Here is a 57,671-nt window from a genome sequence, read left to right as displayed (position 1 = left end):
TAACCCTAAAATAATAAGTAATACAGAGCAGGGTTTACTTATTTCTTGGCATAGTGATGGAAATAGTTTCCCTGCCAATACAAATACAGCTGGTCTTGTTAATCGTGAGGAAGAAATCTTTATACAAATGTATGGTAGTGCTGCAACTTGGGCTGGTACAACCAATACAAATTGGAATACTACTACAAATTGGAAACCAAATTTTGTTCCTACATCAACCACTAGTTTGCTAATACCTAATGTAGTAAATCAACCTATTATATCTACAAATACTGTTGTTGTTGCCAATGATATTAATCTAGAAGCATCTTCATCATTAACCATTGATGCAGGAGGAGCTTTAACTGTAAATAATAATTTAATCCAAAATGGAACATTAACTGTGAATTCTGATGCTACAAAAAGTGGGTCTTTAGTCGTAAAAGGAACAGCTAATGGAAATATTACCTATAATAGATATGTTACAGATGATTGGCACACTGTTGGGGCTCCAGTAATTGGGCAAAATATAAATGAATTTGCTGTTACAAATATAGCATTAAATCAAATTATACAAAATGGAGATAATACCAAATACGCAGTAGCTCCTTATAACAATAATGTAGCAACTGACAATTGGGAATACATATTGGTAGCTGACATTGCATCTGCTGGAAATTTAGAAAACGGAAAGGGTTATTCCATGAAACGTTCAGCAGCAGGAACCTATACTTTTACAGGAACAATTGAAAATGAAAGCAAGACTGTAACTTTAACAGAAGGTTCTAAAAATAGTTGGAATTTAATTGCAAATCCATATCCTAACTTTTTAAAATTTAATAATCTGTCTGATGTAGGTAGTAATTTGTTACTACAAAATGCATCAAAATTGCATACTAATAATTTGGCAGTTTACATTTGGGATAAAGCTACTACAGGCTATAAACCCTATAATCATGCAAGTTCTACGTTACCTTTTTTAGCACCTGGACAAGCTTTTTTTGTTAGAGCTAAAGAAGGTGGTAGCACATTTACATTTGATAAAAGTATGCAGTCTCATCATCAACAAAGGGTGTTTGCAAAAGTGCAAAATTCAAATTTTGAAATTTCCTTACAAATTTCTGATGGAAAACAAACTAAAGCTACAGAAATTAAATATTTAGAAAACACCACTAAAGGATTTGACGCTGGTTATGATGCTGAACAATTTACAGCACAAGACAATAGTTTTAACGTGTATACTAATTTGGTGGACAACAATAATAATGGAGCTTTTGCATTGCAATGTTTACCACCAGCAAATTTTGATGAATTGATAATTCCTATAGGATTAACTATTGATGCAAATGTAAATGTTACAATTTCAGCAGAAATGTTAAACCTTCCAACAACTTTAAAAGTATATTTAGAAGATAAAGAGAATAATACTTTTATTGAGTTAACTAATAGTGATTATAGTTTTACAACAAGCTCAAAATTAGAAGATATAGGTCGTTTTTATTTGCATACAAGTGCTACAGTTTTATCTACTGATGATGAGTTTAATTCAAATAACATAAGTATTTACCAAACTTCAAAAGAAAATTTACGAATAGTAGGCATACAAAATGGAGCTACAAAAATCAGTTTATCAGATGTGTTAGGAAAGCAAATTTTAGCGACAAGTTTTAAAGCAAATGGTTTGAATGATATTTTATTACCAAATTTAAAAACAGGTGTTTATTTGGTTCGTTTAAAAACGAAAAATTCAAAATTTGTTAAAAAAATAATTATAGAATAATGCTGAAAAATTTAACACTTAAATTATGAAAAGTAAAAAAACTAATTCGCAAGAAATTTCTCGAAAAGATGCTCTTAAAAAAATTAGAAATTATGGTAAATATGCAGCACTAACAGCATTAGGAACTTATCTTATTTTAAATCCACAGAAATCACAAGCTCAAAGTCCAGAAGATCCTGGAAGTGGATTTTAGTAAAAAACGAAGAGCTTTTATTCTTCGTTTTTCTTTTTAGGCTCACGTTTAGCATTTTTTAAAGCTTGCATTAACATCCATTCTATTTGTCCATTTGTAGAGCGAAATTCATCTGCAGCCCATTTTTCAATAGCTTTTATCATGTCTTCATTAACTCGCAAAGCGAAAGCTTTTTTCTTCGCCATAAATAGTAGTTTATAGTCTTTATTTTTTAGATGTTAGCACAAAATTACTAATAACTGTTATCAATTCTTTAGAAATAGGATAGTCTGGAGACATATAAGATTTCATATTGTCTTCATCTTTTTGAATATCCTTTAAAAGATGATTCATATTCTTAATGATTACTAATTTTGCATCGGGTTTCGCTTCTTTTAAATTTTCTGCATCAGTAACTTGAACTTGTAAATCTTTATCACCATTAATAATTAATGTTGGTATTTTTACCTTTTTTATTTCTTCTGTTGGGTTTAGATTTACCCAAGATGCTAAAAAAGGCTGATTTGGTTTTGCAAAAAGTGACATTAAGTTTGGATTCACCTCTTTGATTTCTCCTGTTTCTTTAAGTTCTTTTAAATAGTTTTCTGTTAGTTTACCAAATTCAGCACTTTGTTTGGTTACTTGTCTTATTAAAGTTTTGTCAATGGTTTCTCCTGCACCAGCAATAGAGATATATTTATCTACATTTTCTAAAGCTAGCATAGCAATTAAAGAACCTTGGCTATGACCTGCTAAAATGATTTTAGAGAAGCGTTTATCATCTTTAAAATGATTTACAACTTCTTTTACATCATTTATAAAATCTCGAATTAGAATACCATCTTGTTTTATAAAAGTTATATTTTTAGGATTTGCAGTTCGTTTATCATAACTAAAAAAAGCAATATCTTTTTTATTTACTGCATCTCTAAATTGTTTGATATATTGAGGTGTATTACCATTTCTATCAACTCCACCTGAACCATGAACCCAAATAATTAAAGGCGATTTTTCTTTTGTGAAAGTTAACGTTCCTGGTAAATGTATTTCATAATTATTAATTGTAATCTCTTTTGTTATAATTTGTGCGAAAGAAGATGTTATTGTGATTGTAATTAATAATAAGTTTGTAATAAATCGTATCATTTTTAGTTTATTTTAGATTGATAAGTTTCTAGTACTCTTTCTGCTTCACTTTTTTTTTGAGTACCAATCAACAATTTTTTTCCATTTTTAAGTTCAAGTTGAATGCCAATATCGCCAGAAACGTTGATTGCTCTTCCTTTAGATTTAGACCAAAGTGTACCACCTTTTAAACCCCAACCACCATAATCTCCTATTGGGTCGTAAATACGAACGTAAGCTGTTGAAATTTTATCCCAAGTGATGAGTTTTAATTTCCAATGAAATGGAAAAAACTGATAATGAATACCTTTTTCGTCAATTCTGGTTGTTAGTTTAAAGGCAAAAATAAGACCACCAGAAATAAGAATACCAAATAAGGTTAAAACAAATTCACTAGTAGTCATACTCGTATTTTCTCTTGAGTATTCTTGTGCCATAATCACTATTGGAACAATTAGACTTACAGCCATTAAAACAATAAGCCATAATTGAGTAAAACGTTGAGTCTCTTTAAAAACTTTCATTATCTGTTTTTATCTCTTTCTAAAACAACACTATTCCAACCACTAGGTATATCAATATATTTCCAACCTTCTCTAGCATATTGATTTAATAAATCTTCGAAGTTTTGAGTTCTATTTCTAAATCCTAATTTTAAAGTTACTACTTTATATTCTTTCATTCTTCTATTTTATTTAAAATGGTAAATGCAATTACAACTTCAATTATTGTACCTATTATAGAGCCATAAACTGCACTCATTACAATGTTACTGGTTACAGCACCAATAGTTGTCCCTAAAGCTACACCAACACCTATAGCTAAAATTTGTTTTTGATTCATTATTAATGACTTAATGTTCCTGCATTTACAACAGGTGAAGCTTCTTTATCTCCACATAAAATAACTAATAAATTACTAACCATAGCTGCTTTTCGTTCTTCATCTAACTCAACAATCTCCTTTTTATTGAGTTCTTCTAGAGCCATTTCTACCATTTCTACAGCACCTTGTACAATTTTGTGTCTTGCAGCAACAATAGCAGTAGCTTGTTGTCTTTTTAACATAGCAGAGGCAATTTCTTGTGCATAAGCTAAATAACCAATTCTTGCTTCTAAAACTTCGATACCAGCGATAGATAAACGTTCTTCTAATTCTTTTTCTAAAGCTTCAGAAACTTCATTTACACTAGAACGTAAGGTAATATCTTCATCATGACCTTCATCTGCAAAATTGTCATAAGGATACATACTCGCCAACTTTCTTACTGCAGCATCAGTTTGCACGCGTACAAAATTTTCATAATTATCAACATCAAAAGCAGCTTTGTAAGTATTTGTTACTCTCCAAACTAAAATTGTTGAAATCATTACTGGATTTCCTAATTTATCATTTACTTTTAAACGTTCACTATCAAAATTACTCGCTCTTAAAGATATTTTCTTTTTAGTGTAAAAGGGATTTGCCCAATACAAACCGTTAGCTTTTATAGTACCTACATATTTACCAAATAGTAAAATTACTTTTGATGTATTAGGATTTACTAAAATAAAACCAAAAAAACCTATAAAACTAATTACTGATACTATAATATAAAAAGGGTTTTCTTGATTGATAGCCATAAAAATGCTTCCAAAGAATAAAATAAGAACTATAACTAACATTAAATAACCATTTGCAGGTTTGATGATTTTTTCAGCTTCCATTGTGTTTGAATTTATAATGATATTAAAATGATATCACAAAGATATAATATTTTTTTTTGATTTTCCAAAGTAATCAGTAATAATTTTTATAATTTAGCAATCCGTTAACACTTACAATAGTAAATATGAAATTTAAATTATTACTTATACTTCCTTTTTTTATATTGATGAAATCGTCATCTGATGATGATTTTTTTTGGGGAAAAAATGGGCATAGAGCTACTGGTAAAATTGCTGAAAAACATTTAACAAAAAGAGCAAAAAAGAAGATTAATAAATTATTAAAAGGACAAAGTTTAGCTTTTGTATCTACTTTCGCAGATGAGATAAAATCAGATAGAAAATATAGTAAGTATTATTCTTGGCATTATGTAAACATGAAGTTAGATGAAACCTATGAAGAATCTGAAAAAAACCCAAAAGGAGATTTAATAACAGGTATTAATACTTGTATTAAAATTTTGAAAGACAAAACTAGCTCTGAAGCAGACAAAGCTTTTCATTTAAAACTATTAGTACATTTTGTGGGTGATTTACACCAACCTTTGCACATTGGTAGAAAAGAAGATAAAGGAGGTAATACTTTTCAGGTACAGTGGTTTGGCAGAGGAAGTAATTTACATAAAGTTTGGGATGATAAAATGATAGAAGAGTTTAAAATGAGCTATACTGATTTAGCTGATAATGCAGAAGATTTATCAAAAAATCAAATTAAAGCTATAGAAAAAGGTAGCATCATTGATTGGGTTCATGAAGTACATAAACTAACAAAAGAAGTGTATAATTCTGCTAAAGTTGGTGAAAATTTACGCTACAGATATTCATATAATAACTTTGGTATAGTTAGAAAACAATTACAAAAAGGAGGAATTCGTTTAGCAAAAATATTAAATGATATTTTTGATTAAATTTTTTAAAACATAAATTTTTAAAGCCTTATAAATCTAATTCATAAGGCTTTTTTGTTAAGAATGAGTTAATTATTAAATTAAAAAAACTTTATTGTGTAATTTTATAAAATGATTAAAAAATTTCTTTTGGTATTACTATTTAATGTTGTTTTAATTTCTTGTGATAAACAAAAAGCGAAAGATGACAATATTAATAAAGAAGAAAATAAAATTTCTGTTGTAAAATCGTACACTTATAATCAATTAAAAACTTTTTTAAATAAGAATAACAATAAGACCTATGTTGTCAATTTTTGGGCAACTTGGTGTGCACCTTGTGTTAAAGAATTACCTTATTTTGAGAGGATAAAAAAAGAGTATGAAGATAAAAATGTTGAGGTTTTGCTAGTTAGTTTAGATTTTCCTAAACAAGTAGAGAAAAAATTAATTCCATTTATCAACAAAAGAAAACTACAATCTGAAGTTGTTTTATTAGATGATGTTAATGAAAATTTTTGGATAAAAGATATAGATTCAACTTGGAGTGGAGCTTTACCAGCAACTTTAATATATAACAAAAACAACAGGAAATTTTATGAAAAATCATTTACCTATCAATCTTTAGAAAACGAATTAAAAACCATATTAAATCCATAAAAATGAAGCAAATAAAAACCATATTATTAGTAGCTGTAGCAACATTAATTACATCAGCTTTTACTTTTAAAACAGATAAAGGATACAAGGTAGGTGATACCATAGAAGATTTTAAACTTAAAAATATTGATAACTCTATGGTTTCTTTATCAGAATATGAAGACGCTAAAGGGTTTATCATCATTTTTACTTGTAATATGTGTCCATATTCTGTAGCTAATGAAGATAGAATTATTGCTTTAGATAAAAAATACAAGGCTAAAGGTTACCCAGTAATAGCAATTAATCCTAATGATCCTAAAGCTTCTAAAGGAGATGGTTTTGAAGATATGAAAGTGAGAGCTAAAGAAAAAGGGTTTACATTCCCATATTTATTTGATGAAGGGCAAAAAGTCTTTCCAAAGTTTGGTGCTACTAAAACTCCACATGTATTTATTGTAAGTAAGCCAAACATGAAAGTAGAATATATTGGTGCTATAGATGATAGTTCTAGAAACGCTGATGCAGTTTCAGAAAAATATGTAGAAAATACAGTTGATGAACTATTAGCAGGTAAAAAACCAACAGTTACGAAAACTAGAGCAATTGGTTGTTCTATAAAAGTAGATAAGAATGCTGGTTACTAATTGTTATTTATGAGTAATAAAAAATAAAAATCTCAAGATTAATTTCTTGAGATTTTTTAGTATTAAGTAGTTTTTAAATGACTAATATTTTTTTTGATTTCTATGTATTCTGTAATCTTCCCTTTTTTATTTTCAAAAGGTATTATATTAGTTAACACCCAAAAAAACGAGCCATCTTTAGCTACGTTTTTTACTTCACCAGTCCACATATCTCCTTTTAGTATTGTTTTTAACCTATCATCCATCAATTCTTTAGGATTTAGATTTTTATGAAGCATTTGCATGCTGTTCCCAATAAGTTCTTCTTTTGAATACTTACAAAGATCACAAAAGGCATTATTTGCATAAGTTATATTCAGATTACTATCTTTTATTAGCATTATAGTTGAATCATCTATAGTTTTTTTGAATTTTTTAAGAGCAATGTTTTTAAGTTTTATCTTTTTTTCGAGATTAATCCTTATTTCATCACTTTCATTCATTGTATTTGCCAGTGATGATATAAATACAAAACCTAAAGTAATTAATAGAATAACAAATAACATTATTCCGAAATCTACAGAAACAGTATCATTATCAATAATAATTAATAAAATATTAGCTAAAATTATTGGAACTAAAATTATATTGGGTAATATTTTTCTAAAAATTATACTACCAGAATTTTTACCATAAGCCATTTTGTGTACTATAGTATTTTCATTCTTTAAAAGAAGTACAATAGATACTAAAAAGTATATTATACTTGTGTGAATAGCCATTGTTTTTAAGAAAAACACTTTCTTTTCTGAAGAAATTAAAAGGAAATAAGAGAGTATAGATACTAACGAAATAATATTTACTACTAAAAATAAGTTGTTAGCAATTTTGCTAAAACTCTTATTTTTTATTTTTAAAAATATAAAACCTAACCCTATTAATATACCACAAACTGCTGTAGCAGGAGACATTAAACCAGGTTTTTCTGTTGAAAAGATATCTACTTTAAAAATATTATCAATATTCAAAAAAGAAATATTGTAATTACTTAATATAGATAAAATTCCGATGATAATTAGTAAAATTGAAATAGAATTATATAAAGTCTTTTGAAAGTTTTCATTTTTGTGAAGAATATAAAAGTTTATTCCTATCAGTAAGAAAATGATAGCTGTATTAAACTTCATAGTTGCACTTCCAGAAAAGATACTTAACGCTTTTTCATAACCTATAAACCAGCTAATTATAATAGCTGTACTAGTGACTAGGCATAATAAATAAGTTATTTTTTCAATGGGAATTTTATAAGAGACCTGAAACCTGTCATTAAAATCTTGTTTATTTGATTCAGCTTTTTGATTATTTTTGGGGGAGAAGTTCATGATGAAATATTTTAATTATTTTTTATTTTAATCTTACATTAATAATTCTTAAAAATTATTGTTTTACTACAATTTGTTTTGCCATTCGCCAAAATAAATCTATCGCTTCTGTTTTTTTTGGAATACTTTTAGAAAAGAAATCTATACTTTCTACAAATTTATCAACTTTAGCTTTGTTACTATCAAATTCATGGAAAGCCATACTCCATCCAGGAAACATCCTTTTTTTAATATCTTCTTCAATTATTAAAGTAACATTAGAATGCCTTTTGTCTTTTTGTATTTTTTTATATAATTGATGTATAATATCTCGTTTTCCTTCTAAAAGCTGTAGAAAAACTTTATTATGATAAAGTAAACATCCAGTAATATTTTTTTTAGAATTATTTATTCTTGATGGTTCTAAAATTTCATTTAGTTTGCTTTCTGTAATTATTGTGTCAGAAATAGAATAATAAACAATTTGCTGTATCATTAATTTTGGGGAATAGTAATTTATAAATTTCTTTTTTGAGTATTAGTTTTTATAGATATCATCATATAAATCTTGATAAATCTTTTTAATGATGGCACGTTTCATTTTCATAGTTGGTGTTAAATGCCCTCCATCTATAGACCATTCATCAGCAGTTAATCTAAAAACTTTAATCTGCTCCCATTTTCCAAAGTGACAATTACACTCATTAACTTCTTCTTGAATGGCATCAATAACTTTTTGATTTGCAATTACTTCTTCATTAGAGTTGTAAGGAATGTTGTTTTCTTCTGCCCAATCTTTTAAATACTCAAAATTTGGCTGAATAATAGCAGCAGGCATTTTTTTACCCTCACCCACAACCATTACTTGTTCTATAAATAGCGATTGTTTAAGTTGACCTTCTAATAAAGGAGGTACAACATATTTTCCTCCAGAAGTTTTAAACATTTCTTTTGTTCGTCCTGTAATTTTTAAGAAACCATCTTTATCAAATTCTCCTTTATCTCCAGTACAAAACCATCCATCTTTTATAACTTCTGCTGTTTTTTTAGGATCTTTATAATAGCCTTGCATTACATTTGGTCCTTTTACTAGAATTTCTCCATTCTCTGCAATTTTTACTTCAACATCTTCTATTACTTTACCAACTGTACCCACTCTAAAGTTACCATTCATTTGATCGTTTACAGAGGTAACAGGAGAGGTTTCTGTAAGGCCATAACCTTCCATAATTGGCATGCCAGCAGCTGCAAAAATTCTGGTTAATCTTGGTTGTAATGCAGCGCTTCCAGAAACCATTAATTTTAACTCACCACCTAAAGCAGCTTGCCATTTAGAGAAAATTAACTTACGAGCTAAACCTAATTGTTTTTCATACCACCAACCATTAGCTCCATAAGGAGTATATCTTAAACCAAGATTAACAGCCCAAAAGAATAATTTCTTTTTTACACCTGTTAAATCTTCACCTTTTAAAATAATTTTATCATAGATTTTTTCATATAAACGTGGCACAGCTGTCATTACATCAGGTTTCACTTCTTGTGCGTTCTCTGTTAATTTTTCTATTGATTCTGCAAAGTAAACTGAAACACCACAATATTGATATAGATATAAAATCATTCTTTCAAAAATATGGCAGATTGGTAAAAAACTTAATGCTTTAGAATTTCCATATTCTAACGGAACTCTTTTTTTAGATGATAAAACATTGCTAACTACATTATTATGAGATAGCATAACGCCTTTTGGTCTTCCTGTTGTACCAGAAGTATAAATTAATGTCGCTAAATCATTAGGTTGTACAGCATCTTTTCTATCTTCAACCTCTTTTTGGTTTTCTTTGTCTTCACCAAGTTTTAAGAGTTCTTTCCAATTCTTTTCACCTTTAATCTCATCAAAAGTAAAAACTTGTTTTAATTTCGTTTCACTTTTAATTTGATTCAATTTCTCAAGGATAGAAATATCAGAAACGATACAATAAATAGCTTCTGAATGATTTAACACATATTGGTAATCTTCTTTAGAAATAGTTGGGTAAATGGGCACTGTTTGAGCACCAGTTTGTAAAACACCAATATCACAAACATTCCATTCTGTTCTATTAGTTGTTGAAATTATGGCAACTTTGTCATTAGGTTTTAATCCTAATTTTAGTAAACCTCTACTCAATTGATTGGCTTTATCTATATATTCTTGAGTTGATATAGATTCCCATTTTCCATTATACTTTGTTGAAAACGCGTTTTTAAGATTGTATGTTTCTAATTGGTAGTAAGGAAAGTCAAATAACCTCTTAATTTCTGTTGGCATATATTCTTTTTTGATGTATTGCAAATTACTAAAATTCCCCTTATTTCACAAATAGTTATTAATATGCTTTTTATTTTAAGAATTATATATTTTTTGATAAAGAATTTTATATTTTTCTTTAATAATTTTCCTTTTCATTTTCATTGTTGGGGTTAAATGTCCTGCTTCAATGGTCCATTCATCTGGCGTAATTTCAAATTTTTTAATTTGTTCCCATTTTCCAAAGTTTTGATTGTAAAAATCGATTTCTTCTTTAATTCGATTTACAACTTTTTTATTAGTTGAAAAATCTGAAATTTTATACTTTTTTATTTTTGCCCAATCTTTTAAGAATTCAAAATTCGGTTGAATGATAGCAGCTGGCATTTTTTCGCCTTCTCCAATTACCATAACTTGTTCTATAAATCGAGATTGTTTTAATTCATTTTCTAGAGCTGCTGGTGCAATGTATTTGCCTCCAGATGTTTTAAACATTTCTTTTTTTCTATCTGTAATTGTTAAAAAACCTTCATTATCAATTTCGCCAATATCACCTGTATGTAAATAGCCATTAATAATGGTTTTTTCTGTCATTTCATCATTTTTATAATACCCTAGCATTACATTGTCACCTTTCATTAAAATCTCACCATCATCAGCTATTTTTACTTCTATATCTTCTAAAGCTTTACCAACAGAACCAATTTTTAAACCGTTATTTCTTAAATCATTTAATGTTCCACCAGGTGAAGATTCTGTCATTCCATAGCCTTCAAAAATGTTAATACCTGCTGCTGTAAAAACTCTTATTAGTCTTTCTTGTAGAGGTGCACTACCAGAAACCATAAACTTTAAATTACCACCTAAAGCTTCTTGCCATTTAGAAAAGATTAATTTTCTAGCTATATTTAATTTAAAATGATAAAATATTCCATTTTTTTCATACGCTTCATACTTTTCACCAAGTTTCAATGCCCAGAAGAACAAACTTTTTTTAATTCCAGTAAGTTGGCTTCCCTTATCAACAATTTTATCAAATATCTTTTCTAATAATCTGGGTACAACTGCTAAATAATTTGGTTTTACTTCTCTTATTGTATCTCCAATTGCTTCAATACTTTCAGCAAAATAAACTTCAAAACCCATATATAAATTATAATATGACGCAGTTCTTTCAAAAATATGACAAATTGGTAAGTAGCTAATTATTTTATGATTAGAACCTTTTAAATCTAGTCTTTTAGCTGTTTTAAAAACCGTAAACACAATATTTTTATGAGATAACATTACACCTTTGGGAGTACCTGTTGTACCTGAAGTGTATATGATTGTAGCTAAATCTTCGGGCTTAATATTTTCTTTTATTGATTTTATTTTTGTATCATAATTCTTTTTTTTTCCTATTTTTAAAAAGGTATCCCACCCATAATCAGTATCTATATTAGCTAAAGAAAATATACCTTTTAATTTTGTTTTATCTTTTATTGAGCTTACTTTTTGGTATAAATCATTGTCTGAAACAAAACAATATTTAGCATCAGAATGATTTAAAATATATTCATAATCTTTTTCTGAAAGTGTTGCATATAGAGGTACATTTTGTACTCCTATTTGTAAAATACCTATATCTAAAATATGCCAATTAGGATTATTGTTAGAAGATATAACAGCTATTTTATCATTGGGTTTTATGCCCAAAGCAAGTAATGAGGTACTTACTTTATTAGCATCGTAAATAAATTGATGGGTAGAAATATTTTTCCAAACTCCATTTTCTTTGTAATTGAAACATTTTTCTTGTGGTAAATTTTTCAGCTGATAATTTGCAAAGTCAAAAATGCGAGTAATTTTATTTGACATAAGTGTTATTGATTTTTCCACAATTTACTAAATAGTTTTAATAAAAAAAGACTGCTCATACAAGCAGTCTCTTATTTAAAAAATGTATTCTTTATTAATTTCTACTTTTCAATAAGTATTTATTGAAACTTTTACCATTAATTTTAGTGTATTTGGCATCTATATCGTAGCCAATTTTCATACCAGAAATATCGAAATCACCACTAACTTTCATATATTTTATATTTAAATCTTCTTGAAAGTCAGTACTGTTAAAAGATACTCCATCATAAAATTTTGTATATTTAAAAATAGCAGAATCTTCAAAAATAGAGTTAGCAAAACTTACTTTTCTGTTAAATTCAGCATATTTAAAGGTTGAGGTTTCTGCAAATTTGGTGTTGGTAAAACTAATATCTCTATCAAATTTCGCATATTTGAATGTGCTATCATCATCAAAAGTTGTTCCTGAAAAATCTGCATTTCTTTCAAAACGAGAGTATTTAAACATCGCCTTTCTTTCAAAATTACAGTTTTTAAAAATTACATCATCTTCAAAACTAGCAGTAAATGTATAACCAGAATCTTCATCAGGGATATATGCTAATACATCATCTTTAAAAGTACAGTTTTCAAAAGATATTTTTACATCTATTAACTTTTTTATTTCATTAGAGTTATTGTAACCCCACCAACTGTTTCTCTTTTTTCTTGGAAGTTTCTCCATAGCTTCATCCATATAAGTTAAATCTAAAATACCAACTATTTTAGCATTTTTATAGGAGATAGATTTACCAGATTTAATGTCTTTTAAAATATCTGAAGCTTCTATCGTTTTTTGAGAAAATATAACTGAAGTTGTTAAAAAAAGGCTGACTAAAAAAGTAATTTTATGTTTCATTGTTTTAATTTTAAAATAGTATTCAATTTAAAGACAACATAAAATCTTTAGTGTGACACTTTTTCTCAAAATTAAAAAGAGAATTAGTTTTTATTACTAACTCTCTTGTAACATTAATTATTAGCTTCCCCCAAAACTATATAAATTAATTTAGTAAATATATATAGTTGAATTTATTTAACATTGTAAAAAATCGTAAATCTAGATTTAATCTTTTAAATACTTTTCTATTATTGGAAAGTCTTTTTTAAAATAAGATTTAGGAGATTTTCCAAAAAATATTTTAAAGTCTTTAATAAAATGAGATTGATCATAATAGGCATATTTATAAATTAGATGATTAAGATTAATTTCATTTCCTTCATATTTTCTCATCAACGCAGAAAAACGAATTAATTTCATATATCTTCCAGGTGTTAACCCAACTATTTTTTTAAATTTTGTTTCTAACGTTTTTTGGCTGTAAGGTAATTCTCTTAATAAATCATTTATTTGTAGCATACCTTCCTTTTTAAAAATTAAATCAATAGCATTGTCAATTTGCACAACATCATCATCAATGGTTAAGTCTAAATTGTTGAAAAAATGGATTATTGTTTTGATATAGTATGTTTCATCATTTTTGCATTCTAAAAAAATATCTTCAATATTTTTTGAAAATTTTTCATCTAATAAATCTCCTCTGAAATGCTGATTGGTAAGTATAGATACATCAGTATTAAGTATTTTGTAGAAAGCTGTTGGATGTAACTCAATTCCATAAGTTAATCCATCGTCATTTACAAAATAATCATAAGCACCATAATGTTGACCTGTAAAAATTAATTTTTTTAATTTTCTAGTAACATTATTGTATACAGATATTTGTTCATCACCAAATAAGTATGCTATTGTTGGATAGCCAATTGGGAGTATCGTAGTTTTTAAAGGCAAGTCGTCTTCAGAAAAAGATAATTTAAATAATTTATTGATTAACTTATTTTTATCTTTTTCAGTATAATATTTAAATTCCATATATTATTAAGCAAATTTTTAATCTGATTAATACTTATAAATTAAAATTTATAAGTTAAATATATGTTTTGGGGAAAACGAATTTGAATACAATATAAATAAAATACTTTAAATTAAAGTAATCTGAAACTCTTTAGAAAAAACATAAGTTATATTAGTCTGCCCAACAGGGAAAATTAATGTTTCAAAAGGTAAATTTTACTGACTAATTTTTAATTGATAAAAATGATCAATTAAAGGATGATTGGTGTTTTTCTCTAAATATTTAAACTCCATAATTTAGTCTTAAAAAAAAATATTAACAATTATAATTTAAAAAATGATAAATATCAATAATAGTAGACCAATTACTCATCGTATAAGTTTGATTGAATATTTTAATATATTAATTTTAGATAACTTAATTTTAAGGGCTTTTTTAAAAGTATTCTAATTAAAATTTAAAATCACTTAAAATAATGATTTAAGAATTATATTTTTTAGTACTAAAAATCAATATTTACTTATAATTTTAAATCATGGTAAATAATTTAGGTAAAACAATCATAAAAAAAATGTCTTTTAAAAAGGAACCAACTAATTTTAAAATATTAAAGATGAAATTTAAAACTATTACTTTTTTTGCAATGATAATATGTGTATGTGTTAATTTAAACGCACAAGAAATCATTAAGCTAAATAAAAAGTTTGATAAAATTATAGTAAGTCCACATATAGAAGCCGTTTTTGTAAAAGGCACAAAACCAAGTATAGAAATTACTGATATTACTGTACCAAAAGAAAAATTTAAATATGAGTTAAAAAAAGGAACACTACATGTATATCTAGAAGGGGCAAAAACCTATACAAAAAATAAAAAGATAATTATTAACAATTCAAAAATGAAAGTACCTTTATATAAAAATAGAGTAGTAAGGTTAATAATCACATACACAGATGTAGCTATTTTTTCTTTGCGAGGAGAAGAAAAAATTACCTTTCAAACTCCTTTAAATCAAAATAAATGTACATTGAGAATTTATGGACAATCTGAAGTTATAATTAATGATATAACAGTAGATAAATTAAATGTTTCCATTTATGGAGAAAGTTTTTTGAATATTAAGAAAGGAAATATAGAGAAACAAAAAATTACGGCTTACGGAGCTAGTAAAATAATGGCTTCTGACGTAGTTTCTAATGAAACAAAAATTACGGCTTATGGAGATGGAACGTTTAAATTTAATGTTTCAGAAATAATTAAAGTAACTTCTTATGGTGAGGCAACAGTGCTGTATAAAGGAGATGCAAAATTAAAAAAGGGACTTATTATAGGAGAATCTACCATTAGAAAAGTTTTATAAATTTTGAATTTATTTATAAATTAATTTTACTATTTACTGAATCCTAAAGGTCAATAAATCTTTTAGGCTTAGATTATAAAAATTTGTTTTAATTTTATCTTAAATCCATAATCTTGTATTTTCAAAAACTTTTAAACAAGTAAAAAGTTCAACTTTTTTATGCGTTTATCAACCCATATAATAAAGGTATTATAGAGTTATTTGAATTATATATGGAGATAGAATTTTTTTGTATTAGTTTTATTACTGCATTTGTAGTAATAAAACTACAAATGTAATTATGAAACAATTAAATAAATCTGAACTTCAAGTGATGAAATATGTATGGGATTTAGAGAAATCATTTCTTAAAGACATCGTTTTTCAATTTCCAGAACCGAAGCCAGCTTACACAACAATCTCTACCTTATTAAATAGAATGTGTGAAAAAAAATACATTGGATTTAATAAATTAGGAAGAGATAAAGAATATTATCCTTTACTTGATAAGAGAAAGTATTTTTCATCACAAATAAAAACAATTGTTTCAGATTTTTTTAACGATTCAGGAAGTCAGTTTGCTTCTTTTTTTGCAGAAGAGACGGATTTAAGTCAAAAAGAATTAGAAGAAATACAGCATTTAATTGAAAAACAAATTAAAAATAAAAAACAATGATGCTCTATATTATAAAATCAATTTTATGTTTATCCATATTTCTATTTTTCTACTATGTTTTTTTGATAAAAGAAAAGGCGAATCACTTTAAACGTTTCTATTTATTAGGAATTATTGTGTTTTCATTAATTATTCCACTAATCAGTTTTGCATCAATAAATAAAGAATTTATTGAATTAACTGCAATAGATAAAATCAATTACAAACTTCAAGATTATAGTACTCAACTAATACAGCAACCAATTAGTGGAGAGAAAAATATTGCCTATACAATATTTTGGAGTTTGTATATTATTGGAGTCATCATATTTGGAATAAGGTTTGGTAAAAATATTTTTGGATTGTTTAAGAAAATAAATTTAAATGAGAAAATTAAAAAAACGTCATATACAATTGTTTTATTAGCTGAAAAAACAGCTCCACATTCATTTTTGAATTATTTATTTGTATCAAAAGATGATTTTAAACAAAATAAAATTCTAGCAGAAATATTTTTACACGAAGAAACTCATATAAAACAGAAGCATTCTTTAGATCTTATATGTATAGAATTAGTACGTATTATTTTTTGGTTAAATCCTTTGTTTTATTTGATTAAAAAAGAAATAAAATTGACTCACGAGTTTCTTGCAGATCAAAATGTATTAAAGAATAAATACAATATTGTTTGTTATCAGAAGCTTTTGTTTACCTACTCTAAAGGAAATTCAAAACAAAGTTTAATAACTTCATCAATTAATTATTCATTGGCGAAAAGAAGAATTATTATGATGTCAAAACCTTTTTCAAGAATCAAAATAGCTTACAGATGTCTATTTTTATTTCCTTTAGTATATTTAAGCTTACTTTCATTTAGTAAAAGTTCAATGGCAAGTAATGAGGTGATTTCTATATTTGGTTCATCACCAGACAAAGGATTAAAATTACGAGTAAGTAAAGAAACGATTCGTGTAAATGATGTGTATACAACACTTCAAGATTTTACAATAACGGTTAATGAGACTACCAAAAATTGGACTGAAAAAGATTTTTCGTTATATGGATTAGATATTAAAGTAGATAATGATGTCCCAAATGCATTGATTCAAAAAATTAACGTAGAATATCATAAAACTAAAATAGCGAGAGCATCAAAAAATGGGACTACTGATATTATTTATTCAAATGGATTTGATGAATTGCCTTTTACCAAAAATAAAATGCTTCAATATTTAGTAAAAAGAGGTGCAAAGTTTTATTATAAAGATGAGCCAATTTTGCATAAAAATGCATTCCAGTTATTAAAATCAAAAAAAGTAAAAGCAAAAATTTTGGGGAATATAACTCCTAAAGAATTGCCAAAAATCATATTAGAAAATCTTTAATACATACACTTTTTTAAATCACATATTATGAAAAAAGTAATCCTTGTAATTATTTGTGTAGTTACAATCGCCTCGTGCAAACAGAAAAATATTCAAATCGATGCTTTGTCTAATGATAAAAAAGTAAAGATTGATAGTTTACTTACATTATTAAATCAACAAAATCAGTTTAATGGAAATGTTTTAATAGTACAAAAAGGAAAAGAGATTTTAAAGAAGAGTTATGGAGATGCTGATATTGAGCATAAACAAAAATTAAATGAAAATTCAGTTTTTGAATTAGCATCAGTATCTAAACAATTTACTGCTACAGGAATTGTCTTATTAAAATTAGACAATAAATTGAAGTATTCAGATAAGGTTACTAAATATTTTCCAGAATTAACTTTTTGTAAGAATGTAACAATACAAAACCTATTAAATCATAGTTCAGGAATCCCAGATTATATTGGTATGATGATTCGGAATTGGGATAAAAGTAAAATAGCAGTAAATAATGATGTTGTGAAGTTGTTATCTGAAAAAGTAGACACATTAAATTTTGCACCAAAAGCAAAGTTTCAATACAGTAATTCAAACTACCTTTTACTTGCATCAATTATAGAAAAAGTTTCAGGTAAAACCTATGCAGATTATTTAAGTCAGCACATATTTCAACCCTTAAAAATGAATAATTCTTCTGTATTAAATAGAAGATATAAACCTACTGCTTTAAAAAATTATGCATATGGCTATATATTGGATGATAATCAAAATAAAGTATTACCAGATTCAACCAGCTATTCTAAATATGTTGTTTATTTAGATGGAATTGTTGGTGATGGAATGGTGAATTCAACAACAAACGACTTGCGTAAATGGGACAAATCTTTAAGAGATTATGTGTTAATTCCTAAAGATGAGTTTGAGAAAATTATATCATTGGATACTTTATCAAACGGAAAAGTGAATACATATTCATTTGGTTGGAGAATTAAAAAAAGTGAAGATGGTTTGTCTATGAGTCATAGTGGTGGCTGGCCAGGATATATTACCTATATAAGTCGAGATATAGATTCTGAAAACTTAATAGTCATTCTTCAAAATTTTGGTAATGTAGTTGTGCCAGTAAAAACAATTAAAGAGATCCTTAATAATCAACCTATTTCAAAAACCTATAAAAAAGAGATTATATTACCTGAAAAAATATTAAAGAAATATTTGGGAGAGTATGTTGATAAGGAAGATTCAAATTCAATAACAACATTAACGCTTGGAAAAAACTCTCTTATTTATAATTCAACAAATAATCAATGGAATATGCCATTTTTTCCAGAATCAAACAATTTGTTTTTCAGTAAATCACAAAGATTGAATATAGGATTTAAGTTTACTGAAACAGAAACAGGAAAAATAAAATTGATTTTTATGCAGAACAATAAAAAGATAGGAGAATCAATTAAAAAGTAAAAGCTTCTAAAACGTGAGTGTTATTAATGACAATCTATTTTCAAGAGTATTAGGTCTATCTTTCAAGGCTTCCAAAACCTCCTGCAAGGTCTCTTTTTGACCTTGTAGGTATGTTTGTTTTACTTAACCAAGGTTTTTGATACCTAAAAGGTTTTGGAAACCTTGCAGGAGGTCCTAATCAATTAAAAAGATAAATTTAGTGATTCTCAATCCAATCTTTAGCATTCACAAAAGCTTCTAACCAAGGCGAAACTTCATCTTTTCTACCTTTTGGATAATTTGCCCAATTCCATTGAAAAGTAGAACGTTCTATATGAGGCATTGTTACTAAATGTCTTCCAGTTTTATCACATAACATAGCTGTATTAAAATCAGAACCATTTGGGTTGTTTGGGTAACCTTCATACCCATATTTGGCAACAATATCGTAATTTTCTTCAGCCTCTGGTAAACTAAACTTTCCTTCTCCGTGAGAAATCCAAACCCCTAATTCTGTTCCTGCTAAACTACTTAACATTACAGAATTATTCTCTTGAATTTTCACAGAAGTAAAAGAACTTTCGTGCTTTTTAGAATCGTTGTGAATCAATTTTCCGTGAACTTTGTGCTCTGGATTTATCAAATCTAACTCCATCCATAATTGAGCACCATTACAAATCCCGACAGATAAAGTATCTTCTCTTTTAAAGAAGTTTTTTAATGCAGTATTTGCTTTCTCATTGTAATTAAAAGCACCTGCCCAACCTTTTGCAGAACCTAAAACATCAGAATTAGAGAAACCACCAACAGCACCAATAAACTGAATATCTTCTAACGTTTCACGACCAGAAATTAAATCGGTCATGTGTACATCTTTTACATCAAAACCAGCTAAATACATCGCATTTGCCATTTCACGTTCAGAATTTGAACCTTTTTCTCTGATGATGGCTGCTTTTGGACGAACACTGTCATTACGAATTATTTTCGACGAAGTAATCTCCTCTTTATTTGCAGATTGCTTCACTTTGTTTGCAATGACGTCTTTTATTTTTCCGGTAAAATGTTTTGGAAAAGTATATTGTAAAGGTTGTTTTTTATAATTATCAAATCTATTTTTGGCTAAACCATTTGCAGTTTGTTTATCATCTAATAAATAAGAAGTTTTGTACCAAACATCTCTTAATTCAGTAACATCAAAAGAGAAAAACTCTTCATTATTTTTGATAGTTACTTTGCCTGAATTGTTAGCAGAACCAATATTAAAAAAATCAATATTATTTTCTGATAAAATGGTTTCAACATCAGCATCTGCTTGAAAAGTGATTCCGCTATTTTCTGCAAACAATACTTTTACAGCATCTTCTTCATTTAAAGTAAATAAGTCAAAATCAGCTCCTAGATTCACATCAGCAAAACACATTTCTAACAAAGTGGTTATCAATCCACCAGAAGCAACATCGTGTCCTGCAGTAATTTTATCGTCTTTTATTAATTCTTGAATTACATTAAAAACAGTTTTTACATAAGATGCATTTTTAACATCAGGAGCTTCATTTCCAATCGCATTTAAAACTTGATTGAAAGAGCTTCCACCTAATTTAAAATCGTCTTGAGAAATATTGATGTAGTAGATATTTCCTCCATCAACGTGTAAAACAGGTTCAACTACTTTACTGATTTCATTGCAGTTTCCAGCAGCAGAAATAATTACAGTTCCAGGAGAAATTACATCTCCATCAGGATATTTTTGCTTCATTGATAATGAATCTTTTCCTGTTGGAACATTGATTCCTAAATCAATGGAAAACTCCGAAATTGCTTTAACAGCTTTGTATAAACGAGCATCTTCACCTTCATTTTTACAAGGCCACATCCAATTTGCTGATAAAGAAACTGATGCTAAACCATCTTTTAAAGGAGCCCAAATAATATTGGTTAAAGCTTCTGTAATTGAGTTTCTACTTCCTGCTTCTGGATGAATTAATCCAGAAATAGGGGAGTGCCCAATTGAAGTTGCAATTCCTTCTTTTCCATTGTAGTCTAATGCCATCACTCCAACATTATTTAACGGAATTTGCAAAGAACCCACACATTGTTGTTTGGCAACTTTACCTCCAACACATCTATCTACTTTATTAGTTAGCCAATCTTTACAAGCCACAGCTTCTAATTGTAAAACTTGTTCTAAATAGATTTGTAAATTCTTCGTTTTATAACGTGGATTTTTATAATTTCTGATGATAGTTTTGTCATTCATAACAGTTTTTGGAGATGAACCAAACATATCTTCTAAAGCCAAATCCATAGGTTTATCGCCTTTGGTTTTTGATTCAAACGTAAACCTGTCATTACCAGTTACATCTCCAACAGTATACACAGGAGAACGTTCACGTTCTGCAATTTTCTGTAAAGTTTCTGTGTGTTTTTCAGCAATAACCAATCCCATTCTTTCTTGAGATTCGTTCCCAATAATTTCTTTTGCTGATAAAGTTGGGTCTCCAACTGGTAATTTATCTAAATCGATTTTACCACCTGTATCTTCAACTAATTCTGATAAACAGTTTAAATGTCCACCTGCTCCATGATCGTGAATGGAAACAATAAAATTTTCATCACTTTCTACCATTCCACGAACGGCATTTGCAGCACGTTTTTGCATTTCTGGGTTAGAACGTTGAACAGCATTTAGTTCAATTCCTGAAGCAAATTCTCCAGTGTCTGCTGATGAAACTGCTGCACCACCCATTCCGATTCTATAGTTTTCACCTCCAAGAATTACAATTTTATCGCCTTCTTTTGGTGTATCTTTTAGAGCTTGGTCTGCTTTTCCATATCCAATTCCTCCAGCTTGCATAATTACTTTATCATAGCCTAATTTTCTAGGTTTAGCTTCACTTGAAGATGAATTTTCTTCGTGTTCAAAAGTAAATACAGAGCCACAAATTAAAGGTTGCCCAAATTTGTTACCAAAATCTGATGCTCCATTTGAGGCTTTTATCAAAATATCCATAGGAGTTTGGTACAACCAATTTCTTTCTTCAAACTTATGTTCCCAGTATCTTTCTTCTTCTAATCTAGAGTAGGAAGTCATATAAACTGCAGTTCCTGCTAAAGGTAAAGAACCTTTTCCACCAGCCAATCTATCTCTAATTTCACCTCCAGAACCAGTTGCTGCTCCATTAAAAGGCTCAACTGTTGTAGGAAAATTATGTGTTTCTGCTTTTAATGAAATGACAGATTCAAAATCTTGAGTTTGATAAAAATCAGGTTTATCAGAAGTTTTTGGCGCAAATTGTTCCACTTTTGGACCTTTTATAAAAGCAACATTGTCTTTATATGCAGAAACAATATCGTTTGGAAATTGTTTGGACGTTTCTTTTATCATTTTGAATAGAGAAGTAGGTTGCTCTTTACCATCAATAATAAAAGTTCCGTTAAATATTTTATGTCTGCAGTGTTCGGAATTTACTTGGCTAAAGCCAAAAACTTCAGAATCTGTTAATTTTCTACCGATTTTTGTAGCAACACTTTCTAAATATGCAACTTCTTCATCACTTAAAGACAATCCTTCTTGGTTATTGTAAGCAGCTATATCATCAATCTCTAAAATTGGTTCTGGTTTAATATCAATGGTAAAACTATCTTGATTTAATCCATTAAATTTTTCTGAAATCATAGGATCAAAATCTGTAAAATCTTCGGTAACAGCTTTAAATTCTTCAATTCTAATGATGTCAGAAATTCCCATATTCTGGGTAATTTCAACTGCATTTGTACTCCAAGGAGTTATCATAGCTGCTCTTGGACCAATAAAAAAAGCATCAATTTTAGATGCTTCAATTTTAGGTTGGTCACCAAATAACCAAATTAATTTAGATATAGTTTCTGTTGAAAATTCTTTTGTTGCTTGAACAGCAAATATTTTACTGTTTTGGTTTCCGAAGAAATGAATCATTTGTAGAATTGATTAAATTTAAAACACAAATTTACTTTTTTGATTTGAATTTTGGGCATAAAAAAACGCTCAAAAAAAGAGCGTTTTTCATAAGGTTATCAACAAAACTATTTTACTTGATAATTTTTATAGTTTTAATTTCTTTTTGGTTTTTTAATATTTTTAAGAAATAAATTCCTTTTTCTAAATCTGTGATATTAATTTGTTGGTTTTTTATTATTCCTTTTAAAACTTCTTTACCAAGTGCATCAAAAATAGAGTAGGAGTTTACTTGAATATTCGCATCAACCTTAATAAAACTTGTTGCTGGATTTGGATAAATTTTTACTTTATTTTTCAAGTTTTCAGAAGTAGATAAAACTCCTTTTCCCCATTCATACCAAAAGTCTTGAGTAATGCCATTTAAATCTTCTGTTTGATTTCCATTACCACCTGAACCATTATTAAAGATTACATTTAAGGAAGAAACACCAGAAAAAGTATGTTTAAACCATTCACTGTTGTGAACTTGCATATCAGTGCCTGGCCAAGTTTGGTCTGCTAAATTTCCATCAGGTTTTGCATTCCACCAATAAATTTTAGGATTTCCATTCCAATTTGGATCTGGTTTAAAATAAACTGTAATGTCTGGTATACTACCTATATTATAGGTTTTTGTGATAATATCTGATTTATTATTTTCATTATCAATAGCAAAAACTCTAAAAGTAGTCGTTTCTGTAATATTTATTTTTATTGATGATGTTGCTTCATTAGAACTTTCAGTAGGTTCTGTACCATCAGTTGTATAATATATTTTTGGATTTGCATCTGATGAATCATAAGCAGAAATTGTAACTTCTATTGGATTTGCTGCATAGTTATTTTCAGGAGTAAATGTTACTTTTGGAGCTAAATCCAAATTTTTACCTACCCAAACATGTTGAATTTTAGATTTTTCAACATTCCCTTTTGAGTCAGTAACTTCTACATAATAATCAACTAAAACTTCTGATAAACCTGCTATTTTTCCATAATATAAATTGGCAATATAATCTGGCAAAACAAAAAAGTCGATTTCTGAGTCATTGGTAATATTACCTTTCGGAAAAACTTTTTCTTTCATAGAGACTGATTGCCAAGATCCAACTGAAGTACCTCCTTCATAAGTTTCATTATCATTATTATTCAAAGGATTTACCCCATCATTATCAACTCTATATTTTATTTCTGCTGACTGAATTCCATTTACATCAAAAGCAAATGTCCAAACCGTAAAATCAGCAGAATTTAAATGTTGTTGATAGCCATAAGTTGGTCCAAAACCTATTTCTCCAGGATTGTAAGGATATCTTTGTGGAATAAAAACTGATGGTTTTGTAGTGTCGTTGTTTAGATTATTATCCGTGATTTCTTTGGCAACTTCAATAGCATTATTTGCAGCAATAGTTTGCTTGATTTCCATATCAATTGCTTTGCCATAATACATATATCCACTTGTAAAACCAGGTAATAGATAATGCCAAGCCAGTTCTGATTTTTTAGAAGTTGCTGATGGATTTACAATGTTTTCAATTTGATTATTCCCTTCTATATCTTCTGCCATAATTACAAAATTTTCAGCAGCAGTCAATACTGCCCAATTTCTTGCATCTTCTGTCCATCCATCAGGATTAAATTCAAAACTTGACGTATATAAAGGCCACAACCAATTGATAAATTGAGGACTTCCCCAATCGTTTGCGGCATTAATCCAAGAACCATCTTCAACTTTTACCAAAGAACTTTCTGGAACTGGATTATCATTTAAAAATTGTTGAATTGTATTTGGTGTATATCCTTTATTTGCAGCTGCATTTGTGAAGTTTTTTACAGCTTCTTGATAATAACTGGCTCCACCTCCCCAAGCATTATCTCCATCATGAGCTAATAATACAATTGAGGGATGATTAGGATCTGCATAAGGTGCTATATTATTGTCAATATCTCCTGTGCCTTGTTCAGAAAAACCATCTTTATAACTTAATAAATCTGCCATTGGCACTACATCAATTTTATATTCTGTACCAGTTTCTGGGTTTACATATTTTGCTTTATGAGCTTGATACGAGTAGGGTGCAGCAAAAGTTCCTCCTCTGCCATCTGTTTGTCCATTCCACCAATTATTTCCATTAGTAGCAACTTTATCAGCTTTATTAGGTGGATTTGTATTTACACCAGAAGTTCCAAAATTTGTATTTGGATAATCGTTTAATGTTCTTGATAAATGACTGTTGGCAATTACAGACCACTCAAAACCCTCTTCTACCAAAACTTGAATAATTCGTTCTGAAAATGAGCATTCTGCAGGCCAAAACCCTTTTGAATAAGTGCTATTGAAATTACTGGTTACAATGTATTTATGGCCCTGAATTTCCTTTTTTAACACTCTGTCAGAAACTAAAGGAGATAAAACATGATGCCAAGAGAAACCTGTAATATCCATTCTTGGGAAACCTCCAGAAGTTTTCCAATTTTGAGCTTCTTTAATATTGTCTTTCCAGTTTTGAGTATAGCCCCAAGTATTATTAGCAGCTAAAGAATTGATGTTTTCTATTAAACAAGCTCCATAATTTACTTGAGCACCTGCATTCGCAAATTGTCTTATAGAATTAATTGCATTTTTAGTTTCCCATTGATATCCATTTACACGATCATTTTTACCAAAGATTTCTTGTAAATTATTTAGAGGATGAGCTAAACCACTTGCATAAATATTTTGCCCACTTTGTTTTAACTGATAAGATTCCCAAACTTTTTGATATTCAAAAGGATTAGCAACACTTTTATCTGGCCAATAAATGGGTTGTTGCATGTGCCATAAGTAGGAAGTATGTACTTGTGCTGTTGCAGAAAAACTGATAAATAAGATTAAGAAAAGTAATTTGTATTTCATTGTAAAACTATTGAAAATCAACTTTATAAAGTTACTTTTCGGTAGTTTAAAATCCTATAATAAGATATTAACATTGCGAAAACGTGTTCGTGATATTTTTGAAAAATAAAAAGCTACCAAAAAGGTAGCTTTTTAATATCTTAATTTAATCAATAACTATTTCTTGATTAGTTTTTTTGTAATTGTATTTTTATCGTCTTTAACCTTAACTAAATAAATTCCTTTAGCTAGGCTAGCAATATCAATGGTATTATTAGTATTAGAAATTTCTTTTGATTGTACTAGTTTCCCCAAAACATTAAAAATCGAAATTTCTAAATCTCTAAAAGTTGTAAAACTAATGGTATTTCCTGATGTTGGATTTGGAAACATTTTAAAAGACTCAAGCAAATTATTTTCAGTGCTTAATGTTCCATTAAAATTACCAATATCACTTGTGGTATTGCTAGCATAAAAAGTCCATTCTGCTTGTTCACTATAATTAATTGTGGGTTTGGTTACATCAGAGTTTCTTCTTAATGTAATATCTCTACCAAAATCATCAGTTCCATTTAAATCGCCAATAATATCAATTAAAACATCATTTTTAAATAAACCTACTCTATCATCACCATTAAATGTCATTGGTGTTTCATTAGGTACTTTTATATCTGCTTCTTCATTTAGTTTAACATCTAGTGCACTGGCATTTATAATTACGAATACGTCATTTATATTTATAGTTTTACCTGCTAAAGATAAAGGTGCTTCCCATATTCCATTAGATTGTCTTTTAATGGTGTAAGGAGTTAAATCTACATTATTACTTGTTAAATTTACAATTTCAACAGCTTTATTAAAACCAGAGCCTTCTACATATTCTGAAAAGAAAATTTCGTTAATATTATTACTACCATCTGTAGTTATTGCATTTACAGGTTGAGACAAACTAGATTTATTATTTGCAATATCTTCAGCCTGAATTGTAACTACATATGTTGTTGAAGCTGTTAAATTGGTAACATTATAGTTTGTTAGCGATGTTGTACCTAACGAGTTCCCATCTAGAAAAAGTTCGTAATTTAAAATACCAGAATCATCTGTAGAAGCTGTCCAGTTAATCTGAAAACTACTTCCTGTTTGATTTGAAATTGAAATATTGGTAGGTGTTGTTGGAGCAGTTGTATCTGCTAAAGTTGTTGTGTTTACAGCAGTTGAAGGTGCAGAATTATTATTAGCTACGTCTTTTGCTATAATGGTAACTGAATAATTTGTGTTTGGTGTTAGATTTGTTGTTGAAAAAGATGTAGTAGCTGTTTCACCAACATTGTTTCCATTTAATAAAACGTTGTATCCAGAAACAGACTCATTATCAGTTGACGCTGTCCAAGAGATATCAAAAGAAGTAGTGGCAATATTAGAAACTACAACATTTGTTGGTGTTGTCGGCGCTTCTGTATCTTGGGTTGTAAAAATTCCCCATGAGTCTTCAGCAGGATCTCCACCCCAAATTCTAGTAGCTAAATATGCATTATCTATAAAAGGATTTCTATTTCCTTGTGCATAAGTATTCGCAGTATTTCCATGATATGTATTTCTTTGTCTTTCAAAATCTGAAACTGGGTCTTCTGCATTCCATTTTAAAAATAAATCGACCATGTCATCAGGAGTGTTGGCATTACTACCATTACCAACTCTTGATGGCAAACACACTTGGTCATATCTTACGTACATATACATCATCATTCTTGCAATATCTCCTTTCCATTCATCTCCTGGATACCATCCACCAGCTACATTTCCAGAATTTCCAGAACCATCTGCAAAAATAGTATTACTTCTTAAGCTATTGTAATTTACATCTGCTGGTCTTAAATGATGTGCATCTGCACCTGGACCAACTGTACCCAAATTAGGGTTACCAAGAGACCTAGGATAAACATGTTCTCTGTTCCAATCTCCTTGAGCACCACCATTATCATTAAGACCTCTAGTTCTTGACATATCTCCTGAGGCTGCATAACCATAAATTAGTAGCACTTCTGAACTGTTTTCTGGATTAACATCAGTAACTTTTGATGCTTCCCAAACTCCTGGAGTGTAAACTAAAAAATTAGTATGTGTAGAGGTTATTCTTGTTGCTAAATCTTCTTTTAAAGCTACACCACTTTTAGAAAAATCTAAACCATTATAATAGCTTTGTTGTGCTGTTGTAAAAAGGGCAAAAAGAGTAAATGATAAAAGTAATATTTTCTTCATTTTAATTTTTTATAATTCTTGATTTATAAACTTTATTATCGATAACAAAAGTAAGCATATAGATTCCTTTTGATAATGTTTTAATGTTAATATTGTGTTGTGGTTTTTTTTGATAAAATACTTTCTTACCTAATACATCATAGATAAAAATCTTTTCTATTTCTTTATTTGATAAATTTTTTATTTTTATAAAATCATTGGCAGGATTTGGATAAAACTCTATTCCTAATTGTTTATAGGAACTTATATTGAGTACTATAACACTATGTTTGCCAAAATCATCTGCATTGTCTTTGTCAACTATATCCCACTCATTATCTATGTCAAAATTAACATTTGGTGAGGAAACTCCACTTTTTCTTCTTAATGTTTTGTCTTTTCCAAAATCTGCAGAACCTCCATTATATGTACCAACAATATCTATTAAAACACCATTTTTAAATAAACCCACAGGATCATTTCCATTAAAATTGATAGGAGCACCAAAGTTAGTATCTCCATCATGAACTCTAATGGTGTCAGCAATTGAAATTAAATAGTCTCCTGCATCTCTAGCTTTTTGAGATTTACTCCCTGAATGCTCACCAGCTGCTTCGTTTACAATCACAAAAACATCTTGAGATTTTATTGTTTTTCCAGCAAGAGACATTTCCCATTCCCAATCATCACCATTTAAACCTCCATTACTTTGTCTTTTTAAACTATATGTGGCTAAATCTATATCACTATTTGTTAAATTAACAATTTCTATTGCTTTGTTGTTACTTGATCCTTCTAAATATTCAGAGAAAAATAATTCTGTTGCTGTAGCAGTACCATTTGTTGTAGTAGCATTGATTGGGTTTGATAAATTAGATTTATTACCAGCTTCATCAGCTGCTAAAACAGTAACTTGGTAAGTTGTAGATGGTGCTAAACCATTTACTGTAAACATTTTTGTAGTACTGTTTCCAATTAATATATTATCAACATAAATTTCATATAGTGCTACTTTAGTATTATCTGTTGATGCATCCCAAGAAACAATAAAAGTAGATTCAGTTTCATTACTTACAACTAAATTTTGAGGTACTGATGGGGCTTCTGTATCTGCCAACGTTTTTATATCTAAAGGCTGACTTATTTGTGAAGCATTATTAGCAATATCTTTAGCTAAAATAGCAAATGAGTAATTAGTATCTGATATTAAGTTAGGTATAGTAATAGAAGTATCTGAAGTGGCTACTCTTAAATTTCCATTTACATAAATATCATAACTTGTTACACCAACATTGTCAGTTGAAGGGGTCCAAGATAAATCGACGGAAAAAGTAGTAATATTATTCGCAGTTAAGTTTGTGGGAATTGATGGAGCTTCTGTATCTGAATTTGTGTAAATTCCCCATACATCTTCTGCTTTTGTACCTCCCCAGATTCTTGTAGCTAAAATAGGATTGTCTATAAAAGGGTTTCTATTTCCTTGTGCATTTAGATTTGCTGTGTTTTCATGATACGTATTTCGTTGTCTTTCAAAATCAGATACAGGGTCTTCTACATTCCATTGTAAAAATAAATCTATCATATCATCTGGAGTGGTTGAATTGTTTCCAAAACCAATATTAGAAGGCAAACATCTATCATCATACCTTACATACATATACATCATCATTCTTGCAACATCGCCTTTCCATTCATCTCCTGGATACCAACCTCCATTTGCTTGAATCCCTGAATTTCCAGAGCCAGTAGTAAATTTTCTGTTGTTTCTTGATGAATTTCTTTGTGCATCTGCAGGTCTTAAATGATGTGCATCAGATCCTGGACCGACGTCAGATAGGGGAGGAGTTCCTAAAGATTGAGAGTAGACATGTTCTCTATTCCATTGACTAGGGCTTCCACCATTGTTATCAATTCCACGAGTTTTATCATTAGTAACATCACTATCAGTACCATTTTCATAACCATAAATTAGTAAAACTTGTTGGTTGTTGTTCGGATTTACATCTGTAATTTTACTAGCATCCCAAATTTGATCATAGAATAAAAATTGAGTATGAGTACTAATGATTTTTTTTGCTAGTTCTTCTTTTAAGGTTAAGCCTGTTAAATTAAGATTAACATCGTTATAATAAGATTCTTGCCCAAAAAAAGTAATACAACTTAATAAGGTAAATAATAGTGTAATTTTTTTGTACATAAATTGTCTTTATTGTTAAAAAAACAATTCTTTTTCTTGCAATTAATTTTTGAAATCGATTATTTCTTTTCTAAAAGAGCCATATAAAATCCGTCGAAACCAGAAGTATGAGCCAGCACTTTTTTATCTTTTACAAAAGTAAACTCTTTTCCTGAATCTGATGTTAAAAAATTATCAACTTGTTCTTGATTTTCTGACGGTAATATTGAGCAAGTTGCATAGACCATTTTTCCACCAGATTTAACCATTTTAGAATAGCTTTGTAAAACTTCTTGTTGTACTTTTTTAATATTTTCTATAAACTCTGGTTGTAATTTCCATTTAGAGTCAGGGTTTCTTCTCATTACACCCAATCCAGAACATGGGGCATCAATTAAAACTCTATCTGCTTTATTATACAATTTTTTTATAGGTTTTGTAGAATCAATAACTCGCATATCTATATTATGTGCTTTATTTCTTCTTGCTCTTACTTTTAATTTTTTTAATTTACTTTCGTAAATATCCATAGCTATAATTTGACCTTTATTTTGCATTAAAGCACTTAAATGAAGTGTTTTTCCTCCTGCTCCTGCACAAGTATCTACTACTTTCATTCCTGGCTCTACGTCTAAATAGGCAGCAACTAATTGAGAAGATGCATCTTGAACTTCGAAATAACCATTATGAAATGCTTCTGTTTTAAATACATTCGCTCTTTCTTCTAGAATCAATGCATCTGGGTGATTAGGTAACATTTTAGTAATTACATTTTCTGAACGTAATTTTTTTTGAAGAAATTCTTTACTAATGTTTAATGTATTTGTTCTTAAAATAACATTCGCTTGTTGGTTTTGAGCAGCGATTTCTTTTGTCCATAAAGCCTCACCTAATTCAGAAACGCCTAAATTATCCATCCAATCAGGAATAGATTCTCTGTATTTTCTAATTTTTGAGAGTTCATCAAAACGACCTTTAATTCTTCTTACAGGCACGTCACCTATTTGATTCCAATCTGGTAAAGCAATACCTCTTAATATACACCAAACAGAAAAAACACGCCAAATATCATCTCTTTTGTAAGGTGTTTTAACTTCAGCAATTTCAGCATATAATCTATTCCATCTAGTAATTTCATAAATAGTTTCTGCAACAAATTTACGATCTCTTGCTCCCCATCTTTTATCTCGTTTCAAAGCTTTTTCAACTGCTTTGTCAGCATAAACTCCTTCATTAAATATATCTCTAATGCTATCTATTACTGCAAAAGTTAAATTTCTGTGTAATCTCATTTTTTATTTTAAAGAATTACAAAAGTACTAAATATAGACAGTTAAGATAATTTAAAGCTTAAAGTTTTTAAAAGTTTAAATATTTTTTAATCTCATTGTGACTTTTTTGATAAGAATGTTTCCTATAACTTAATAGTTCAAAATGATATAATTAATATCTAATCAATGAAAAATGTTAATATGATTAGAGTAAGACTACATTTGTGAAAAAATATGTATATTTGCAATGTTTATTAAAATTTATTCCCCTTATTTACGAGTTATTCCCCTAAAAGTTTAATTTAAAATAAATAATAATAGATTTTTGAAACCCTAGTAGACCCCTCTCCACTTAACGTTTTAGCTAATCTTTAAACGATAATTTAAATCATTTCATCGAAAAATAATTTCTTGAATTTAATAATTTCTGAAATTTACAAGCTGATAGAATTACACAAATTAGAGATATACCTTTAAATATGAAAACAAAATTACACTACATTCTCATTACTATTTTACTTGTTTCGAGTTTTAGCTTCTCCCAAACAATGTATGATGTTGTTCTAGGAACAGACAATGTAAAAATAACTGAAGTACAAATCGAATTTAATGGTAGTATTATAACACAAACAAATGGTTATGGTTCTGCTTCTGCACCAGCATCAAGACAAACTACTTTGCCTGTTAACATGCAATATGCAAAAGTTGATCATGGTGGTACAACTAAAACTTTAAGCTTCTTTAATGCAGCAGGAGCATTTGTAACAAATAATAATTTTACTAATGCAGCAACAGGTGTTGGAGTTTATAATGAAGGTGTAGAGACTTTGGTTAGTAATGGAGTACCTGCTTGGGAAGATGCTATGCAAAATATGGTTGATAACAGAAATGCATTAAATTATTTATTCTATGATGGTGCATCAAATATTCCTGCAGGGCCAGATTTTGATATTTATTGGTCTAGAGCATTACAAAATGATGACTTTTTAGTAGTAAGTGAAAGAGATGGAAATACATTTTTTAAAATTGTTCCTTTAGATATTAATGGTAATCCTATTGTAACTGCTAGAGAATTGCGTTTTGGTTTTCAAAATGGACCAACTTCTCCAGATGGTAATAAAAAATATGACTGGAATATTGGTTATGGTTCAGCTGGTAGATCAGCATCTCAACCACAATATTTTTCTGTCATAGATATTAGTTTATTTAATTCGGCACAACCTATTTATGGCTTTAGAATTGATAATAATGGTGATGCAGATGTAAAATTTTATGGTCTTTCAGACAATACATTCGATGATAATCCAATAAATCCATTAGTGCCAGGTATAATTGGTAATGTTTTTAATGATACAGACAAACTTAATGACAGTACAGTTGATGGTACTGGTATTTCAACACCAGGAGGAACTCAATTGTATGCAAGTTTAATAGATGGTTCTAATAATATTATAGATACAGTTGCAATTAATAGTGATGGTACTTATCAATTCTTTGATAGTGTAGACCCAAATACAATATATACTGTTGTGCTACATACAAGTCCTGCAGGGAGTTTAAACTCTAATTTACCAGCTAATTGGATAAATATTGGAGAAAATCAAGGAATTGGAGTAGGAAACGATGGCAATGTTGATGGAGAAATTTCTGTTTCTGTAGCCATGGTTTTAGAAACTAATGTCAATTTTGGAATTGTAGATACACTTGGCTCAATAGGCGATACAGTATGGTATGATGCAGATGGGAATGAAGTAAAAAATGGAAGCGAGAGTGGTTTAGAAGGAGCAACAGTTACTTTAGATCCAGGAACACCTGGAAATGCAGCTGATGATGTAACAACAACTACAGATGCAAATGGTAATTATTCTTTCAATAATTTACCAGCAGGCAACTACACAGTTAGTGTTGATGTTAGCACAGTTACAGGTGGGCTTCCAGCCAATGTTACTATTAGTGATTTAGTCCCAACTTACGATAATGATGGTACTGCAAGTGTAAGTAGAAGCAATATTTCTTTAGCAACTGATGAAGATAATGTTGATCAAGACTTTGGCTACTCTTCTCGTTGTACAATTGGAGCAACAGTTGGTGTAGTAACAGCAAACGATCCTGATGCAGATGGTATTAATAATACATGTGATTTGGATGACGATAATGATGGTATTTTAGACACAGATGAAGGATGTGGAAATGCGGTTTCTACTTTTCCCAATGCAAATATGGGTTACTTATTTCAAGGCAATCCATCAACAGTATATTTGGTAAATTTAACAACAGGTGCATCTTCTATACACGCAAATTTAACTTTTCAAGCAAATGCAGTCGCTACTAATGAAGCTGATGGTTTATTCTGGGCTGTAAATAGAAATGCAAATAGAGTAGTTCTAATAGACCCAAGTACATTCAATATAGTAGAAACCTTACCAATAAGTACATCTGCTTATTCTGGTGCTTACGACCCAATAAAAAAGCAATATGTAGTTACAACATCTTCTACAGTTTTAGTAATTGATGCAGACCCTGCATCAGCAACTTATAAGGCACAAGTAGCTTCTTTTTCAGCTGCTGGTTTAAATGTTTCTGATATTGGATACAATGCTGCAGATGGTAATTTCTACGGAGTTACAAATGGTGTTAATAATTTAATCAAATTTGATACAACAAACGAAGTTTCTAGTGTAGTGGGTTCTGTAACTAATTTGCCGTCAGGAACTTATGGTGCTGTGTATAGTACTTTAGATGGAAAAATATATTTAGGAAATAACAGTTCTGGTGTCATTTATTTATTAGAATTAAGAAATGGTTTAACAGCTTCAGTTTTTTCTAATGGTCCTGCTTCAGGAACCAATGATGGAGCAAAAGTTTTAAATGTAGATTTAACAGGTAATCAAGTTTGTCTTGATACAGATGGCGATGGTATCCCAAATTCTGAAGATTTAGATTCTGATGGTGATGGTTGTTTAGATGTAGAAGAGTCAGGTGGTGTAGATGCAAATATGGACGGTATTTTAGACGGAACTGGTTTTGATGCAGACGGATTAGTTACTGGTGGTACAGGAGGTTACAATGGTACAGAAGGTAAAGAAACCATTGCACATCAAATGTCAATTACTACTCCACCATCAAATCAAACAGCTACAATTGGGCAATCAGCAACTTTTAGTGTTGTAGGTTCTGCTGAAATGGCTACAAATTATATTGCAGGAAGTCCAGTTTATGGTTCTCCAGGAAACGCATCAGCAAGAATTGTTTATCAATGGTATTTAGGAGATCCTAATGGTGGAGGAACTTTATTGACTGACACAGGAGTTTATTCTGGCACTAATACTGCTAATCTAATGGTTAATGATGTAACTGGATTAGATGGAAATCAATACTTCGTAAAGTTAACTCACCTAGATAAAGTATGTTTAGAAGAAATTGCTTCTGCTCAACTTACGGTCGAAAATCCTTTAATTGGAATTTCTAAAGACGTAACCAGCGTAGTAAATAATACAGATGGTACTTATACAGTTACCTATTTATTAACAGTAGAGAACTTTGGAGATGTAGCATTATCAGATATCAAGATTTTCGATGATGTTGTTACACAGTTTTCAGGTTTAAGTCCTACTGGATATACTGCTACTAATGGAACATTAACAGCAAATGCAGGTTGGAATGGCACAGCTGCAAGTAATATTTTAAATGCAGGACAAAGTTTAGCTGTTGGTACGAGTGGTTCTGTAAGTATCAGCTTTACAGTAACTCCAGGTACAACTACAGATATTGACAATACTGCTACTGTAGAAGGAACATCTCCTGGAGGTGCAACACCAACAGATGATTCCACTGATGGTATTGATCCAGATGGAACTGATGGAGATAACACACCAGATGAAAATACACCAACACCAACACCTTTTGCAGAGAATCCATCAATTGGTGTAGCAAAAGAATTAACAAGTGTTGTAAATAATAATGATGCAACTTACACAGTAACATATTTGTTAACCATAGAGAATTTTGGAGATGTACCTTTATCAAATCTGATACTCACAGATGATATTCCATCAAGATTTAATGGAATGACACCAACAAGCTTAACAGCTACTTCAGGAACATTAACAGCTAATGGCAGTTGGACTGGAGCAGCAACAAATAATATTTTGGCAACTGGTCAAACTCTAGCATCAGGAGCAACAGGAACAGTAAGTATTAGCTTAACAGTAACTCCAGGAGCAACACCAAGTATAGATAACGCAGTTTATGTAACAGGAGATTCTCCTCAAGGAACAACAGTTAACGATGATTCTACTGATGGTAATGATCCAGATGGAACAGATGGAGATGATACACCAGATGAAAATGAACTAACAACTACACCATTTGCAGAAAATCCATCAATAGGAATATCTAAAAATGTAACAAGTATTGTAAATAATAATGATGGTACACATACAGTAACCTATTTACTAAATGTTGAGAATTTTGGAGATGTACCATTGGCCAATGTGATGATTTATGATGATGTTGTGACCCAATTTTCGGGAATGAGTGCAACAGGATTTGCAGCAACAGATGGTACCTTAACAGCCAATGCAGGTTGGAATGGAACTTCAACAATTAATATTTTATCATCAGGTCAAAGTTTAGCAGTAGGAGCAAGTGGTTCTGTAAGTATTACATTTACAGTAACTCCTGGAATAACAACAAATGTAGATAATACAGCAACTGCAGAAGGAACTTCACCTCAAGGAGCAACTCCAACAGACGATTCAACAGACGGATTAGATCCAGATGGAAGTGATAATGATGACAATCCTGATGAGAATACTCCAACTCCAACACCATTTCCACCATTAGGTAGCATAGGAGACACAGTGTGGTATGATACAAATGGAAATGGAGTAAAGGATATGGGCGAATTAGGGTTAGAAGGAGCGACAGTTACTTTAGATCCAGGAACTCCAGGAAACCCTGCAGATGATGTAACAATTACAACAGATGCCAATGGTGAATATAACTTCCCTAACTTACCAGTAGGTAATTATACAATAAGTGTAGATGTAAGTACTGTTACAGGAGGTCTACCAATGGGAGTAACAGTTGGAGAATTGGTACAAACTTATGATTCAGATGGAACTGGAACAGCAAATACTAGTTCAATTACATTAGGAGTAGGCGAAGATAATACAGCTCAAGATTTTGGTTATTATGGAAATCCTTGTACGCTTGGTGCTACAGTTGGTGTTGTAACAGCAAATGATCCAGATGCAGATGGTATTAATAATATTTGTGATTTAGATGATGATAACGATGGTATTTTAGATATAAATGAAGGTTGTTTTAACAAAACAGCAGTTGTATCTAATTTTAATATTAACAATAGTACACATACAGCAAGTTTAAATACAGCATCTAATGGTTTTGGTTTAGATATTACTAGATTAGATAATAGTTTTAATGTTACTGTAAATGGAGCACCTTTATTTTCTAACGAAATAGAACTGGCAAGTGCATTTAGTCCTATACCACAGACTATTCAATTTGCAGACGGAACAAGACATGGAGCAGGTGGAATCTCTCAAATTTGGGCTTTGGGTACTGCAAATGCAGCTACACCTTTAATTAGATTAATTGTTTACCCTAATGGAGATGTTCAATTTTTCGGCTCAAAAACGTTAAACGGACCATTAGAACCAATGATTTTAACTAATGGTTTAACAGTTAATCCAGTAACTTGGAATGCTTCAAATACTATTGAAATAGGACAAGTACTAAATGGGCCAACTTATGCAATAGGTTCTATCTATGGATACAATACAAATTGTGATTTAGACACAGATGATGATGGCATTTCAGATAATTTAGACCCAGACTCTGATGGAGATGGTTGTTTAGATGTTGTTGAATCTGGAGGTATAGATGCTAATAATGATGGTGTTTTGGATGGATCTGGTTTTGATGCAAGCGGTTTAGTAACTGGAGGGACTAATGGTTATAATGGTGCTAATGGTAATGAAACTGTAGCTCATCAAATGAATATTACCACACCAGTATCTAATCAATCAGCACTTGCAGGTCAATCAGCTACATTTAGTGTAGTAGCTTCTGCAGAATCTGCAACAAGTTACAGTGCTGGTTCGCCAATTTATGGTACAGCTGGAAATGCGAATTCAGGAATTGAATACAAATGGTATTTAGGAGATCCAAGTAGTGGAGGTGTATTGTTATCAGACGCAGGTGTATATTCAGGAACAAATACAGCTAATTTAATGATTAGTGATGCTACTGGTTTAGATGGTAACGAATACTTTGTAGTTTTGACACATTCAGATAACGTATGTTCAGAAGAAACGAGTTCAGGTACTTTATCATTAGAAAACCCATCTATAGGATTATCAAAAGATGCAACAAGTGTTGTAAATAATACTGATGGTACATACACAGTTACCTATTTATTAACAGTAGAGAACTTTGGAAACGTAGCTTTATCAGATGTTAAGATTTTTGATGATATAGTAACACAATTTGCAGGAATGAGTCCTACAGGTTTCACAGCTACAACAGGAACATTAACAGCCAATGGTGCTTGGAATGGAACAGCAGGAAGTAACATTTTATCAGGAGGACAAAGTTTAGCAGTAGGAGCAAATGGGACAATAAATGTCACATTTACTATAACTCCAGGAACTACAACAAATGTAAATAATACAGCAACTGCAGAAGGAACCTCTCCTCTTGGAGCAGTACCTACTGATGATTCTACTGATGGTATTGATCCAGATGGAACTGATGGAGATGACACACCAGATGAAAATACACCAACACCAACACCTTTTGCAGAGAATCCATCAATAGGTGTAGCAAAAGAATTAACAAGTGTTGTAAATAATAATGATGCAACTTATACTGTAACGTATTTGTTAACCATAGAGAATTTTGGAGATGTACCTTTATCAAATCTGATACTCACAGATGATATTCCATCAAGATTTAATGGAATGACACCAACAAGCTTAACAGCTACTTCAGGAACATTAACAGCTAATGGCAGTTGGACTGGAGCAGCAACAAATAATATTTTGGCAACTGGTCAAACTCTAGCATCAGGAGCAACAGGAACAGTAAGTATTAGCTTAACAGTAACTCCAGGAGCAACACCAAGTATAGATAACGCAGTTTATGTAACAGGAGATTCTCCTCAAGGAACAACAGTTAATGATGATTCTACTGATGGGACAGATCCAGATGGAACAGATGGAGATGATACACCAGATGAAAATGAACTAACAACTACACCATTTGCAGAAAATCCATCAATAGGAATATCTAAAAATGTAACCAGTATTGTAAATAATAATGATGGTACGCACACTATTACCTATTTATTGAATGTAGAAAACTTTGGAGATATACCATTAGCTAATGTGATGATTTATGATGATGTTGTGACCCAATTTTCAGGAATGAGTGCAACAGGATTTGCAGCAACAGATGGTACCTTAACAGCCAATGCAGGTTGGAATGGAACAAATTCAAGTAATATTTTAGATGGTGGTCAAAGTTTAGCAGTAGGAGCAAGTGGTTCTGTAAGTATTACATTTACAGTAACTCCAGGAATAACAACAAATGTAGATAATACAGCAACTGCAGAAGGAACTTCACCTCAAGGAGCAACTCCAACAGACGATTCAACAGACGGATTAGATCCAGATGGAAGTGATAATGATGACAATCCTGATGAGAATACTCCAACTCCAACACCGTTTGCAATAGATGGCGTAATTGGTGATACAGTATGGTATGACACAGATGGAGATGGTATTATAGATGCAGGAGAGCCAGGATTAGAAGGTGCAACAGTAACATTAGACCCAGGTACACCAAGTGATCCAAGTGATGATATTACTACTACAACTGATGCGAATGGGAATTATTTATTTACAAATTTACCAGCTGGAGATTACATCGTAACTGTAGATGTAACTACTGTTACAGGAGGCTTACCAGCCGGAAAAACACCATTAGATTTAGTTCAAATCTATGATGCTGACGGATTAGGAAGTCCAAGTAAGAGTTTTGTTCAACTTGGTACAGGCGAAATTAATTTAGACCAAGACTTTGCATGGGTAGTACCTTCTGGTAATACTGGTGGAGGAAATGGTGGTGGAATAGAATCTGAATCTTTAGGAGATGCTATTTCTAAAATCTATGTAGGTAGAAAGAAGAATTCAGTACCAACCAACTTTGTTAAATCTAATGAGAATTTATACAACAAATCTAAATTAAAGCGTGAGCAACCTTATCAAGGTAAAGGGCAAACCTTATTAGATATGTTTCCTGAAGAATTATATGCAGGAAACGTAGCTAATGTAACTTCACCAACAGATATTTTAGACTATACCATTGCAGATGAAGTACTTTCTGTTGATTTTTCTATTAATGGAGAAACCAAAGGAGTTGTATTAGGAATTAAAACTACAGATAAAGTATATAACCACACCAAAGCATCTTGTGATAGATTAAGAGGTGCAGAGATTTTAAATATCCAAAAAATAAAAATAGGAGACTATAATTTCTTAATGCAAGGAATAAAGCAAAGAAGTGGGGTTATAGAATATGCAGTTTCTTTTGCAACAGCAAAAAACAATAACGATGGTAATTATACAATTCAAACAAACTGGTATGTAAACGATTATATCAAGTTTAATGATGTATATAATTTCCAAGTATGGTCTACAAATCCATCAGATACTCAAAAAATGGTCACTGATATTTTAGAGAACCTAAATTCTTTTATACCTGTACAACAAAAAGAAGTACAGAAATTCCCAGAAACTTATGCTTCTAAAATTTATAGAGAAAAAGGAGAGTTAATCGTAAAATTAAGAAGTACAGAAGTAGGTAATACTGCTAATGTTTCTATGGTAGAGTTGTATTCTGAAACAGCAAATAACATAAAGTTTAGAAATAATACTTTAAGTACAGAAATACAACAAAGTTTAAGGCTAGATATTGCTGATGGTTATGAGTATGATGCACTTATAAAAGTAGATGATCAAGTTAATGATGCTTTTTATCATGCAGATGGTAACTGGGGTCTAGATTATGATAAGAGATATACTGAAGTTAAAAAGTATTTTGTTTGGAACAACTTTGATAGAGAGTACAAAGATGATGAATATACAATCAATAGAAGTGCTGAAGTAAAAGCTACAAGTGATTATGATTATTTAACCTTATACAAATCATTATTACCAGGTACAATATCTGCGGATTATTCAGAATATAAATACTTATCATTTACAGCCAAAGGTTCTGGATTAATGGAGTTAGGTCTAATAAAATCATCGATAGAAGATTGGAAAGAGCAATACAGAGTAATGGTAGATATTAAAGACGAGGAACGTACTTATTACATTCCTTTTGAAATCTTTACATCTGTAGGGAACAAAGGAACAATAATTGCTGATGATTTAACTACATTAACTTTTACATTTTTACCAGTAGAAGCTCAAACTAAAGAATTAGACTTTAAAGTGTCTGATGTGAAGTTTACCAAAACTGCTATAGATGAATATGTAATAGGTAAAGTAGAGAAGTTTGAGAATGAGTTTATCGCTTATCCAAATCCATCTCAAGGAAATGTAAAGTTACAATTATTTAGTAAAGAAGCTAGTAAAGCAACAATTACCTTAACAGATATTACAGGTAAAGTAATTTACAGAGTACCAGCTGAATTAAGCGTAGGTAAGAATGAATTAGATTTGAACTTTAATGTAAAACCAGGAGTAATGCTATTACAAATAACAAGTGAAAAACATGATTATGGAACAACTAAAATGATATTTAGATAGTAGTTTTATAATAAAAGGTAAATAAATTGGGGGATTTATTTAAACAAACTACCTGCTTTAAGTAAGTAATTATTTAAGGCAGTAGTTTTAAAATAGATTTTTTGATGAACAATATTCAATAGTTTAAATAATTTTTAGGGGTATTAATTAATGCTATTGAAGACCAAAAGAGCTGACAATGTCAGCTCTTTTTATATGGAAAAAACAAAACTATTATTTCTAATGATTTATGTATTTTCGTTAATAATATCATTTAGAAGTGAATCTAGATTACCCAATTACATACGTCAAAGGAATTAGTGTACAAAGAGCAACTTTGCTATACACAGAATTGGGTATAAAAACATGTAACGATTTACTCAATTTTTTCCCTTTTAGATATATAGATAGAACAAATTTTTATAGAATTAAAGACTTACAACTTAATTCTTCTGAAGTGCAGATTGTAGGAAAAATTACAAATGTGAAATCAATTGCTCAAAAAAGGGGAAGTCGTTTAGTTGCTACTTTTCAAGATGCTTCTGGAAGTATGGAATTAGTATGGTTTAGAGGACAAAAATGGATTAAGGATTCGTTAAAAATTAATACACCTTATGTAGTCTATGGAAAGCTAAATCATTATAATGGTTTTTTTAGTATTCCACACCCAGAAATGGAACTGGTTTCTGAATACAAAAAAAAGTTGCAAACTAAAATGCAGCCTGTTTATCCATCAACAGAAAAACTAACCAATTCAGGTATTTCAAATAAGTTGATGCGAGCTTATATTCAGAATTTATTACAACAATTTTATGATGGAATTCAAGAAAGTTTATCATATCAGATTATTGACGATTTTACTTTAATGCACAAACGAGATGCATTGCTAAATGTTCACTTTCCTAAAAGTCAAGAGAATTTAGCAAAAGCTCAATATCGCTTAAAATTTGAAGAATTATTTTTTATTCAATTGCAATTAGTTAGGAAGAAACTCATTAATAAAAACAAAATAAAAGGATTTGTATTTAAAAATGTTGGAGATAATTTCAATAATTTTTATAACAAGAATCTACCTTTTGAGTTGACAAATGCTCAAAAAAGAGTATTGAAAGAAATTCGAAAAGATGTAGCTTCAGGTGCGCATATGAATAGACTTTTACAAGGTGATGTAGGTTCAGGAAAAACAATTGTAGCTCTATTAACAATGTTATTAGCCATTGATAACGGATTTCAAGCCACAATAATGGCACCAACAGAAATTTTAGCAAATCAACATTATGTTGCAGTTTCAGAATTACTACAAGGACTAAATATTAAGGTAGATATTTTAACAGGTTCTGTAAAAACTAAAAAACGTAGAGAAATACACGCAAATTTAGAAGATGGCTCTTTACATATTTTAGTAGGTACACATGCTTTGTTAGAAGACAAAGTAAAATACAGAAATTTAGGAATTGCAATTATAGATGAACAACACAGATTTGGAGTCGCTCAACGCTCAAAACTTTGGATGAAAAATGAGATGCCTCCACATATTTTAGTAATGACAGCAACACCAATCCCTAGAACATTGGCAATGTCTGTTTATGGTGATTTAGATATTTCTATGATTGATGAATTGCCTCCAGGAAGAAAGGAAGTAAAAACAGTTCATCGTTTTGATAGCAACAGGTTGTCTGTTTTTAAGTTTCTAAAAGATGAAATTGCTAAAGGAAGACAAGTATATGTTGTTTACCCATTAATTCAAGAATCTGAAGCCATGGATTATAAAGATTTGATGGATGGTTATGAAAGTATTTCTCGTGAATTCCTAGCTCCAAAATATCAAATAAGTATTGTTCATGGAAAAATGAAACCTGCTGATAAAGAATACGAAATGCAACGTTTTGTTAGAGGTGAAACTCAAATTATGGTGGCTACAACCGTTATTGAAGTTGGTGTAAATGTACCGAATGCAAGTGTCATGATTATTGAAAGTTCAGAGCGTTTTGGCTTATCGCAATTACATCAATTAAGAGGAAGAGTTGGTAGAGGAGCAGATCAAAGCTATTGTATTTTATTATCTAGTTTTAAATTATCAGCAGAAGCTAAAACACGTTTAAAAACAATGGTTGAAACTTCAGATGGGTTTAAAATTGCAGAAGTAGATTTAAAATTACGTGGACCAGGAAATATAATGGGTACACAACAAAGTGGTGTTTTAAATCTTAAAATTGCTGATGTTGTTAAAGATTCTCAAATTTTGGTATCAGCGAGAAATACTGCCATTGACATTTTACAGGATGATCCAAATCTTTCAAAGAAAGAAAACTTACCCATAAATAAAGCTTTTACTAAAATGAGTAAATCTTCTAAAATTTGGAGTAATATTAGTTAGTTTTTTTGATGTTTCGCTAACGTGTTTGTATATGGTTTGTTGCGTGTTTCAAGCAACTAATTTAGTAAATAATTACGGACAAAGAAAGTCCGCGAGGACTTTCGCAAGTAGGCAAGAAGCCAGCAATAATTTATATACGGTGGTGGCAGTAGATTTTATTCTGAAACTTCTTTTAATATTAATTTTTTCTTTTCCTTTTTATTCCAATTGATTTTCATAAATGAACCAAAAGGGCAAATTACTCCTTGTGCAGAAGTATTAAAATATAAATCGGAAACTTCGTTTAAACAATCAACAAATTCCTTTATATGTTTTGATTTACACCAGCCTTTTGCAGATACTTGAAATATAAAATCGATTATTTCAGCTGTGTCTTTTAGTTGGTCAAGTCCAATCCAATAATTTTCATTTTCTCCACTATAAAAAATTATAGCTTCTGTCTTTTTATCAAATATCACTTTATCGTGTCTGTCAAATTCGAAATCATCTGATGAAAAGACTGTGTGTCTAAAATGCATATTTCTCAAAATACGAAGTGATTCTTCAATTAATTCTCTCTCTGGGCGAAGTTCCTCTTTACTCTTATCTTTTTTTGAATCAAGAATTTTTTTCAATTCATTTTCTAAATCTGGCCACATTTTCTCAAAAACTCTAACAAGTACTTCTTTCGATATTTTATTCGTTCCGATTGTTTCGTTTATATCTTCTAATAACTTTAAAATATCTTTTTTTGTTGATTTCGTATTTTGAAAAGAAGAAAGAGGTCCAATTACATCTGTGTCTTTTATGTCAAATAAAAATGTACAAACTCTCCCTGTTTCAATATTTTTTGCCAAAGCTCCAGCTTCAAACATAATCCAAGGAGCAGTTCTGTTTTCTTCTGTTAAAATTATTATTCCAAATTCTGTTTCATTCAGTTTTTTTGATAGTTCATTATCCCAGCGTTTTCCTTTCTCAATATCAGTCGAAGAATAAAATGGTTTTAATGATTGTATTACAGATGGAAGCCAAATTTTTAATAATTCAGCTACTTTTTTACTCTGTTCTCCTGACCAACTTAAAAATATATTCATAGTTTTTTTTAATTTACTGCCAACGTACATTCGAATATACGTCGTTTTAATGACTTAAATTCAAAGTTAGCGAAGTTATATTTTTTTAAGTTTAGAAGCAAGCTAAACTATAAATTCAGCAAGCGTTTAGCAGCATTGAAAGGAGTAGTTTTTTTATTTTTTAAATTCAAAATCTCTTCTTGTAACGCAATTTTTATTTTAGGATTTTGATAAAAATTGTCCTTTAATTGTTGTTCTATTGTAGACAATAACCAAAACTTATTTTGCTCATTTCTTTTTTGGTTAAAATAGTTATTTTCTTTAGTCAAATTAAAATATCTATTAATCATTGCATCAATTTTATCAATATTAAAATGATGTAATGCACTTGCAGTCAAAACTTTTGGTTGCCAGTTACTTTCTTTTAAAGGATACAAATGTAAAGCTCTATTAAATTCAACTTTGGCAATTTTTGCATTTTTCTCATTCTCACCATCAGCTTTATTAATAACAATTGCATCAGCCATTTCTATAATGCCACGTTTTATGCCTTGTAATTCATCACCAGCTCCTGCTAACTTTAATAATAAAAAGAAATCAACCATAGAATGTACCAAAGTTTCTGATTGCCCAACACCAACTGTTTCAATTAGAATAGTATCGAAACCAGCAGCTTCACATAAAATAATACTTTCACGAGTTTTTTGAGCAACACCACCTAAAGAAGTTCCAGAAGGAGAGGGTCTAATAAAAGCATTTTTATCAGTAACCAGTTGTTCCATTCTAGTTTTATCGCCTAAAATAGAACCTTTATTTACAGAACTACTTGGGTCAACAGCTAAAACTGCTACTTTTTTTCCTTGAGCAGTTAAATGTTTTCCAAAAGCTTCAATAAACGTGCTTTTTCCAACTCCAGGAACACCTGTAATTCCTATTCTTATAGATTTATTTGCAAAAGGTAAACAAGCCTCTAAAATTTTATTAGCTTTTTCTTGATGCTTACTATTTGTACTTTCTACTAAAGTAATAGCTTTGCTTAAAAAGGTAATATTACCAGCTATAATTTTTGCAATAAATTCTTCAGTAGAATTTCTTTTAGTTCTATTTTTTTTGATAATTTCTGCACTGAATGAACTTGTTGTTTCAGGCTTTGAAACTCCGTCTTTTTCTTGTAAAGCTGATTTTTTATTAATATCCATTAGCTGTAAAAATAACCTTTTGTATTCAAAAAGTAAAAATTTCTGTTTTTTAAAAATAAAATCTATATTTATATGTAAAAATTAACCAATTCAACTAGACCTATGAAAACCAGATACTCATCTTTATTTCTTTGTATTCTTTTTTCATTTTTTTTTGATGTAGATGCCCAAGAATCTTACAATAAAAAACTTGAACTTTTGCATGAAAAAATTACTGAAAATCAATATTCACAATTAGATTCAATGAAGTTTTATATTGAAGAAATAAAAAAAATACTTAAACCTAAAGATTCTGTTTGGCTCTCTAGATACCATTCTGTTTTAGGCGTTTATTATCAACAAAAAGGAGAATATGATAAAGCTAAAGAACAGCAATTTAAAGCGTTAAAAATTGGAGAAAATATCAATAACCTTTTATTAAAAGCTAAAGCTAATCAGAGATTAGGAGTTATTTATAAAAATTTAGGAGATTTTGATGTATCAATGGATTATTTCTTTAAAGCTAGAGATTTATCTTATCAAAATAAAGATACTGTAACAGGTGTTATTGCAAATTTAATGATTGGGCAAAATTATTGGAAATTAAAAAAATATAAAGAAGCTTTAAAAGTGATTAATAACTCTGTAGAAATAGCAGAAAGTAAAAACTTGAATAATGATGTTTTGTATTCTGTTTATCTAGAAAAAGGGAATATGCTTTTAAAGTTTGGCAAACTAGATGAGTCTTTAAAATTTTATATAAAAACGGAAAAGTTAATTAACAAAACAAAGCATCAAGAAGGTATTGCCATAGTGTATTCTAATATTGGTGCTATATATTTTTATAAAGGTAATTTTAATAAAGCTATTAATTATTATAAAAAATCTTTAAGATTAGCACAAGAATACCAAGATAAAGTTACTATTGGTATCGCAAAAATGAATATTGGAGAAGCGTTGTACAATATGAATCAATTTAATAAATCTAATAAAATTTTAAATGAGAGTTTGACTTTATTTAAAGGCTTAAAAGATAAATTGATGTTAGTGGATAATTACAGTTATTTGTATGAGTTAGAAACTAGAAGAAATAATCCCAAAAAAGCTTTAGCTTATTTTAAACTAAAAAGTGTTTACAAAGATTCTATTCTTAATGAAAATAACCTTAATAAAATATCGAGTTTAGAAGTTAAATATGAAACAGCCGAAAAAGAAAAACAAATCACTGAACAAAAATTAGAATTACAAACTCAAAAAACTACAATAGCATCACAAAGAACAACTCAATTATTACTAGTTGCTGGGTTGGGTTTTCTAATACTAGTAGGTTTACTATTCTATAATAGAAATAAGGCAAAACAAAAACAGGCTTTACAACAAGCAATTTTAGAAGAAAAAGAAAAAGGTTTTGAAGCTGTTTTAAAAGCTTCTGAAGATGAACGTAAAAAAATTAGTAAAGATTTACACGATGGTATAGGGCAAGAAATGGCCGCATTAAAAATGGCAATTAATCATGTAAGAGACAACGAAAAAGATAAAAATCAAAAAGAAGCTTTAGATAAAATTTATAATAATTGCTCTAAATCTGCTGATGAGATTAGAAATATATCGCATCAAATGATGCCTAGAACATTGCTAGAAAGTGGTTTAATTGAAGCAATAGCCGATTTATTAAAAAGCACATTCAATTATTCTGACATCCATCATAAATTTGAGTATTTTGAAATTAACGAGCGTTTTGACGAACGAATAGAAATTAGTTTATACAGAGTTGCACAAGAATTGGTAACTAATATTGTAAAACATTCAAAAGCAACAGAAGTAAATGTATTGTTATATAAACAAGAAAATAAATTAATTCTACTGGTTGAAGACAATGGAGTAGGTATGAATAACGATAATAAAAAAGGGCATGGTGTCTTAAATATTAAAAGTAGAATTGATATGATTAATGGAACTATTAATTATAAACCAAGCTCAAAATCAGGTACTTCTGCAACAATTATAATTCCTCTTTAAAAAGAGGATTTTTTATTTTTAAAGATTTTTAAGATAAAAAAGATAAAATTTTATTCATTTTGCAACACAGAGAAATATCATTCGTCTATAAGATAAGAATGTAGTAATGAAACCAACCAAACAATTACATCAACCAATAATAGATCAATGCAAAAAAAATGATGCAAAAGCACAAATGAAATTGTACAATTTGTATTGTAGTGCCATGCTTAATGTTGCGTTTAGATATGTTAAAGATCGTTTTATTGCTGAAGATGTAATGCAAGAAGCATTTATAAAAGCTTTTAAAAAGATTGACTCTTATAAGAATGAAGTCCCTTTTGGAGCATGGCTAAAACGCATTGTTGTTAACCAAAGTATAGATCAATTAAAGAAGAATAAATTAGAATTAGTTTCTATTAATGAAGAGGTTTATAAAAAGGAAAATGATGATGATTGGCAAGTAGCAGCTTCAATTAATGTAGATGAAATTATTAGAGTAATTAAAAATTTAAAAGATAAATACAGATTAGTGCTAACCTTATATTTATTAGAAGGTTATGACCATCAAGAAATATCTAAAGTATTAAACATTACAGAAAATACATCTAGAACGCATTTATTAAGAGGTAAAAGGTTATTAAAAGAACAATTAAAAAATACGAGTTATGCAGCAGGATATTAAAGAGCAATTAAAAAATTATAAAGAAGAACATGTAGAATTATCTACAAATCATTCCACAAAATTTGAAAATTTATTACAGCAAGAACTACATCAGCCAAAACAAAAAAAATACAATTTTAAATGGTTATCTGTAGCAGCATCAATAGTTCTATTAATTAGTTTAGCTATAAAATTTTATCCAGTTAATACTGTTGATGATACTCCTAAAGTAAATGAACCAACAAAACTTACTTTAGGTACAATTTCTCCAGAATTTCAAACGATAGAAAACTATTATGTAAATAGTATAAATATAGAAATCAGTCAGTTAGATTTAAATGATGAAAACAAAGAATTAGTTGATGGTTATTTATTAAAAATAACAGAATTAACAAAAGAATACAAATCATTAACCAAAGAGCTCAATACAAAAGGGGTTAATGATGCAACAATAGATGCATTAATACGTAATTTACAATTACGCTTACAGCTGTTAAAACGTTTGAAAAAACAATTAAAACAACTTAAAAATTTAAACACACAAACAAATGAAACACAAATCATATAAACAAATTATCACATTAGTAGCAATCTGTTTTTTAGCAACAGTTTATGCACAAAAATTTGATAAAAAGTTCTCTGAAAACTTTACAACAAACAAAGATGTAGAGGTGCAGATAAATGCATCTAACACAGATATAGATGTAACCACTTGGAATAAAAATGAAGTACAAGTAAACGCTTATATAGAAATAGAAGGCGTGGATAAAGAATTGGCAGAAAAATACTTTAAAAACTGGGAATTCGAAGCATTAGGCAATAAAAAAAGAGTAGAAATTTTATCGAAAGGAAATAAATCCTCTAGTTTTAAAAACAACTTTGTAATTTTTGATAATATGGACTTTGATTTTAATATTCCAGATATAGACATGTCTAATATAGAAGCTATTGTATTACCAAATATGGATTTTGACTTTGATTTTGACTTTGATTTTGATTTGGAAGAATTAGATGAAAATATGGAGAAAAATGGGAAATATGAATTTATGTGGAAAGATGATGATCATGATATTGAAATAAATTCAAAAGAAGAGTGGGAAGCTTTTAAAAAGACTAAAGAGTATAAAGAACTTAAAACAAAAATGAGGTTTGATAAGGAAAAAATGAGAAAAGAGTTCGCTAAATCTAAAGAAAAAATGAAAAAAGCTTTTAAAAAAGCTAGAGTTGAAATTAAAGAAGTAGATACAGAAGAAATAAGAAAAGGGTTGGCAAAAGCTAAAGAAGTTTTAAAGAGTATGAATTTCAATTTTCATTCAGATTCTGATGATTTAAAAATTGATGGCAAAAAAGTAAAAATTAAAAAAAGAATAGAAATTAAAGTACCAAAAGGAGCAACTTTCGATTTAAATACACGTCACTGTAAAGTAAAATTACCAAATACGGTTGCTTATGGTAACGTAAATTATGGCACATTTGATGCTCAAAACTTAAATGGTGGAAAATTAACAATCAACTATTCGCCAGTAACAATTAAAGATTTAAATGCTTGTACTTTATTTTTAAACAATGTAACTGATGCTAAAATAGCATCAGTTACAAATACAAAATTATCTAATAATTCTTCAGGAGTTAAGATTATAAGAATAAATGAAAATGTAAATCTTACTGATAAATTCGGTGAATTAACAATAAAAAGTTTTAAATCTGATTTTGGAGAGTTTATTTTAAATTTAAGTCAATCTAACGCAGAACTTTTTTTAGGAGATGTTGCTTGTAAATACAAATACAATGTAAACAGAGTAAAACTTGAAAATAATAGAGTAGGTGTGTCAAAAAAAGTACTAGCTTCTAATAATTTGATAAAAATTAATGGTGACTACAGTAGTATTGTAATCAAATAAATTACAAATAATTTTTGTAAAACTTCTAACAAATTCCATTTCGTTATTCTTCTTAAAGTGCCTATCTTTATCCACTGTAAATTAGTCACTTTTTTAATGGAACTCTACAAAGAAAATCAACTTAAAATATACAATTCTCTTACAAAATCTAAAGAGGATTTTAAGCCTTTAATAGAAGGATATGTGGGTATGTATGTTTGTGGACCAACAGTATATAGCAATGCACATTTAGGAAATGTAAGAACATTTATGTTCTTTGATGTGGTGTATAGATATCTTTTACATTTAGGCTATAAGGTACGTTATGTGCGTAATATTACAGATGCAGGTCATTTAGAAAATGATGCAGATGAAGGCGAAGATAGAATTTCTAAAAAAGCACGTTTAGAGCAGATAGAACCTATGGAGGTGGTTCAAAAATATACAGTTGATTTTCACAATGTTTTAAAAAACTACAACTTTCTACCACCAAGTATAGAGCCTACTGCAACAGGTCATATTGTTGAGCAAATAGAAATGATTAAAGAAATCATTCAAAAAGGTTTTGGGTATGAAGTAAATGGCTCTGTTTATTTTGATGTTTTAGAATACAATAAAAAAGAAAATTATGGTATTTTATCTGGTAGAAAAGTAGAAGACTTAATTCATAATACCAGAACTCTTGATGGGCAATCTGATAAGAAAAACCCACAAGATTTTGCACTTTGGAAAAAAGCTGATGAAAGGCACATTATGCGTTGGCCTTCTCCTTGGTCAGATGGTTTTCCTGGGTGGCATTTAGAGTGTTCTGTAATGAGTACCAAATATTTAGGAACACAATTCGATATTCATGGAGGTGGAATGGATTTAAAATTCCCTCATCACGAATGTGAAATAGCACAATCTAAAACGTGTTCTGGAGTTAAACCAGTAAATTATTGGATGCACACCAATATGTTGTTGTTGAATAGCCAGAAAATGGCAAAGTCAACAGGGAATTTTATTTTACCAAACGAAATTTTATCAGGAGAAAATAATATTTTACCCAAACCATTTTCTGCATCTGTGATTCGTTTTTTCTGTATGCAAGCCAATTATAGAAGTATATTAGATTTTTCAGGAGAAGCATTAGAAGCATCAGAAAAAGGACATACAAAGTTGATGGATGCAGTTGACTATCTTACTAAAATTGAAGCAGGGAAAATCTCTACTTATGATGTGGAAAAATGGAAATCAGATTGTTATGATGCCATGAATGATGATTTTAATACACCAATTTTAATATCGCATTTATTTGAGGCTGTTAAAGTTATCAATCAAATTAGAGAAAACAAAGCTAGTTTAGCATTAGAAGATTTATCAACATTTAAAACCACAATGAATGCTTTTGTATTTGATATTTTAGGTTTGATGAATGAAAATTTGCAAGACAATTCTGAAAAGATTACTGGAGTAGTAGAGTTGCTAATTAAATTAAGAAAAGAAGCAAGAGAAAATAAAGACTGGGCATTGTCAGATCAAATTAGAGATCAGTTATTAGAACTAGGAATTCAATTAAAAGATGGCAGAGAAGGAACAACTTTTTCAATAAATTAATAGCCCATCCCAACCTTCCCAAAGGGAAGGAGTTCTATAATGGAAAATAAATGAGTAATGATAATAACATAAGAAAGTCACGTTCTGCTCCCCTTTGGGGAAACAGGGGATTTCTATCATATCCATTTATATTATTGGTTCGTTTTTATCAAACAGCAATATCACCATATACGCCAGCAACATGTAGGTATAATCCAACTTGTTCTCATTACACAATAGAGGCATTACAAAAACATGGTTTATTTTCTGGAGGCTGGTTAGCATTGAAAAGAATTTTTAGTTGCCATCCTTGGGGAGGTAGTGGTTATGATCCAGTTCCAGAAAAAAAAAAAATTAAGAATGTCAGTTCGAGTGGTTTTTGAAATATGAAAAAATTGTATCGAGAACTTTTAAGATACAAATTGCTTCATTAAATTCGCAATGACAAAAAGAATAGATTAAAATATGAATTTTTTAGCAATAGAGTGGAATCCATCTTTAGGAATAGATTTAGGTTTTTTTGTAATTCGTTGGTACAGCTTAATGTTTGTTGCCGCTTTTTTATTGGGTTTACACTTAATGAAGAAAATTTATATAGAAGACAAGATTCCAGTTGAAAAATTAGACACTATTTTTATGTACGTGTTTATATCTATGTTAATTGGTATGCGTTTAGGAGATGTGTTTTTTTATAGTTGGAGTCATTATCAAGATCATTTGTTAGAGATATTTTTACCAATAAAAGAAAGTAAAGGTGATACTTTATTTGGTTTTATTGAAGGATGGAAATTTACTGGTTATACTGGTTTCGCAAGTCATGGTGCTGCAATAGCAATCCCAATAGCAATGTACTTTTATGCAAAAAAGCATTTACAAAAACCTTGGCTATTTATTTTAGATAGACTAGCAATAATGGTGGCTTTGGCTGGTTTTTTCATCAGAACAGGTAATTTTATGAATTCAGAAATTGTTGGTAAAAAAACGGGTACAGATTTTGGAGTAATTTTTAAAGTAAATGGTGAAGATTTTGCACGTCATCCAACACAATTGTACGAGGCATTTAGTTATCTAATTTTATTCTTTGCAATGTGGTATTTGTATTGGAAAACCGATAAGAAACAACAAATAGGTTTCCTTTTTGGACTGTTTATGGTTGTTTTATGGTCTTTACGTTTCTTTATCGAGTTTTTAAAAGAAGCACAAGTAAATGGAAGAGAAGATTGGGTTTTCAACTCATTAAATACAGGTCAAGTATTAAGTATTCCACTAGTTTTAATAGGATTTTGGTTAATGTTTAGCAGCAAAAGTAAAGTAGAAGAAGTTACTGAATAATGGAAAAATTGAAACAACGTTGGGGAATAGAAAGTAACTGGGCTATTTTTTTTATTCTTTGTGCTTTTGCAGTAAATGGTTCTTTTGCAGCTTGGGTGGCTAAACCAATTACAAGTTTTTTAGGATTATCACCTGAAACTATCAATCCGTGGTTATATTGGCCTTTAAGAATTTTATTAATATTCCCTATTTATCAACTTACCTTGCCAATGGTAGGTTGGCTTTTTGGGCAATTCAAGTTTTTCTGGGCTTTCGAAAAAAAGTTTTTAAGCAGGCTAGGGTTAGGTTTTTTATTTAAAGAAAATTAAACATCAATTGTAATAATATCTTCTTTTTCTTTTTTATCTTCTCTTTTAATTAAGTAAGTATATATCCACATTAGTGTAAAAGTGGGCACAATATCAGAAAAAGGAATAATTTCCTCAAAGAAACTGACAACAGCACCAACCTTACCTTTAGTACCTTTGTACATTTTTGTCATCAAGTAACCAGAAATTGGAGCCCATACATAATCAGCTACTGCAAACGTAAAGAAACCAATCACATCAAAAAGGATACTTAATCCAAGTTTTTTATATTTTGTATTCATACTTTAATCATTTCAAAATTCTTGCCAAAAATTCATTTTTTGTAGAAGAAAACTTTAAGTTTGTTAAAAGTAATTATTCAAAAATGAATTTTAAAGACTTTATTAAAAAAGTTGATGAATTAAAATCACTCAAATTAGGAGGTTTAGATGCTCAATTTAAAATGGCTCCTAAATTACGATTAAAGTATAACAAAGATAAAATTGATGCAAATAACCCAAGAAAAGCAGCAGTTTTGGCATTATTTTATCCAGATGAAAATAATAAAACAAAACTCCTCTTAACTCAAAGAGCTAGTTATAAAGGTACTCACTCTGCACAAATAAGTTTTCCAGGAGGTAAAGTAGAAAAATCAGACACATCATTAAAAGAAACGGCTTTAAGAGAAGCACAAGAAGAAGTAGGTATTCATCCATCAACTGTAAATATAATTAGAGAATTGACAGATGTTTATATTCCTCCAAGTAATTTTTTAGCAACCCCATTTATTGGTTTTGTTGATAAAAAACCGTTACTAGTTATAAACCATGAAGTTGATAGAATAATCGAAGTTTTTGTGTCAGATTTATTAGATGATGTTAATATTACTACTGTAAATTTAACAACATCTTATATGAAAAATATTGATGTGCCTTGTTTTAATATAGATAATCATATAATATGGGGAGCAACAGGTATGATGTTATCAGAAATTAAAGAACTTTTAAAATAGTTTGTTCTTATTTTGTTTTGTAATTTTGTTGTTGAACCAAGTTAAAATTAGTATAAATGCCTTTATTTAAAAGGAATCCTTTTGGACATTATTTATTTATTAAAAAATGGCTTATCCGAATTTTAGGAGCTATTTCTCATGGGCGTTATCGTAAATTTAATAGTTTGCAGATTGAAGGTTCAGATATTTTAAGAAATTTGCCTGATAAAAAAGTATTATTTATCTCTAATCACCAAACCTATTTCGCAGATGTTGCTGCAATGTTTCATGTTTTTAATGCAGCATTAAGTGGTAGAGATGATTCAATTAAAAATATTGGTTATATCTGGAATCCGAAACTAAATATTTACTTTGTAGCAGCAGGAGAAACTATGAAATCTGGAATTTTACCAAAAATATTTGCTTATACAGGCTCTGTTTCTATAGATAGAACTTGGAGAGCTGCTGGTAAAGATGTAAAAAGGCAAGTAAAAAATTCTGATATTTCTAATATAGGTAAAGCTATTGATGATGGCTGGGTTGTTACTTTTCCTCAAGGTACAACTACACCTTTTAAGCCAATTAGAAGAGGTACTGCTCACATTATAAAAACCTACAAACCTATTGTTGTACCTATTGTTATAGATGGTTTTAGACGTTCTTTTGATAAAAAAGGACTCAATATTAAAAGAAAAAATGTACTGCAATCTATGGTTATAAAAGAACCATTAGATATTGATTATGAAAATGATGAAATAGCAGATATTGTTACAAAAATTGAATATGCAATAGAACAACATCCTTCTTTTCTAAAAGTGCTATCACCAAAAGAAGCTGAAGAGTACATGAAAGAAGAGGAAGAGTTGAACGAAAAACGTAAGTTTTGGAGCAATTAAACTAAATAACTTCAGCAATCATTTGTATTTCTTTAATATTTATAATTTACGACCTAATTGTAGGTAAACTATCTTTCTTTATTGGGGAGTTCCTTTAAAACATCCAATGTTATAAGGAAAATCATAAGTCCAGTGATAATGATATAAGTTAACCATTACACCATCCCATAATACTGGGTGAGTATGTCCATGACATTCGTCTAAATCTTTAGAGGTAAGTAATTCTCCATCTTCTCCATAAGGCCCATAAATACCAAAACCATCTAGCATATATCCCATTAATTCAGAATGACCAGAACTGCGTTTATCTATATGATGTTGTAGATCTTCTGAAGGAAAATGATAATGATACCTTTCTGTACCATCTGTATGACCACCAAACCTGTCTAACATTTCATGAGCAGCTGCATCATTCCCTAAAGTAGAAGAACCATGGTAAATAGCACTACCAGATAATGAAATTCCTGAAGGACCAAAGGGTACACAACTTGGATTTTGAGCTACTTGTGGCATTGCAGGTAATGTGTAATTTATTATATGTTCAGAAATTATATTTGGGTTACCATCATATCTATAGGCAACACTACTTCTTTCAATTGGAAAAACTCCAGTAGGGTGATCTGGTAAAGCATTACCTGTAATAATCCTATTTCCATTTCCATCTAATGATACACTAAATTCGCTCATCCAAGTAACATTGCCTTCTACTTGAGGTTTTCTTGTATAATCCCAAGTTCCATCAGTATTAGTCCAATCTGTTGCATCGCTATTACCTGCTCCATTAGAAGGGAGACCACAGAGCCATAATGATAAAAAATCTGGCATTGAACTTCCTTGATTTCTAATTAAGATATTTGAACCACCAAAAGGTAATGTTGTTAAATTTTCCTGTTGATTAACTATAACTTCTTCTTCAAGAAGAATACTATTATCATCACTTTTACAACTTATAATAAGCATTAGTATAATTATAGAGAATAAAGCTAAAGGTCTTTTTAGGTAATTGTGTAGAAGAGTTTTCATAATTTTGAAATTTGTTTCTTCTTTGACCGAATTTTTTCTAAATAGTTTATTATTTGTAGAAAAAGAAATAAAAAACGTCTCAAATATTAACTATAAGAGACGTTTTTAATAATTATAAAAAAGTATTTTTACATATAATCTTCAATAGGATTACAAGAGCAAATTAAATTCCTATCTCCATAAGCATCATCAACTCTTCTTACAGTTGGCCAAAACTTATTATCTGAAACAAAATTTAAAGGGAAAGCAGCTTGTTCTCTGGTATATGGGAAATCCCACTCATCAGCAGTAAGCATTCCTAATGTATGTGGTGCATTTTTAAGCACATTATTAGTATCCTCTTTTGTAGCTTCTACAATCTCTTTTCTAATAGAAATCATGGCATCACAGAAACGATCTAATTCTGCAATAGATTCAGATTCTGTAGGCTCTATCATCATAGTACCAGCAACAGGAAATGATACTGTTGGCGCATGGAAACCATAATCCATTAAACGTTTTGCAATATCTGTAACTTCTACACCTCTTTCTTTAAATTTTCTACAATCGATAATCATTTCGTGAGCAGCACGTCCTTTTTCACCTGTATATAAGGTTTCATAGTGCCCATCTAATCTAGCCTTAATGTAATTAGCGTTTAAAATAGCCATTTTTGTAGAATTTGTTAAGCCTTCAGCACCTAGCATGGTTATGTATCCATAAGAAATTAAACAAGCCAATGCAGAACCCCAAGGAGCTCCAGAAATAGCCGTAATTGCATTTTCTCCTCCAGTTTTAACTAAAGGATTTGTAGGTAAGAAAGGGACTAATTGTGGTGCAACACAAATTGGTCCAACTCCTGGTCCTCCTCCTCCATGAGGAATTGCAAAAGTTTTGTGTAGGTTTAAGTGACAAACATCTGCACCAATAGTTGCAGGATTTGTCAAACCAACTTGAGCATTCATATTAGCCC

General features: G+C 29.7%; 43 protein-coding genes (2 of these 43 only partly in view). 21 read left to right on the top strand and 22 right to left on the bottom strand.

The features are described 5' to 3' along the window. Both BTO18_RS05620 and BTO18_RS17595 read left to right on the top strand, forming a co-directional pair. A protein-coding gene (locus BTO18_RS05620; RefSeq protein ID WP_105015288.1) for a T9SS type A sorting domain-containing protein crosses the window boundary here: on the top strand, positions 1 to 1,759 show its 3' portion. 1,298 nt of this gene lie to the left of the window's left edge; 1,759 of the gene's 3,057 nt are visible here — the last part of the coding sequence; its start codon lies beyond the left edge, outside the window; its stop codon occupies positions 1,757 to 1,759. Positions 1,760 to 1,784: 25 nt separating this feature from the next. Beyond that, entirely contained in the window at positions 1,785 to 1,952 is a 168-nt protein-coding gene (locus BTO18_RS17595) for a hypothetical protein (protein ID WP_170063237.1), read from the top strand. A gap of 17 nt (positions 1,953 to 1,969) precedes the next feature. On the opposite strand, the gene BTO18_RS05615 is transcribed toward BTO18_RS17595, so the two are convergent. Genes BTO18_RS05615 through BTO18_RS05595 form a run of 6 tightly spaced genes read right to left on the bottom strand, consistent with a single transcriptional unit; the run spans position 1,970 to position 4,762 of the window. Then, positions 1,970 to 2,137, bottom strand: a complete 168-nt coding sequence (locus BTO18_RS05615; RefSeq protein ID WP_105015287.1) for a type II toxin-antitoxin system antitoxin — start codon at positions 2,135 to 2,137, stop codon at positions 1,970 to 1,972. Between the two features lie 19 nt (positions 2,138 to 2,156). Next, positions 2,157 to 3,077 (bottom strand): alpha/beta hydrolase family protein, encoded by a 921-nt coding sequence (locus BTO18_RS05610; RefSeq protein ID WP_105015286.1) that lies wholly within the window; start codon positions 3,075 to 3,077, stop codon positions 2,157 to 2,159. 2 nt (positions 3,078 to 3,079) lie between these two features. Continuing rightward, positions 3,080 to 3,580 (bottom strand): hypothetical protein, encoded by a 501-nt coding sequence (locus tag BTO18_RS17820; RefSeq protein WP_211295575.1) that lies wholly within the window; start codon positions 3,578 to 3,580, stop codon positions 3,080 to 3,082. Continuing rightward, on the bottom strand, positions 3,580 to 3,738 hold the full coding sequence (locus BTO18_RS05600) for a DUF4177 domain-containing protein (RefSeq protein ID WP_105015285.1): 159 nt from the start codon (positions 3,736 to 3,738) through the stop codon (positions 3,580 to 3,582). The genes BTO18_RS17820 and BTO18_RS05600 overlap by 1 nt, the downstream gene beginning before the upstream one ends. After that, complete coding sequence (locus tag BTO18_RS17590) at positions 3,735 to 3,899, bottom strand: hypothetical protein (protein WP_170063236.1); 165 nt, start codon at positions 3,897 to 3,899, stop codon at positions 3,735 to 3,737. The genes BTO18_RS05600 and BTO18_RS17590 overlap by 4 nt, the downstream gene beginning before the upstream one ends. Before the next feature lie 2 nt (positions 3,900 to 3,901). Further along, the gene (locus tag BTO18_RS05595; protein ID WP_105015284.1) at positions 3,902 to 4,762 is read right to left on the bottom strand and encodes an SPFH domain-containing protein; all 861 of its coding nucleotides are present in this window, start codon (positions 4,760 to 4,762) and stop codon (positions 3,902 to 3,904) included. Positions 4,763 to 4,887: 125 nt separating this feature from the next. Between BTO18_RS05595 and BTO18_RS05590 the strand changes: the two genes are divergently transcribed. The 3 genes from BTO18_RS05590 (at position 4,888) to BTO18_RS05580 (ending at position 6,935) form a co-directional block, all read left to right on the top strand. Beyond that, positions 4,888 to 5,670, top strand: a complete 783-nt coding sequence (locus BTO18_RS05590) for a S1/P1 nuclease (protein WP_105015283.1) — start codon at positions 4,888 to 4,890, stop codon at positions 5,668 to 5,670. A gap of 111 nt (positions 5,671 to 5,781) precedes the next feature. Next, positions 5,782 to 6,309 (top strand): TlpA disulfide reductase family protein, encoded by a 528-nt coding sequence (locus tag BTO18_RS05585; protein ID WP_170063235.1) that lies wholly within the window; start codon positions 5,782 to 5,784, stop codon positions 6,307 to 6,309. Positions 6,310 to 6,311: 2 nt separating this feature from the next. Next, a complete protein-coding gene (locus BTO18_RS05580; RefSeq protein WP_105015282.1) occupies positions 6,312 to 6,935 on the top strand; it encodes a thioredoxin family protein in 624 nt (207 codons plus the stop codon). A gap of 62 nt (positions 6,936 to 6,997) precedes the next feature. On the opposite strand, the gene BTO18_RS05575 is transcribed toward BTO18_RS05580, so the two are convergent. From BTO18_RS05575 to BTO18_RS05550, 6 genes are all read right to left on the bottom strand, one after another. Continuing rightward, positions 6,998 to 8,296 carry a PAS domain-containing protein gene (locus tag BTO18_RS05575; RefSeq protein ID WP_105015281.1) on the bottom strand — a complete coding sequence of 433 codons (1,299 nt, stop codon included), beginning with the start codon at positions 8,294 to 8,296 and terminating at the stop codon, positions 6,998 to 7,000. 55 nt (positions 8,297 to 8,351) lie between these two features. Beyond that, on the bottom strand, positions 8,352 to 8,771 hold the full coding sequence (locus tag BTO18_RS05570; protein ID WP_105015280.1) for a BLUF domain-containing protein: 420 nt from the start codon (positions 8,769 to 8,771) through the stop codon (positions 8,352 to 8,354). Positions 8,772 to 8,813: 42 nt separating this feature from the next. Further along, positions 8,814 to 10,586 (bottom strand): AMP-dependent synthetase/ligase, encoded by a 1,773-nt coding sequence (locus BTO18_RS05565; protein ID WP_105015279.1) that lies wholly within the window; start codon positions 10,584 to 10,586, stop codon positions 8,814 to 8,816. A 75-nt stretch (positions 10,587 to 10,661) separates the two neighbouring features. Continuing rightward, on the bottom strand, positions 10,662 to 12,425 hold the full coding sequence (locus BTO18_RS05560; RefSeq protein WP_105015278.1) for an AMP-dependent synthetase/ligase: 1,764 nt from the start codon (positions 12,423 to 12,425) through the stop codon (positions 10,662 to 10,664). 94 nt (positions 12,426 to 12,519) lie between these two features. Further along, positions 12,520 to 13,305: a pentapeptide repeat-containing protein gene (locus BTO18_RS05555; RefSeq protein ID WP_105015277.1), complete on the bottom strand. Its 786-nt coding sequence runs from the start codon at positions 13,303 to 13,305 to the stop codon at positions 12,520 to 12,522. Between the two features lie 207 nt (positions 13,306 to 13,512). Then, on the bottom strand, positions 13,513 to 14,319 hold the full coding sequence (locus BTO18_RS05550; RefSeq protein ID WP_105015276.1) for a helix-turn-helix domain-containing protein: 807 nt from the start codon (positions 14,317 to 14,319) through the stop codon (positions 13,513 to 13,515). Between the two features lie 596 nt (positions 14,320 to 14,915). Here BTO18_RS05550 and BTO18_RS05545 point away from each other — a divergent pair. The 4 genes from BTO18_RS05545 to BTO18_RS05530 all read left to right on the top strand — a co-directional run bounded on the left by BTO18_RS05545 (position 14,916) and on the right by BTO18_RS05530 (position 19,130). Continuing rightward, positions 14,916 to 15,662: a head GIN domain-containing protein gene (locus tag BTO18_RS05545; protein WP_170063234.1), complete on the top strand. Its 747-nt coding sequence runs from the start codon at positions 14,916 to 14,918 to the stop codon at positions 15,660 to 15,662. Between the two features lie 280 nt (positions 15,663 to 15,942). Then, positions 15,943 to 16,317 (top strand): BlaI/MecI/CopY family transcriptional regulator, encoded by a 375-nt coding sequence (locus tag BTO18_RS05540; protein WP_105015274.1) that lies wholly within the window; start codon positions 15,943 to 15,945, stop codon positions 16,315 to 16,317. Next, a complete protein-coding gene (locus BTO18_RS05535) occupies positions 16,314 to 17,681 on the top strand; it encodes a M56 family metallopeptidase (protein ID WP_105015273.1) in 1,368 nt (455 codons plus the stop codon). The genes BTO18_RS05540 and BTO18_RS05535 overlap by 4 nt, the downstream gene beginning before the upstream one ends. Positions 17,682 to 17,708: 27 nt before the next feature. Next, positions 17,709 to 19,130: a serine hydrolase domain-containing protein gene (locus BTO18_RS05530; protein WP_105015272.1), complete on the top strand. Its 1,422-nt coding sequence runs from the start codon at positions 17,709 to 17,711 to the stop codon at positions 19,128 to 19,130. Positions 19,131 to 19,326: 196 nt separating this feature from the next. On the opposite strand, the gene purL is transcribed toward BTO18_RS05530, so the two are convergent. The 5 genes from purL to BTO18_RS05505 form a co-directional block, all read right to left on the bottom strand. Continuing rightward, positions 19,327 to 23,067, bottom strand: a complete 3,741-nt coding sequence (purL, locus tag BTO18_RS05525; RefSeq protein WP_105015271.1) for a phosphoribosylformylglycinamidine synthase — start codon at positions 23,065 to 23,067, stop codon at positions 19,327 to 19,329. 112 nt (positions 23,068 to 23,179) lie between these two features. Next, entirely contained in the window at positions 23,180 to 25,981 is a 2,802-nt protein-coding gene (locus BTO18_RS05520) for a starch-binding protein (RefSeq protein WP_105015270.1), read from the bottom strand. Positions 25,982 to 26,137: 156 nt separating this feature from the next. Further along, positions 26,138 to 28,219, bottom strand: coding sequence for an endonuclease (locus BTO18_RS05515; RefSeq protein ID WP_105015269.1), 2,082 nt, complete (start codon positions 28,217 to 28,219; stop codon positions 26,138 to 26,140). A 1-nt stretch (position 28,220) separates the two neighbouring features. Then, positions 28,221 to 30,395 carry an endonuclease gene (locus BTO18_RS05510; RefSeq protein WP_105015268.1) on the bottom strand — a complete coding sequence of 725 codons (2,175 nt, stop codon included), beginning with the start codon at positions 30,393 to 30,395 and terminating at the stop codon, positions 28,221 to 28,223. 59 nt (positions 30,396 to 30,454) lie between these two features. Beyond that, positions 30,455 to 31,666, bottom strand: coding sequence for an RsmB/NOP family class I SAM-dependent RNA methyltransferase (locus BTO18_RS05505; protein WP_105015267.1), 1,212 nt, complete (start codon positions 31,664 to 31,666; stop codon positions 30,455 to 30,457). Between the two features lie 458 nt (positions 31,667 to 32,124). On the opposite strand from BTO18_RS05505, the gene BTO18_RS05500 reads away from it, so the two are divergent. Next, positions 32,125 to 41,487 carry an SdrD B-like domain-containing protein gene (locus tag BTO18_RS05500; protein WP_105015266.1) on the top strand — a complete coding sequence of 3,121 codons (9,363 nt, stop codon included), beginning with the start codon at positions 32,125 to 32,127 and terminating at the stop codon, positions 41,485 to 41,487. 259 nt (positions 41,488 to 41,746) lie between these two features. Further along, positions 41,747 to 43,843: an ATP-dependent DNA helicase RecG gene (gene recG, locus BTO18_RS05495; protein WP_105015265.1), complete on the top strand. Its 2,097-nt coding sequence runs from the start codon at positions 41,747 to 41,749 to the stop codon at positions 43,841 to 43,843. A 155-nt stretch (positions 43,844 to 43,998) separates the two neighbouring features. On the opposite strand, the gene BTO18_RS05490 is transcribed toward recG, so the two are convergent. Further along, positions 43,999 to 44,916 (bottom strand): hypothetical protein, encoded by a 918-nt coding sequence (locus BTO18_RS05490; protein WP_170063233.1) that lies wholly within the window; start codon positions 44,914 to 44,916, stop codon positions 43,999 to 44,001. 107 nt (positions 44,917 to 45,023) lie between these two features. Then, positions 45,024 to 46,094: a methylmalonyl Co-A mutase-associated GTPase MeaB gene (gene meaB, locus BTO18_RS05485; RefSeq protein WP_105015263.1), complete on the bottom strand. Its 1,071-nt coding sequence runs from the start codon at positions 46,092 to 46,094 to the stop codon at positions 45,024 to 45,026. 102 nt (positions 46,095 to 46,196) lie between these two features. Here meaB and BTO18_RS05480 point away from each other — a divergent pair, with 102 nt between their 5' ends. The 8 genes from BTO18_RS05480 (at position 46,197) to BTO18_RS05445 (ending at position 53,830) form a co-directional block, all read left to right on the top strand. Beyond that, a complete protein-coding gene (locus BTO18_RS05480; RefSeq protein WP_105015262.1) occupies positions 46,197 to 48,092 on the top strand; it encodes a tetratricopeptide repeat-containing sensor histidine kinase in 1,896 nt (631 codons plus the stop codon). Between the two features lie 106 nt (positions 48,093 to 48,198). Beyond that, positions 48,199 to 48,756 (top strand): RNA polymerase sigma factor, encoded by a 558-nt coding sequence (locus BTO18_RS05475; RefSeq protein WP_105015261.1) that lies wholly within the window; start codon positions 48,199 to 48,201, stop codon positions 48,754 to 48,756. After that, on the top strand, positions 48,740 to 49,303 hold the full coding sequence (locus tag BTO18_RS05470; RefSeq protein ID WP_105015260.1) for a hypothetical protein: 564 nt from the start codon (positions 48,740 to 48,742) through the stop codon (positions 49,301 to 49,303). Before BTO18_RS05475 ends, BTO18_RS05470 begins: the two co-directional genes overlap by 17 nt. Further along, complete coding sequence (locus BTO18_RS05465) at positions 49,284 to 50,636, top strand: hypothetical protein (protein ID WP_105015259.1); 1,353 nt, start codon at positions 49,284 to 49,286, stop codon at positions 50,634 to 50,636. The genes BTO18_RS05470 and BTO18_RS05465 overlap by 20 nt, the downstream gene beginning before the upstream one ends. Before the next feature lie 96 nt (positions 50,637 to 50,732). Beyond that, on the top strand, positions 50,733 to 52,211 hold the full coding sequence (cysS, locus tag BTO18_RS05460; RefSeq protein WP_105015258.1) for a cysteine--tRNA ligase: 1,479 nt from the start codon (positions 50,733 to 50,735) through the stop codon (positions 52,209 to 52,211). A 50-nt stretch (positions 52,212 to 52,261) separates the two neighbouring features. Continuing rightward, positions 52,262 to 52,573, top strand: coding sequence for a membrane protein insertion efficiency factor YidD (yidD, locus tag BTO18_RS05455; protein ID WP_105015257.1), 312 nt, complete (start codon positions 52,262 to 52,264; stop codon positions 52,571 to 52,573). Positions 52,574 to 52,655: 82 nt separating this feature from the next. Further along, complete coding sequence (gene lgt, locus BTO18_RS05450; RefSeq protein WP_105015256.1) at positions 52,656 to 53,522, top strand: prolipoprotein diacylglyceryl transferase; 867 nt, start codon at positions 52,656 to 52,658, stop codon at positions 53,520 to 53,522. Beyond that, positions 53,522 to 53,830 carry a DUF6787 family protein gene (locus BTO18_RS05445; protein ID WP_105015255.1) on the top strand — a complete coding sequence of 103 codons (309 nt, stop codon included), beginning with the start codon at positions 53,522 to 53,524 and terminating at the stop codon, positions 53,828 to 53,830. The genes lgt and BTO18_RS05445 overlap by 1 nt, the downstream gene beginning before the upstream one ends. Here BTO18_RS05445 and BTO18_RS05440 read toward each other — a convergent pair. Next, positions 53,827 to 54,111 (bottom strand): hypothetical protein, encoded by a 285-nt coding sequence (locus BTO18_RS05440; RefSeq protein ID WP_105015254.1) that lies wholly within the window; start codon positions 54,109 to 54,111, stop codon positions 53,827 to 53,829. The genes BTO18_RS05445 and BTO18_RS05440 overlap by 4 nt on opposite strands. A gap of 83 nt (positions 54,112 to 54,194) precedes the next feature. On the opposite strand from BTO18_RS05440, the gene BTO18_RS05435 reads away from it, so the two are divergent. Together BTO18_RS05435 and BTO18_RS05430 are read left to right on the top strand one after the other, a co-directional pair. Then, positions 54,195 to 54,821, top strand: coding sequence for an NUDIX hydrolase (locus BTO18_RS05435; protein WP_105017510.1), 627 nt, complete (start codon positions 54,195 to 54,197; stop codon positions 54,819 to 54,821). A gap of 56 nt (positions 54,822 to 54,877) precedes the next feature. Beyond that, positions 54,878 to 55,696 (top strand): lysophospholipid acyltransferase family protein, encoded by an 819-nt coding sequence (locus tag BTO18_RS05430; protein ID WP_105015253.1) that lies wholly within the window; start codon positions 54,878 to 54,880, stop codon positions 55,694 to 55,696. 78 nt (positions 55,697 to 55,774) lie between these two features. Here BTO18_RS05430 and BTO18_RS05425 read toward each other — a convergent pair whose 3' ends face one another. Further along, on the bottom strand, positions 55,775 to 56,719 hold the full coding sequence (locus BTO18_RS05425; protein ID WP_105015252.1) for a YHYH protein: 945 nt from the start codon (positions 56,717 to 56,719) through the stop codon (positions 55,775 to 55,777). A gap of 128 nt (positions 56,720 to 56,847) precedes the next feature. Continuing rightward, positions 56,848 to 57,671 carry the 3' end of an aminomethyl-transferring glycine dehydrogenase gene (gene gcvP / locus BTO18_RS05420; protein ID WP_105015251.1) on the bottom strand. 2,014 nt of this gene lie beyond the right edge of the window, so 824 of the gene's 2,838 nt are visible here — the last part of the coding sequence; its start codon lies beyond the right edge, outside the window — the gene reads right to left on this strand; it ends in the stop codon at positions 56,848 to 56,850.

This window comes from Polaribacter porphyrae (assembly GCF_002954685.1).
Lineage (GTDB): Bacteria > Bacteroidota > Bacteroidia > Flavobacteriales > Flavobacteriaceae > Polaribacter > Polaribacter porphyrae.
This window is presented reverse-complemented; position numbering and strand designations above follow the sequence as displayed.

Coding starts and splice junctions, on each gene's coding strand:
- BTO18_RS05510 (WP_105015268.1), bottom strand. CDS start 30,395: ATGTACAAAAAAATTACACTATTATTTACCTTATTAAGTTGTATTACT.
- BTO18_RS05550 (WP_105015276.1), bottom strand. CDS start 14,319: ATGGAATTTAAATATTATACTGAAAAAGATAAAAATAAGTTAATCAAT.
- BTO18_RS05590 (WP_105015283.1), top strand. CDS start 4,888: ATGAAATTTAAATTATTACTTATACTTCCTTTTTTTATATTGATGAAA.
- BTO18_RS05445 (WP_105015255.1), top strand. CDS start 53,522: ATGGAAAAATTGAAACAACGTTGGGGAATAGAAAGTAACTGGGCTATT.
- BTO18_RS05615 (WP_105015287.1), bottom strand. CDS start 2,137: ATGGCGAAGAAAAAAGCTTTCGCTTTGCGAGTTAATGAAGACATGATA.
- BTO18_RS05570 (WP_105015280.1), bottom strand. CDS start 8,771: ATGATACAGCAAATTGTTTATTATTCTATTTCTGACACAATAATTACA.
- BTO18_RS05475 (WP_105015261.1), top strand. CDS start 48,199: ATGAAACCAACCAAACAATTACATCAACCAATAATAGATCAATGCAAA.
- BTO18_RS05600 (WP_105015285.1), bottom strand. CDS start 3,738: ATGAAAGAATATAAAGTAGTAACTTTAAAATTAGGATTTAGAAATAGA.
- yidD (WP_105015257.1), top strand. CDS start 52,262: ATGAGTAATGATAATAACATAAGAAAGTCACGTTCTGCTCCCCTTTGG.
- BTO18_RS05555 (WP_105015277.1), bottom strand. CDS start 13,305: ATGAAACATAAAATTACTTTTTTAGTCAGCCTTTTTTTAACAACTTCA.
- BTO18_RS05585 (WP_170063235.1), top strand. CDS start 5,782: ATGATTAAAAAATTTCTTTTGGTATTACTATTTAATGTTGTTTTAATT.
- BTO18_RS05430 (WP_105015253.1), top strand. CDS start 54,878: ATGCCTTTATTTAAAAGGAATCCTTTTGGACATTATTTATTTATTAAA.
- BTO18_RS05465 (WP_105015259.1), top strand. CDS start 49,284: ATGAAACACAAATCATATAAACAAATTATCACATTAGTAGCAATCTGT.
- BTO18_RS05435 (WP_105017510.1), top strand. CDS start 54,195: ATGAATTTTAAAGACTTTATTAAAAAAGTTGATGAATTAAAATCACTC.
- BTO18_RS05575 (WP_105015281.1), bottom strand. CDS start 8,296: ATGAACTTCTCCCCCAAAAATAATCAAAAAGCTGAATCAAATAAACAA.
- BTO18_RS05535 (WP_105015273.1), top strand. CDS start 16,314: ATGATGCTCTATATTATAAAATCAATTTTATGTTTATCCATATTTCTA.
- BTO18_RS17820 (WP_211295575.1), bottom strand. CDS start 3,580: ATGAAAGTTTTTAAAGAGACTCAACGTTTTACTCAATTATGGCTTATT.
- BTO18_RS05440 (WP_105015254.1), bottom strand. CDS start 54,111: ATGAATACAAAATATAAAAAACTTGGATTAAGTATCCTTTTTGATGTG.
- BTO18_RS05565 (WP_105015279.1), bottom strand. CDS start 10,586: ATGCCAACAGAAATTAAGAGGTTATTTGACTTTCCTTACTACCAATTA.
- BTO18_RS05610 (WP_105015286.1), bottom strand. CDS start 3,077: ATGATACGATTTATTACAAACTTATTATTAATTACAATCACAATAACA.
- BTO18_RS17595 (WP_170063237.1), top strand. CDS start 1,785: ATGAAAAGTAAAAAAACTAATTCGCAAGAAATTTCTCGAAAAGATGCT.
- BTO18_RS05595 (WP_105015284.1), bottom strand. CDS start 4,762: ATGGAAGCTGAAAAAATCATCAAACCTGCAAATGGTTATTTAATGTTA.
- BTO18_RS05500 (WP_105015266.1), top strand. CDS start 32,125: ATGAAAACAAAATTACACTACATTCTCATTACTATTTTACTTGTTTCG.
- BTO18_RS05580 (WP_105015282.1), top strand. CDS start 6,312: ATGAAGCAAATAAAAACCATATTATTAGTAGCTGTAGCAACATTAATT.
- BTO18_RS05425 (WP_105015252.1), bottom strand. CDS start 56,719: ATGAAAACTCTTCTACACAATTACCTAAAAAGACCTTTAGCTTTATTC.
- cysS (WP_105015258.1), top strand. CDS start 50,733: ATGGAACTCTACAAAGAAAATCAACTTAAAATATACAATTCTCTTACA.
- BTO18_RS05540 (WP_105015274.1), top strand. CDS start 15,943: ATGAAACAATTAAATAAATCTGAACTTCAAGTGATGAAATATGTATGG.
- BTO18_RS05530 (WP_105015272.1), top strand. CDS start 17,709: ATGAAAAAAGTAATCCTTGTAATTATTTGTGTAGTTACAATCGCCTCG.
- BTO18_RS05505 (WP_105015267.1), bottom strand. CDS start 31,666: ATGAGATTACACAGAAATTTAACTTTTGCAGTAATAGATAGCATTAGA.
- meaB (WP_105015263.1), bottom strand. CDS start 46,094: ATGGATATTAATAAAAAATCAGCTTTACAAGAAAAAGACGGAGTTTCA.
- BTO18_RS05515 (WP_105015269.1), bottom strand. CDS start 28,219: ATGAAGAAAATATTACTTTTATCATTTACTCTTTTTGCCCTTTTTACA.
- BTO18_RS05520 (WP_105015270.1), bottom strand. CDS start 25,981: ATGAAATACAAATTACTTTTCTTAATCTTATTTATCAGTTTTTCTGCA.
- BTO18_RS05560 (WP_105015278.1), bottom strand. CDS start 12,425: ATGTCAAATAAAATTACTCGCATTTTTGACTTTGCAAATTATCAGCTG.
- lgt (WP_105015256.1), top strand. CDS start 52,656: ATGAATTTTTTAGCAATAGAGTGGAATCCATCTTTAGGAATAGATTTA.
- purL (WP_105015271.1), bottom strand. CDS start 23,067: ATGATTCATTTCTTCGGAAACCAAAACAGTAAAATATTTGCTGTTCAA.
- BTO18_RS17590 (WP_170063236.1), bottom strand. CDS start 3,899: ATGAATCAAAAACAAATTTTAGCTATAGGTGTTGGTGTAGCTTTAGGG.
- BTO18_RS05545 (WP_170063234.1), top strand. CDS start 14,916: ATGAAATTTAAAACTATTACTTTTTTTGCAATGATAATATGTGTATGT.
- BTO18_RS05470 (WP_105015260.1), top strand. CDS start 48,740: ATGCAGCAGGATATTAAAGAGCAATTAAAAAATTATAAAGAAGAACAT.
- BTO18_RS05490 (WP_170063233.1), bottom strand. CDS start 44,916: ATGAATATATTTTTAAGTTGGTCAGGAGAACAGAGTAAAAAAGTAGCT.
- BTO18_RS05480 (WP_105015262.1), top strand. CDS start 46,197: ATGAAAACCAGATACTCATCTTTATTTCTTTGTATTCTTTTTTCATTT.